The following is a 57,076-nucleotide window of genomic DNA, read 5'->3' as shown; positions in this document are numbered from 1 at the left end:
GCTGCTGGTCGAGGTGATGGGGGCCGAGCGCGTCATGCTCGGCACCGACTTCCCGTTCCCGCTGGGGGAGCAGGAGCCGGGCGCGGTCGTGCGCGCCTGCGCCGAGCTGGACGAGCAGGGCCGCGCGGCCGTCCTGGGCGGCAACGCCGCCGCCTTCCTGGGGCTCGGAGGATGACGGTCGCCGAGACGCCGCTCGGGGCGTTGCGCGGCGTCCGGGCCGGCGGCGTGAGCACGTTCAAGGGCGTGCGCTACGCCGCGCCCGCCCGCCGCCTGGCCGCGCCGGAGCCCGCGCGCCCCTGGCGGGGCGTCGCGGACGCCCGCACCCCCGGCCCGCCCGCCCCGCAGCGGCCCGGCCGCATGGCCTGGGTGCCGGGCCTGGAGATCGACCCGGCGACGTCGACCGAGGACTGCCTGTTCCTCAACGTCTGGACGCCCTCCGCCGAGGGGCGCCGCCCGGTGCTGGTGTTCCTGCACGGCGGCGCGTTCGTCTTCGGCTCCGGCTCCCAGGCGATGTACGACGGCACCGCGCTCGCCCGTGACCACGGCCTGGTCGTGGTGACCGTGAACTACCGGCTCGGCCTGCCGGGCTTCTGGCACGGCGACGGCGTGCCGGCCAACCTGGCGCTGCGCGACCAGATCGCCGCCCTGGAGTGGGTGCGCGCCAACATCGCGGCCTTCGGCGGCGACCCCGCGAACGTCACCCTGGCCGGGCACTCGGCGGGCGGCACCTGCGTGCTGGCCCTGATGACGTGCGCGCCCGGCCTGTTCGCGCGGGCGGCGGCGATGAGCCCCGTCCCGTACGGGTTCCGCACTCCCGCCGAGGCCGCCGCCTGGACCGCGGCGGCGCGTTCCGTGCTCGGCGGCGACCCGTACGCCGTGCCGCTCGCCGATCTGCTGGCCGCCGAGGAGGCCGCCGTACGCGCCTGCGCCCCGGCCGCGGGGCTGCTGCCCGCCGCGCCCGTCGTGGACGGCGAGCTGCTGGCCGTCCACCCGGTGGAGGCGGTCCGCACGGGCGCCGCCGCGCGCGTCCCGCTGCTGGTGACGACGACGGCCGAGGAGACCCGCCTGTTCACCGCGATCGGCCAGGACGGCCTGGACACCGGCGAGCTCTTCGCCGGGCCCGCCCAGGAGCTGGCCGACGCCCATCACGGCCCCGCCGGGCACCACGTCTGCGGGCACCGCTCGCCGATGAGCCACGCCGGAGTCGCCCTGGGCGCCTGCCATCTGGTGGACGTCCCCCTCTACCTCGGCACCCACGGAACCCCGCTGACCGGCACGGGCCCCCAGGTGGACGCCCTGTCCCACTCGATGAGCACCACCTTCGCCCGCTTCTGCCACGACGGCACGGGCCCGTGGATCATCGGGGCCGGCCGCGAGGCGGACGGCCTCACGGGCCGTCGGGGGTGGTGAGGGGGTGGCCGGGGAGCGGGGTGGACAGGATCATGGTGCTGGAGGGCGGGCCGTAGACCGCCAGGCGGTCGATCAGGTCCTCGAAGGCGACCATGGAGACCGCCACGATCCGCAGGATGCTGCACACGTCGCCGGTGACCCGGTGGATCTCGCGGACCTCCGGCCAGCCGGCCACCTCGGGGTCGCGCAGCACGCAGCGGGTGCCGTAGCAGGACATGCGGATGAAGGCCGAGACCGGCCAGCCGGCCCGCACCGGGTCCACCGTCGCGTGGTAGCCGGTGATCACGCCCGACTCCTCCAGCTTTCGTACGCGGTCGGCCACCGAGGGCGCGGACAGGTGGACCCGGCGGGACAGCTCCTTGAGGGAGAGCCGGGCGTTGTCCTGGAGTTCGCGCAGCAACTCCCAGTCGGTCTCGTCCACGATCATGCCTTCCGTTCGTAAGCCCCAAATCACGATTTATACCGAAACATAAGCCTATATGGCGATATAGCCTTCCATATGGCATTCCTTCTCCATCATCCCGACGCCATCATGGGGACAGCAAGGCTAAGAGAAGGGCAAGCGCGTGGACGCGACGCGACAGTTAGCAGCAGTGCGGCCGACCACGGCGGAGGAACGCGCCGCAAGAGCCAGGGCGACGGGCGGAGCTCCCACCCTGGACTTCCAGACCCGCACCCCCTACGACGCCTACGTCCGCACCGACGTGCTGCACGACCTGCAGCACCCGATGAGCGACGACGCGGGCGAGATGTCGTTCCTGATGATCACTCAGGTGATGGAGCTGTACTTCAAGCTCATCGCCTTCGAGCTGCGCAACGCGCAGGAGCGGCTGCGGGCCGATGACGTGTGGGCCGCGCTGGACCCGCTCCGCCGTACCGTGCTGCACCTGGAGGGCCTGAACGCGAGCTGGCGCGGCCTGCGCTGGATGACCCCCGCCGACTTCAACCGCTTCCGGGACGAGCTCGGCGAGGCCAGCGGCCTGCAGTCGGCGATGTACCGGCACGTGGAGTTCCTGCTGGGGCTGAAGAACCCGGCCCTGCTGCGCCCGTTCAGACGCCAGGACCGCACCCACCGCGACCTGCTCACCACCCTGGAGTCGCCGAGCCTGTGGGACGACGCCATCGCCCTGCTGGCCCGGCTCGGCCACGACCTCCCCCGCGAGCTGCTGGAGCGCGACTTCGCCGTCGAGCACGAGCCGCACCCGGCCGTCGAGCGGGCCTGGGTCGAGGTGTACCGCGACACCGGCCCCGGCAACGCGCTGCGGCTGCTCGGCGAGGCGCTGACCGACGTGGCCGAGCAGTTCGGCGACTGGCGCTACCAGCACGTGACGGCGGTCCGCCGGTCGATGGGCGCCAAGCCCGGCAGCGGCGGCTCCAACGGCCTGGCCTGGCTGGAGCGCAGCATGGCGCGGGTGGTCTTCCCCGAGCTGTGGTCCGCCCGGACCCACATGTGAAGGACGGACGACACGTGATCGACGACTGGAAGCCCGCCGAGCAGGACGCCCTGCGCCGCGACCGCGACGACCCGGGCCACCGCGAGCTCTTCCTCATCCCGCCCGCCGACGGCGGCGGCCACCCCGAGTGCGCCTACTTCGCCGGCAACTCCCTGGGCCTGCAGCCCCGGGCGACCGCGGCGGAGCTGGCCGAGGACCTGGAGGCCTGGGCCCGGCTCGGCGTGGAGGGACATCTGGAGGGGGCCCGCCCGTGGCTGCCCTACCACGAGCGGCTCACCGGCCCGGCCGCCCGGCTGGTCGGCGCGCTGCCCGAGGAGACCGTGGTGATGAACTCGCTGACGGTCAACCTGCACCTGCTGATGGTCTCGTTCTACCGGCCGCGCGGCACGCGGACCCGGATCCTCATCGAGGACACCGCGTTCCCCTCCGACAGCTACGCCGTGCGCAGCCAGGCCCGCCTGCACGGCCTCGACCCGGACGAGACGGTGGTCCGGCTGCGCGACGGCCGGGAGGTGCTGGACTTCCTGGACCGCGAGGGCGACACGGTCGCGCTGGTCCTGCTGGGCGGCGTCAACTACCTGACCGGCGAGCTCATGGACATCCCGGCGATCACCGCGGCCGGCCGGGCGAGCGGCGCGGCCGTCGGCTGGGACCTGGCGCACGCCGCCGGGAACGTGCCGCTGGAGCTGCACGCGTGGGGGCCGGACTTCGCCGCCTGGTGCTCCTACAAGTACCTCAACTCCGGGCCCGGCGCCCTCGGCGGCGTGTTCGTCCACCAGCGGCACCTGGGCGACCCGGCGCTGCAGCGGCTGGAGGGCTGGTGGAGCACCGAGCAGGCGACCCGGTTCGAGATGGCGCCGGTCTCCCGGCCGCCGGCCAGCGCCGACGCCTGGCAGGTCTCCAACCCGCCGATCTACGCGATGGGCCCGGTGCGCACCTCGCTCGGCGTCTTCGACCGGATCGGGATGACCGCCCTGCGGGCCCGCAGCGTACGGCTCACCGCCTACCTGGAGAGCCTGCTCGACCGGGTCACCCCCACCAGGCCGCTCACGGTGGTCACGCCGCGCGACCCCGCCCGCCGGGGCTGCCAGCTCTCCCTGCGCGTCGAGCGCGGCGGCGCGGCCGAGCTGACCCGGCGGCTGCGTCACGAGCACGGGGTGATCGCCGACGCCCGCGAGCCGGACGTCGTCCGCCTGGCGCCGACGCCCCTGTACTCGACCTACCACGACTGCTGGCGCGCCGCCGTCGCGCTGGCCGAGTGCGTCGAGGAGGACCGATGAACGTCACCGTGGTCGGCGCGGGCCTGACCGGCTGCCTGCTCGCCTGCTACCTGGCCCGGCGGGGCCTCGACGTGACCGTCTACGAACGGCGGCCCGACCCGCGCGCCGGGCTCGCCGAGCGCGGCCGGTCGATCAACCTGGCCATCTCCGAACGCGGGCTGGCCGCGCTGCGCCGGATCGGCCTGGAGGAGCAGGTCATGGCCGGCGCGCTGCCCATGCGCGGCCGGATGATCCACCCCGTGGACGGGCCGCTGAACTTCCAGCCGTACAGCCACGACGGGGTGCGCTCGATCAACTCCATCAGCCGCGGCGCGCTCAACAACACGCTGCTGGACGCCGCGGAGTCCGCGCCCGGCGTGAAGATCTTCTTCGGGCACCGGCTGACCGGCCTGGACCCGGCGACCGGCGCGATGGAGTTCGACACCGAGGCCGGCCCGGTGCGCGCGGCGGCCGGCGTGGTGCTCGGCGCCGACGGTGCCGGCTCGGCCGTACGGGCCGAGCTGGTGGCCCACCGGGGCATCCGGGAGAGCCTGGACTTCCTCGGCCACGGCTACAAGGAGCTGACGATCCCGCCCGTGGCCGGCGAGTTCGCCTTCGACCCCGGCGCCCTGCACATCTGGCCGCGCGGCACCTCGATGATGATCGCGCTGCCCAACCCCGACCGCTCCTTCACCTGCACGATGTTCTGGCCGACCGAGGGCACGTCGAGCTTCGCCTCGCTGAGCGGCCCGGCCGCGATCGAACGGCACTTCCGCACCCACTACCCGGACGTGCCCCCCCTCGCGCCCGGTCTGGTAGGGGAGTACATGGAGAACCCGGTCGGCCGGCTCGGCACCGTCCGCTGCGCGCCATGGCAGGCGGACGGCCGGGTCGGCCTGATCGGCGACGCCGCGCACGCCATCGTGCCCTTCTACGGCCAGGGCGCCAACTGCGGCTTCGAGGACGTGACCGTGCTCGACCGGTGCCTGACGGAGACCGGCGGCGACTGGGCCCGCGCGCTGCCGCTGTTCGAGGCGCGGCGCAGGGACGACACCGACGCGATCGCCGAGATGGCGCTGGACAACTTCGTCGAGATGCGCGACAAGGTCGCCTCCCCGGTGCACCGGCTGACCAAGAGCGTCGAGCACCGCCTCGAACGCGCGCTGCCCGGCCGCTACGTGTCGCGGTACGAGCTGGTGTCGTTCTCCACGGTGCCGTACGCGCAGGTCAGGCGGCGGGTCCGGCGGCAGCACCTGCTGCTGGCCGGGGCCGCCGGGGCCGGGGCCGCGCTGCTGGCGGCGGGCGCGGCCGGGCTCGCCCGGCTCGGCTCGCGACGGTCCGGCGGGAGGTGAGGGTGGAGAACCGTGCCGTCCTGACCCGCCCGGCGCCCGGCCCGCTCCGGACCCTGCGGTACGGGGCCGACGCCGACCAGGTGATCGACCTGTGGCCGGGCGAGGGACCCGTGGTGGCGCTGGTGCACGGCGGGTTCTGGCGCCCGGAGTACGACCGGACGCACCTGCGGCCCATGGCCAACGCGCTGCACCGGGCGGGGTTCGGCGTGGCCGCCGTCGAGTACCGCCGCAGGCCGGGAGATCCGGCGGCGGCGGTCGCGGACCTGCGGGCCGCGGTCGGCCTGCTGCGTCCCTCGGTGGTCGTCGGCCACTCGGCCGGCGGTCATCTCGCCATGTGCGCCGCGCCGGACGGCACCGCCGTCCTCGCCCTGGCACCGGTCGCCGACCTGCGGCTGGCCGCGCGGCTGGACCTCGACGACGGCGCGGTGGCCGACTTCCTCGGCGGCCCGCCGGACGACCATCCCGGCCTGGACCCGGTACGCCTGCCGGACCGGACGGGCCCGCTGGTGATCGTGCACGGCACGGCGGACGAGCGGGTCCCCGTCCAGGTCTCGGAGTCGTACCTGGCGGCCCACCCGGGGACGTCGCTGGTGCGCGTCCCGGGGGCGGGCCACTTCGTGCTCATCGACCCGGAGAGCCGTACCTGGCCGCTGGTCAGGCGTGAGCTGACCGCCCTCCTGCCCGCCTGACGGCGTCCGCCGCGAGCAGCGCCGCGCCGAGCTGCACCGCGACCAGCGAGCGCAGCGGGATCGGCGTGCTCCGCGCGTCGGCCTCGGCCTCGGCGAACCACTCGTCGAAGCGCGCGCCGAGCCGGGCGCGCTCGGCCCGGACGGCGGGCGTCGCGTTGCCCGCGGCCAGCTCGGCGTCCAGCATGCGCAGGCAGGTGCCGCAGTACCGGAGCCGCATGAGGTGCACGAGCTGCCGGCCGCCGACCGCCTCGGCCACCGTGGCCGGGCGGTCGGTGCCGGGCAGGCCCTCCCACTCGCCGATGAAGTCGTCGTGGGTGCCGACGAAGTCCTCCAGCGCCCGGCGGAAGGCGGAGCGCACGGTCAGGTCGCCCTTGACGCGGGCGAGGGAGGCGGCCAGCTCGCCGATCAGGTCGCGCTGCCCGGCCAGGCAGTCGCGGATCGTCTCCTCGTACTTCTGGCCGGTCGGGGTCTGGTCGGAGACGCGGGGATCGGCCCAATAGGGCAGCTCGGTGACCAGGTGCAGGGCGCCGAACCGGTCGGCGTAGTCGACGCTGCCGCCGCCGGTGCCGTACGTCGGGCCGATCTCGGCGCCCCGCGGGGTCAGGTAGGCCGCCGGCGCGATCTGGACAGCGCCGGGCAGCTCCGGCGGGCCCATGTGCAGGGGCAGGCCCTCGGCCGTGGCGATGGCGGTCAGGCGGGCGGCGAGCGCGGGGTCGTTGCGGCTGAGGTAGTAGAAGGCGCCCTGGAGCTCGCCATTGTGCAGGGAGTAGACGAGGGCGGGCCGGACCTCGTCCATCAGCCGCATCAGCGCCTCGGTCTCCGGCAGCGTGCGGTCGAAGAAGTAGTCCTCGCCGGTCAGCGGGAAGGTCCATTCGACCTGGTCGGCCTCAGCCGGGCGATAGAAGTGCTCGGCGTAGGCGCGGCGGTCGCTCGGGCGGGCGTACCAGCCCTCGTTGAGCCGGGCGCCGTCGGGGTCGACGCAGGGGATGAGGTGCCAGCGGAAGCCGAAGTCCTCCCGCAGCGCGGCGTCCTCGACGAGCTGCCGCAGCAGCGTGCTGACGGTGAGCGCGCCGATGGGCTCGTTGGGGTGGGGGCCGCCGATGATCACGGCGTCATGGGGGCCCGCGCCGATGGTGGCCACGCGCAGCGGCTCGCCGAGGCGGGAGGTGCCGATGCGGCGCAGGCGCACCAGGTCGGGGTGGGCGGCGGCGAGGTCGTCGAGCTCGGCGTGCATCTGGTCCACCGTCGGGAACGCGGTGAAGTCGGGCACGCGGCTCATGTGGGGGGCGACGTCCATTTTCGGGCCTCCTGATAATCTGGATTATTCTAGTAAATCAGATTATCTTTACGGCATGCAGGAGATGTCATGCGGCTGACCAGAGCGGAAAGCAAGGCCGCCAACAAGCGCGCGCTGATCGAGGCCGCCCGCGAGATCGTCGGCAGGGACGGCTCGAAGGCCAAGCTGGAGGACATCACCGAGCTGGCCGGCCTGACCACGGGGGCGGTCTACTCGCTGTTCGGCGGCAAGAACGGGCTGATGGCCGCCATGGTCGACGACTACGTCGGCCCGCTCGACCTGCGCACGCCCGAGACCGGCGGGTTCGGCGCGCGGCTGGCGGAGGTCGTGGCCGAGATCGCCCGCCGCTACCTGCACATGTCGGCCGACCCCCAGGCGGCCGGCCGGATGTTGTTCGAGACGCGCGTGCTCGACCTCGTGCTCAACGACCCCGACCTGCGCCGCAGGCTCAACACCTCGATCAGGTCGACCGAGGTCGAGCTCGCCGCGCTGCTCACCGGCCGCGAGAACGGCGGGGCCGCCGTCACCGCGCAACAGGCGCTGCGCCTGGCCCGCGCCCTGAAGGCCCTGCTGTCCGGGCTCGGCCAGAGCGTCGTGCTCGGCGCCCACGAGGCCGACGAGGAGTTCTTCGTCGAGACCGCCCTGGCGCTGATCACGCCGACGGTGCTCGGACCGGCCTAGATCACGGCCGGGGTTCGGGGGGACCACACGGCCGCACGTCACCCCACCCCGAAAGGCAGAACCATGTCCAGATCCGGCTTCGGCGTCATCGGCGCGCCGGTGTTGTACATCGGCGTCCTCCAGACCATGGAGATGACGCTCTCGCCCGCGCTCCCGCTCGTCCAGCAGGACCTGGGGGCCTCGCCCGGCGCGCTCGCGTGGATCTTCACCGGCTCGCTGATCAGCTCGGCGATCAGCACCCCCATCGTCGGCCGCCTGGCCGACATGTACGACAAGCGGCGCGTGCTGCTCGCGCTGATGGCGATCAGCGGCGCCGGGGTCCTGCTCTCCGCCCTGGCGCCGAACATCACCCTGCTGATCACCGGCATGGCGATCGAGGGCATCTGGCTGGGCGTGCTGCCCCTGACCGTCGGGCTGTTCCGCGACACCCTCACCCCCGAGCGCGCCGCCACCGGCAACGGCCTGGTCGTCGGCGTCGCCGCGCTGGCCAGCGCACTCGGCCTCATCCTGGCCGGGCCCATCACCTCGGCCCTCGGCTACCGGTCGCTGTTCCTGCTGGCCGTGGCAGGCGTGGCGGCGGCCGCCCTGCTCGCCTGGTTCACTGTGCCGTCCACCCCGCGCGCGGCCGGCGGTCGCGTCGACTGGGCGGGCGGGCTGCTGCTCGGCGGCGGCGTGGCCCTGGTCATGCTGGGCCTGACCGCCGTCTCCAGCTGGGGCTGGACGTCCCCGGCCACGCTCGCCCTGTTCGCCGCCGCCGTGCTGACGCTGGGCCCGTGGGTGGTCGTCGAGCTGCGCGTCGCCGACCCGCTCGTGGACCTGCGGCTGCTGGCCGGACGCACCCCGGCCGGGGTGACCGCCATGGGGGTGCTGCTCGGCTTCGCCTCCTTCGGCCTCGTCGTCGCCCTGCCGATGATGCTGGCCGCGCCCGCCGGCACCGGGTACGGCCAGGGCGCCGACACCCTGTGGATCGGCATCTACATGTTCCCCATGGGCGTCGCGGGCACCGTGATCGCGCCGCTGGTCGGGCCGATGACCAGGCTGCTCGGCCGGCGCGCGGTGCTGGTGCTGGGCAGCGTGCTCGTCTGCGCCGGGACCGGCGGGCTGGCCCTGTGGCACTCCGCACCCTGGCAGGTCATGGCCGCGGTGACGGTCATCGGGCTGGGCGCCTCCATCGGCCTCACCGCCGGGCTCAACGCCGTGGCCGCCGACGTGCCGGGCGAGCGCGCGGCCGGGGTCAGCGGCGTGGTCTTCGTCGCCAAGAGCATCGGCGGCACGTTCGGGGCCCAGCTCGGCGCCATGGTGCTGGCCTCCGGCGCCGTCGCGGGGGCGCCCACCGAGCAGAGCTTCGTCGACACGTACCTGCTGTCGGCGGCGCTGGGCCTGCTGGCGGTCGCCGCCGCCTTCGTGATCCCGGCCACTGTGCGGAAGACGCAAGCGGGGCAGGCGGTTTCTGCCCTGGCGACGAAGCCGTCCGTCCGCCCCGGTGAAAGCCTGTGACGATGACGAACGTCTACATCTCCATCGACATGGAAGGCGTGGCGGGCATCGCCACCATGGACCAGGTCTCCCGCGCCGGCCACGGCTACCCGCGGGCCCAGCGCCTGATGACCGCCGAGGCCAACGCCGCCATCGAGGGCGCCTTCACGGCCGGGGCCGCCAGCGTCCTGGTCAACGACAGCCACGGCACCATGGACAACCTGCTGCACGAGGAGCTCGACCCGCGCGCCCGGCTGATCTTCGGCACGCCCAAGCTCGACTGCATGGCCGAGGGCGTCTCGGCCGAGCACGACGTGGCCATGTTCCTCGGCTACCACGCCGCCGCCGGCTCGCCGGGCGTGCTCGCCCACACCTACTCCTCGCACTTCTACGAGGTGCGGCTCAACGGCGCCATCGTCTCCGAGGCCGAGGTCAACGCCCTGCAGGCGGCCGCCGTCGGCGTGCCGGTGGGGCTGCTCACCGGCGACGACGTCATCTGCGACGTCGCCGGCAAGGCGTTCCCCGGGGTGCGCACGGTCGCCGTCAAGATCGCTCACGGGCACACCGCGGCCGACAGCCTCTCGCCGTCCGAGGCGCGGCGGCTGATCAAGGAGGCGGCGGCGGAGACCGTGCGCTCGGCCGGGGAGCTGCGGCCGGTCGACCTGCCCGGCGTGCTGGAGCTGGAGATCGACATGCCCACCACGCCCGCCGCCGAGCTGGGCGCGCTGGTGCCGGGTGTGCGCCGGATCGCCGACAAGACGCTCGCGGCCACCTTCACCACCCCGAGGGAGGTGCTCGGATGCGTGACGACCTGCTACCACCTGGCGGCGGACGCCATGATCGCCAGGATGGCCCTGTACGGCAGACCAACCAGGTAGCCCCCAGGTTTGCCGCTCCGGACAAGCGTTTCGAACCCGGACATCCAGATACTTGAACGATGGATTTTGAGCAGGTAGAACGCGCGCTCGACGCCCTTCCCGGCCTCCGCTCCGGCGGGCCGGGTCTGGCCGTCGGGGTCTACGCCGACGGCAAGGTGCTGCACACCGCGGCGAGGGGCGTGGCCACCGTCGAGTTCGGCGTCCCGATCGACTCCCGTACCCGCTTCGACATCGCCTCCATCAGCAAGCAGTTCACCGCCGCGTGCCTGCTGCTGCTGGCCCGCGACGGCAGGCTGAGCCTGTCGGACGACGTCCGCGAGCACGTCCCCGAGCTGCGGCTCGGCGTGCCCGTCACGCTCGACCAGTGCCTGCGGCACACCGGCGGCCTGCCGGAGTGGTACGGCCTGCAGGCCGTCACCGGCGTCCCGTTCACCCTGATGGACGAGGAACGGCTGATGAAGATCGTGGCGGGCATGCGCCGGACCACGTTCGAGCCCGGCACCCGTTTCTCCTACTCCAACACCGGCTACGTCCTGGCCGCCGTCGTGATCCGGCGGCTCACCGGCCGGTCGCTGGCCGACTTCGCCCGCGAACGGCTCTTCGAGCCGCTCGGCATGGACGACACCGTCTTCCGCGACGACGCCTCCGTCCCGCTGCCGCGGATGGCCTACGGCTACGACGGCGCCGGCGCGCGGGCCGACACGCAGGAGAGCGCGGTCGGCGACGGCGGCCTGGTCACCGGCGTCGCCGACCTCGCCCCCTGGTTCGGCTTCCTGGCCGACGGCCGGGTGCTGGGCGCCGACGTGCGCTCCGCGCTGCTGGAGCGGACCACGCTCGCCGACGGCGCCGTCCTGCGGTACGCCCGCGGCATCTGCCACCTGACGGTCGGCGAGCTGGACGCCTACGGCCACGCCGGCGGCATGCACGGCTACGTCGGCAACCTGCTCCACCTGCCGGAGCCCGGCCTCGGCGTGGCCGTCCTGACCAACCACAGCGGCCTGGACCCGGTCGGCCTCAGCCTCCGCCTGGCCCGCGCCCTCACCGGCCAGGAACCGGCCCCCCGTCCGGCCCCCGCCCCCCGGGCCGACGCCGAGGCCGCGCGGCCCGCCCTGCTCGGGCACTGGCACGACCCGGAGACCGACGCCACGCTCACGCTCGAACCCGCCGGCGACGACCAGGACGGCACGATCGCCCTGACCGGCGCCGCCGACCTCGAACTCGCCCTCGACGTCGACGGCCGCTGGTACGCGCAGGTCCCGGCAGGCCGGATCTGGATCGTGCCGGAGGACGGGCGGCTGCTGTTCGGCCACGACGGGTCGATCCGCTGGCCGAGCGTGTACGAGCCGTGCGACCCCCCGGGGGAGGAGCCCGTCCCGCGAGGCGCCTGGCTCAACGACGAGACGGGCGTGCTCGCCGTCGTCGACGAGGGGACGCTGCGCGTCGGCCTGACCTTCCAGGCCCCCGTAGCCCCCGCACCCGCCGGGACCTGGCGCGCGGGCCCGTTCACCCTGCGCCTCGACGGGGACGGCGACCTGCTGCTCAGCGGCTTCGGCCTGCTCGGCCTGCGCTTCACCGCCCAGCCCGAGGGCACCGCGCCCGTCGGCATCCCCCCTGGTCTGGTCTAGGGCCGTGTTGGCCTGCAGCACGAGCCGGGGCGCGCAGAGTTTGGCTGCCGGGTCAGTGAACGAGGGAGGCCGGGCTTCTAGCGTCCGACTATTCCCCCCGCTCACTCCCCGAGGTGGTTCCATGACATCCGCAACCGCACTCGCCAGGCTCGCCACGGGCGCTCTGCTCGTGCTGGTGGCCGGCTGCGCCGGAGCCGCGAGCTCCGGCGCGGCCCCCGACACGCTCCGCTGGGCGACGGGGACGGCCCCCAACAGCCTCGACATCGCCCACGGCTTCAACGACGCCTCCACGACCGTGCAGTTCGCCGTCCTCGACACGATGGTGACCCTCGGCCCGGACGGCAGGGTCATCCCGAGCATCGCCGCCTCCTGGACCCATCCTGACCCGCGCACGTACGTCTTCACCCTGCGCGAGGGCCCGAGGTTCAGCGACGGCACGCCGGTCACCGCCGAGGACGCCGCCTACTCCCTGACCCGCCACCTCGACCCCGCCGTGACCTCCCAGGCCGCCAGCTACGTCACGCAGGTCAAGAAGGTCGAGGCCACCGGCCCGCGCACGGTGAAGGTCACCCTGAGCAAGCCCAGCGCCAGCTTCCTGGCCACCGCCGCGCTGGCCTGGCAGATCGTCCCGAAGAGGCTGGCCGCCGCGCACCCGAAGGACCTCGGCTCGCCCGAGGTCGGCACGCTCGGCTCCGGCCCCTTCAAGGTCACGAAGTTCTCGCTCACCTCCGGGGTGACGCTGGAACGCAACGATCTGTACTGGGGCCCCAAGCCGGAGCTGCGCAAGATCGAGATCAAGGCGATCGGCGACCCCGAGACGCTGCGCCTGGCCGTCTCCTCCGGCGAGGTGGACGGCACCAACGACATCCAGGTCAGCGAGACGCGCAAGTGGAGCAGCCTGCCCGGCGTCACGACCTCCTTCTACCCGGCCAACAACATCACCTACCTGTCACTCGGCGTGCGCGAGGGTCCGCTCAAGGACGTGCACGTCCGCCGCGCCATCGCCCACGCCCTCGACCGGGACGCGCTGGCCACGCTCATGACCAGCGGCCACGGCGGCATCGCCGACCTGATGCTGCCCAAGCCGCAGCTCGCCGCCCTGTACGGCGGCACGCTGCCCAAGCTGCCTGCCTACCCCCACGACGTGAACGCCGCCAAGGCCGAGCTGGCCAAGTCGGCCCACCCCCAGGGCTTCACCCTGGCCGCGCCGTACGACAGCGGCAGCGACGACGTCAAGGCGCTGCAGGCCATCGTCGCCGACCTGGCGGTGATCGGCGTCAAGCTCGACCTCCAGCCGCTGCCCACCGAGCAGTACCGGCAGCGCATGTTCAGCCACCAGGACACCCCGCTGCAGCTCGTCGACCTGCTCTACGGCACCCCCGACCCGGGCGAGGTGCTGCCCGACCTGGTCAGCCGCGCCTCGGCCGGGCCCCAGGGCTTCAACTTCAGCGGCTACGGCTCGCCCGAGATGGACGCCCGGCTCGACGACCTCGGCAAGCGCGAGGGCGCCGACCGCGCCGCCGCCGTCACCGAGGTGCTGGCCGAGATCGCCGACCAGGTGCCGTACGTGCCGCTCTACACCAAGGAGGCCGCCGTCGCGCTGCGCAAGCGGTTCACCGGCCAGTTCGGCACCTGGACCATGAACGTCTTCAGCACCATCCGCCCGGCGGCCGGTGTCTGATGGCCTTCGTCGCCCGCCGCCTGGCCGCCGCGCTGCTCCTGCTCGGCGTGCTGTCTGTGCTCACCTACGCGCTGCTGGCGCTCGCCCCCGGGGATCCGGAGCAGGTCCTGCTCGGGCCGCGGCCCTCCACCGCGGAGTCGCGCGCAGCCGTCCGCGCGCAGTACCACCTCGACGACCCGCTGCCCGTCCGCTACGCCACCTGGCTCGGCGACGCCGTGCGCGGCGACTTCGGCGCGTCCCTCTACAGCCGCGAACCCGTCACCAGCGTCATCGCCGACCGGCTGCCCGTCACCGCCGGGCTGGCCGCCTACGCGATCATCCTCACCCTCGCCGTCGGCCTGCCCGCCGGGCTGGCCGCCGCCATGCGCAGGGGCGGCCCGCTGGACCGGGGCATCACGCTCTCCGCGCTGGTCGGCCTCGCGATCCCGCCGTTCGCGATGAGCATCCTGCTCCTGTACGGCTTCGCCGTCACCCTCGGCTGGTTCCCCGTCTTCGGCGCGGGCGAGACGTTCGCCGAGCGGGTCGCGCACCTGACGCTGCCCGCGATCGCGCTGGCCACCGGGCAGGCGGCGGTCGTCATCAGGCAGATGCGGGCGGCCGCGCTCGACCTGGCCGGGCAGGACTACATGACCTTCGCCCGGGCGCGCGGGGTCGGCCGCGCCCGCTACTGGATCGGGTACGCGCTGCGCAACACCGCGCTGCCCGTCCTCACGGTCGGCGGGCTGCTGCTGGCCGCCAACCTCACCGGCGCGCTGTTCGTCGAACGGGCCTTCGGGCTGCACGGCGTCGGCGAGCTGCTCGTCAGCGCCGTCGGGCAGAAGGACCTGCCCGTCGTCCAGGCGCTCGTCCTGATGGGAGGCGCCGTGGTGGTCGCCGTCAACCTGCTGATCGACCTGGCCTACCTCGCGGTGGACCCGCGGGTGCGGCACGGGGCGGTGGCCGCGTGAGCGTCGTGACCGGGACCGTGCGCCTCGGCGGACGGGCGCGGCGGCTGCGCCGGGCCAGGCCGGGCCCGCTGACGCTGCTGTCGGGCGGGATCCTCGCCCTGATGGCGTTCGCCGCCCTGTTCGGAACGTGGATCGCGCCCTACGACCCGGCCGCGCAGGACCTCGCGCTCGGCGCGACGATGCCGAGCTGGGCCCACTGGGCGGGCACCGACGAGCTGGGCCGGGACGTGTTGTCGCGCTGCCTGGCCGGAGCCCGCTCGGCGCTGCTGTGGCCGCTCGTCGTCGCGCTGGGCACGTGCGCGATGAGCACGTCGCTCGGGCTGCTGGCCGGCTACCGCCGCGGCTGGATCGACGCCGTCATGATGCGGGTGGTCGACCTGCTCATCGCGATGCCGGGGCTGCTCATGCTGATCGTCCTGGTGGGCGTGCTGGGCGGCGGCATCGGGTGGGCGGTGCTGGCGATGGCGGTGCTGTTCACGCCCGGCGACATCCGGGTGGTGCGCAGCCTCACCATGGCCCAGCGCGAGCTCGCCTACGCCGAGGCGGCCCGCACGCTCGGGCTCAGCCGCGGCCGGATCATGTTCAGGCACCTGCTGCCCAACATCGCGCCCACGGTCGTGGCCGGCGCGCTGCTCAGCTTCGTCGCCGCGCTGGTCGCGCTGTCCGGCCTGTCCTTCCTGGGCATCGGGCTGCCCGCCGGCACGCCCGACTGGGGGCTGATGATCGAGGAGAACCGCGGCCTGCTCGACCTCAACCCGTGGGCCGCGGTGGTGCCCGCCGCGCTGGTCACCGTCGCCGCCACCGCCGCCACCCTGCTGGGCGACCAGCTCTTCGAGAGGCTCTCCGATGCTTGAGACACGCGGCCTGCGGGTCGTCGGCGACCGGGTGCTCGTGGACGGCGTGGACCTGACGGTCGCCGCGGGCGAGACCGTCGGGCTGGTCGGCGAGTCCGGCAGCGGCAAGTCCCTGACCGCCCGCGCCCTCGTCGGCCTGCTCCCGCGCGGCCTGCGCGCCGAGGGGTCGGTCGAGGTCGGCGGCGCGCAGCTCGTCGGCGCGTCCGAGCGGCTGCTGCGCGGCGTGCGCGGACGGCGGATCTCGCTGCTCATGCAGGACCCCTTCGCCATGCTCAACCCGCTGCGCACGGCCGGCGCGCACATCGCCGAGACCCTGCCCGGCCGCACGTCCCGGCAGGAGATCGCGCGCAGGCTGGCCGAGGTCGGCATCGACGACCCCGCCGTGGCCGGGCGTTACCCGTTCCAGCTCTCGGGCGGCATGCGGCAGCGCGTCGCCCTGGCCGCCGCGCTGGCCGGCGACCCCGAGCTGCTCGTCGCCGACGAGCCCACCACCGCGCTGGACGCCACCACCCAGCACGAGATCCTGGCGCTGCTGCGCCGGGTGCAGGAGGCGCGCGGCATGGGCGTGCTGCTCATCACCCACGACCTGCGCGTGGCGTTCGCCGTCTGCGACCGGGTCGCGGTGATGTACGCCGGGCGCGTCGTCGAGCAGGGGCCGGGCCCGGAGCTGGCCGCGGAGCCCGCGCACCCGTACACCGCGGGGCTGCTGGCCGCGCTGCCCTCGGCGGAACGCACGCTGGAGCGCCTGGTGGGCATCCCGGGCGCCGTGCCGCGGGCGGACGCGGTGGCCGACGTCTGCGCGTTCGCCACCCGCTGCGACCTGGCCGCCGACGCCTGCACCGCGGCCAGGCCGCCGTTGCGCCCGATCGGCCCCGACCGGCTGACCGCCTGCGTGCACGACACCGCCGGAGCCGCCCGCCCGGCGCTGCGCGAGGCCGCGCTCCCCGCCGCCCCGGCCGCCGGCGAGCCGCTGCTGCACATCGAGGACCTGCGTAAACGGTACGGCGCCCACACCGCGCTCGGCGGCGTCAGCCTGCACGTGAACCCCGGCGAGACCGTCGGCCTGGTGGGCGAGTCGGGCTCGGGGAAGACCACGCTGGCCCGGTCGGTGCTCGGCCTGATCACCCCCGACGGCGGCCGGATCCGGCTCGCCGGCCTCGACGTCACCGACCGCGCCGCCCTGGACCCGCGCGAACGCGCCCGCGTGCACCGGCTCGTCCAGTGCGTCTTCCAGGACCCCTCCACCTCGCTCAACCCCGCCATGACCGTCGGCGCGACGCTGGCCGAGGCGATCGCCAGGGCCGCGCCCGCCGACCGGATCGGCGTGGGCGAGCTGCTGAAGCTGGCCGGCCTGCCCGCCGCGTACGCCGCCCGCCGCCCCAAGGCGCTGTCCGGCGGCGAACGCCAGCGCGTCGCCATCGCCCGGGCCCTGGCCGTCCGGCCCGCGCTGCTGATCTGCGACGAACCGGTCGCCTCCCTGGACGTGTCGGTCCAGGCGCACGTGCTCGAACTGCTGCGCGGCATCGGCCGGGAGCTGGGCACCGGGATGTTGTTCATCACCCACGACCTGGCGGTCGTCCGCCAGGTCGCCGCCAGGACCGTGGTGCTGCTGAAGGGCGCGGTCGTGGAGGAGGGGACGACCTCGGCCGTCCTGGACGCCCCGGCCCACGACTACACCAGGCGCCTGGTGGCGGCCGTCCCCTGACATGACCGACGCATCTCGTACCCGGGAAAGGTAATACCTTCATGCACGACCTCATCCTGCGCGGCGGCACCCTGCACGACGGGTTCGGCTCGCCCGGCCGTACCGCGGACGTGGCCATCGGCGGCGGACGCGTCACCGCGACCGGCCGCGACCTCGGCCGGGCCGCCCGCGTGGTGGACGTGGACGGCATGGTCGTCGCGCCCGGCTTCATCGACCCGCACAGCCATTCCGACACCGTGCCGTTCATGGCCGGGGCGCAGCCGTTCAAGCTGTGGCAGGGCGTCACCACCGAGATCATCGGGAACTGCGGCTTCTCCTGCGGGCCGGCCGACCCCGAGTCGGCCCATTTCACCCCAGGGATCTTCGGCGAGCACGCCTTCACCACCTTCGGCGGCTACCTCGACGCCGTGGAGCGGGAGGGCACGACCAACAACCTGGCCGCGCTCGTCGGCCACAACACGCTGCGCACGGCCGTCTGCGGTATGGACGCCGCGCCGCCGCCCGGCGCGCTGGACCGGATGACCGAGCTGGCCGAGGAGGCGTTCGCCGCGGGCGCGTGCGGGCTGTCCAGCGGCCTGGAGTACGTGCCGGGCGCCTACGCCGGCACCGGCGAGCTGATCGCGCTGGCCCGCGCCGCCCGGCGCTGGAACCTCGTCTACGCCACCCACCTGCGCAGCGAGAGCGAGGGGCTGGCCGACGCGCTGGACGAGGCCGTCGAGGTCGCGGCGGCGGCCGGGGTGCGGCTGCAGGTCTCCCACTGCAAGGCGTCGGGCCGGGCCGTGCACGGGTCGTCGGCCATGCTGCTGGACAAGCTGACGGCCGCCCGGGTCCGGGGCGTGGACGTGCGGGCCGACGTGTACCCGTACCGGGCGTTCTGCACCGGGCTGGTCGCGCTGCTGCCACCCGCCGCGTGCGAAGGCGGCGAGCCGGAGCTGCTCAGGAGGCTGTCCGACCCGGCGGAACGGCGGGCGCTGCGCGCGCTGGCCGAGGATCCCGAGCGCACGACCGGCGTCGGCCTGTGGCGGGAGACGCACCCCGAGGACGTGCGGCTGCTGCGGCACGCCTCCGCCGCCGTCACCGGCCGCTCGCTGGCCGACCTGCTGGACGGCCGCGAGCCCTGGGACGCGCTGTGCGACCTGCTCATGGCCGACCCGCACGCCGACGGCGTCTTCCACACCATGCACGACGACGACGTCACCCGGATCATGCGGCACCCCCTCGTGTCGATCGGCTCCGACGGCGGGCCGCCCGACGGGCCGACCCATCCGCGCACGTACGGCACCTTCCCCACCTTCCTCGGCGCGTACGTGCGCGAACGCGGGCTCGTGCCGATGGCCGAGGCGATCAGGAAGGTCGGCTCGGCCACCGCCGCCCAGTTCGGCCTGGCCGACCGGGGCTGGCTGGGCAGGGGAGCGGTGGCCGACGTGTGCGTGTTCGACCCCGCCGCCATCCGCCACGACGGCACCTACGACGAGCCCGCCACCCGCCCGGCCGGCGTCACCCACGTGCTCCTGGGCGGCCGCATGGTGATCGACGACGGCGAGTTCACCGGCGGCCGGCACGGACGCCTCCTGCGCGGGGGCCGGGCGTGAGCGGCCAGGGCCGGGTGACGCTCGGCGTGCTGCTCGACAGCCTCGGCGCGGAGACGGTGAGCGCGCTGTGCCTGCCGTCCGGCCGCCAGGCGATGGTGGGCGCGCCGGTCATCCACGGCTCCGACGAGCCGCTGGCCGCCTACGCCGGGGCGCTGCTGCTGGCCACCGGCAGGCCGGAGCCGTCCCTGCTGGAGAGCGCGGCCGGGGCGGGCGTGAGCGCGGTCGTCGTCCGGGCCGGGATCGGCGACGCCGCCGCGCTGACCGAGGCGGCCCGCGGCGCGGGCGTGGCGCTGCTGGCCGCCGCCCCCGGCCTGGCCTGGGGCCAGCTCTACGCCCTGGTGGACGCCCTGCTCGCGCTCGTCGCCCCGGCCGCGGACCTGGGCGGCGGCCAGGCGGGCGACCTGTTCGCGCTGGCCAACCAGGTCGCCGCCCGGGTCGGGGGCGCGGTGGCCATCGAGGACCTGGCCATGCGCGTCCTGGCCTACTCCACGATCGGCCAGCCGATCGACGACCTGCGCAGGGAGGGCATCCTCGGCCGGCGCGTGCCCGAGCACCCGACGAACGCCGAGGAGTACGCCGCCGTCCTGCGCTGCGAGGGGGCCGTGTGGAGCCACGAGCCGCGCGAGTACCTGCCCCGGCTGGCCATCGCGGTCCGCGCCAGGGGCGAGGCGCTCGGCACGATCTGGGCCATCCAGGCGGACGAGCCGCTCGCGCCCGACGCCGACGCGGTGCTCGCCGAGGCCGCCAGGACCGCCGCCCCGCACCTGGCCCGCCTCAGCCTGGCCGCCGACGAGGCCCGCCGGACCAGGGACGAGTGGGTGGGCCGGCTGCTGCGCGGCGCAGGCCCCGCCGGGGAGCTGGCCGCCTCCTTGGGCCTGCGCCCGGACGAGCCGGTCAGGGTGGTGGCCGCCGGGGACCCGGCCGGGCGGACCGACGTCTTCGCCGCCACGCACGCCGCCGACCTGCTGCGCACCGCCTACGCCGTCTACCGGATCAGGGCCGCCGTCGGCGCCGTGGACGGCCGGACGTACGCGATCGTGGCGGCCGGCGCCGGGACCGCGCTGCTGCGCCGCGTCACCGCCGAGACCCTCGGCCGGATCACCGACCGGCTCGGCGGGCACTGGCGGGCGGGCGTCGGACGGGTCACGGCCTCGCTCGCGCAGGTCCCCGCCGCCGCCCGGCAGGCCGAGGAGGCCCTGCGCGCGATGGGCGGCCCGTTCGCGGGCGGCGAGGTGGGCCTGCACGAGGAGCTGGCCGCCGCGCTGTTCCTGCTGGACGCGGCCGCCTCGATGCGGTCCGGCCCGGCGCTGACGGGCGAGCCGCTGTCCCTGGTGGCCGAGCACGACGCCGGGCACGGCACCGACTACGTCCGCAGCCTGCGGGCCTGGCTGGCCGCCCACTACGACGTGCCCAGGGCGGCCGAGGCGTTGTCGCTGCACCCCAACACGCTCAGGTACCGGCTGCGCCGCATCGGCGAGCTGATCGCGCTCGACGAGCCCGACGTCCGGCTCGTGCTGGGCCTTCAGCTGCGGCTGGCCGAGATCGGCGCGTCCGGCGCGGGCGGCGGTCAGAGCCCGGCGTCCGGCACAAACGGCGGCGGCTGAAGTTGGGCTTGCGCGCCAACGATCCGGCGGCGGTCCGGCGGAATGCTGGTGCCATGCTCGATATCCGCATCCTCCACGGGACCTCCGAGTTCCAGGCCGCCGACCGGCTGCTGCGCCGCGTCTGGAACACCAGGGCGGGCGACGACCCGCCGGTGGCCGTCGACCTCATGTGCGCCCTTGAGCACACCGGCGGTTACGTCGGCGGCGCCTATCTCGACGGCGTGCTCGTCGCCGCCGCCTCCGGGTTCCTCGCCGAGGGGGGCAGCCTGCACTCCCACGTCGTGGGCGTGGCCGCCGAGGCGCGGGGCCGGGGGATCGGCCAGGCGATCAAGGCGCACCAGCGCGCGTGGGCCGCCGAACGCGGCCTGAACTCCATCTCCTGGACCTTCGACCCGCTCGTGCGCCGCAACGCCTTCTTCAACCTCGCCCGGCTCGGCGCGCGGGCCGAGCGGTACGTGCCCGACTTCTACGGGCCGATGAACGACGGCATCAACGGCGGCGACGTCACCGACCGCCTGTTCGCCCACTGGCCCGTCGACCCGGCCCCTTCTCCGGAGCGGTCGGCACCGGGCGGGACCCGGAAGGCCGAGGTGATCCTCGACGAGACCGGGGCGCCGCGCGAGCCGGGCGGCGCGGCCGTGCTGCGCTGCGCCACGCCCGCCGACGCCGAGCGGCTGCGGCGCGAGCAGCCCGCTGAGGCCGCGCGGTGGCGGGCCGCCCAGCGGGCCGCCCTGGGCGGCGCGCTCGCCCGCGGCTACCGGATCGCCGCCTTCACCAGGGACGGCTGGTACGTGCTGGAGCGCGCGGCATGAGGATCGCCGAAGCCGAGCTGCGCACGGTCGCGCTGCCCCTGATCACCCCGTTCCGCACCTCGCTCGGCACGCAGACCGTGCGCCGGGCGCTGCTGGTGCGGGTGCGCGGCGCCGAGGGGGAGGAGGGCTGGAGCGAGTGCGTGGCCGACGACGAGCCCACCTACAGCCCCGAGTACCTGGAGGGCGCGGCCGACCTCATCCGCCGTTTCCTGCTGCCCGCCCTGTTCGCGGTGCCGCGCCTCGACCCGGCCGGCGTCGCGCCCGCGCTGGCGCACCTGCGCGGCCATCCGATGGCCAAGGCCGCCGTCGAGACGGCCGTCCTGGACGCCGTGCTCAGGGCGCGCGGCCTGTCGCTGGCCGCCCACCTGGGAGGGGTGCGATCCAGCGTGCGCGTCGGCGTGTCCGTCGGCATCGCGGACACCCTCGACGACCTGCTCGACACCGTGGACCGGCACGTCGGCGCCGGGTACGCCCGGATCAAGCTCAAGATCGAGCCCGGCTGGGACCTGGAGCCGGTGCGGCTGGTGCGCGAGACGTTCGGCCCCGGCCTGATGCTCACCGCCGACGCCAACACCGCCTACACCCCCGCCGACGCCCGCCACCTGGCCCGCCTGGACGCCTACGGCCTGACCCTGCTGGAGCAGCCCTTCGCCCCGGACGACCTGGACGGCCACGCCCGGCTCGCCGCCCGCATGGACACCCCCATCTGCCTGGACGAGTCGATCACCTCGGCCCGCGCCGCCACCGCCGCGATCAGGGCGCGCGCCTGCTCGATCATCAACATCAAGCCCGGCCGGGTCGGCGGCTACCTGGAGTCCCGCCGGATCCACGACCTGGCCCTGGCCGCGGACGTGCCGGTGTGGTGCGGCGGGATGCTGGAGACCGGGCTCGGCCGGACGGCGAACCTGGCGCTGGCCAGCCTGCCCGGCTTCACGCTGCCGGGCGACATCTCGGCGACGGCCCGCTACTACGAGCGTGACATCACCGCGCCGATCGAGCTGACCGGCGACTCCATCGCGGTGCCCGACGGCCCCGGCGTCGGCGTCACGCCGGACCCGGACGCCCTGGCGGCCTTCACCACCGACCCGCCCGTCCGCGTCACCCCCGCCGGGTGAGACGGTCGGGCGTGGGCTGACCGGACGTTGTCACTCCTGCTCGACGAGGTGGTCGAGCAGGACCTGGCTGATGTCGGCGAGTTGCCGCAGCTGTTCCGCGGTGAGCAGGTCGACCAGGTGCTCACGGACGCTGGCCACGTGCTTCGGGGCGGCCGCCCGGAGCGCGGCGTGCCCGTCGTCGGTGAGCACGGCCAGCCACCCGCGCCGGTCGCCGGCATAGTGCTCCCGGCGCACCCACCCCTTCTGCTCCAGCTTGTTGACCGCGTGCGAGATGCGGCTCGGCTTGGAGTTGGTCCACTGCGCCAGCTCGCTCATGCGCATCGTGCGCCCGGGGGCCTCCGACAGCAGGACGAGCAGCTCGTAGTAGGTGGGCGGCATGTCGGCGGCCGCCATCAGGTCGCGTTCCAGGCGGTCGGTCAGCAGGCGGGTGGCCAGCCCGAACCTGCGCCACGTCTGCTGTTCGTCGTCGTTGAGCCAGCGGGTCATGCCCCGATCGTACTGGAAGGTTGCGTGCTGAAATAAATCTATGTACTGTCGTGCCGAATCTTCCAGTGCTGAACTAATTGGAGCGCGACATGTACCCCAGCGAGCTGAGCGGCGACTACACCTTCGACCCGGCCCACAGCCGGTTCGGGTTCGTCGCCCGCCACGCCATGGTGACCAAGGTGCGCGGCAGCATCCCCGTCCAGGAGGCCGCCGCCCGCCTGGACGCGGCGAACCCGGCGGCCTCCGCCGTCCGCGTGGTGCTCGACGTGGCCGGCATCCAGACCGGCAACCAGATGCGCGACGGCCACCTGCGCACCGGCGACTTCCTCGACGCCGCCGCCCACCCGCACATCGTCTTCGAGTCCACGTCCGTCAAGCACGCGGGCGGCGACACCTTCGAGGTCACCGGCGACCTGACGATCCGCGGGGTGACCCGGCAGGTCACCGTCCCGCTCGACTACACCGGCACCGCCGTCGACGCCCAGGGCGTGACCAGGGTCGGCTTCGAGGGGGGCACGGCGATCAACCGCAAGGACTTCGGCATGACGTACAACGCCGCGCTGGAGACCGGCGGCGTGATGATCTCCGACCGGATCGCCCTGGAGTTCGACATCTCCGCCGTCAGGTCCGCCTGACCGCGCGCCGGAGGTTTCTCAGCGTCCCAGCCAGGCGTCCAGCCGGGACAGCAGCTCCGCGGTGGGGTTCCTGCCGCCGGTCGTCCCGGCGTACACGGCCCGGCAGGGCGCGCGCCAGACCCGCACCTCGGCGACGGCGCCGGTGACGTCGCCCACCCACACCACGTCGAGGGCGGCCGGGCGGGTGAACCTGCCGAACCCGCAGTCGGTGACGCTCTCCGTTCCGCCCGGGCCGGTCACCGGGTCCACGGCCGTCACGACGTTGAGCAGCGACCGCAGGGATTCAAGACCATCTGGGACGCGGGCCTGGCTCCGCAGGCGCAGCACGTCCCCGTCGAGCCGGTACCGGCAGGCGGCGGCGGCCGACAGCGGGCTGGGCAGGAGGGCGCGCCACCGGAAGCCGCGGTTGGCGGCGACGTCGTCGCGCGGCCAACCGCGTGGGCGGGTCAGGTCGACGTCGGCGGCCGGCAGCCCGGCCGCGCACCCGGGAAGCGGCGCGGGTGCCGGGTGCGCCTCCAGCTGCGCCCGGTAACGGCGGAGGAAGGAATCGCTCGGATCGCCGAACCGGGTCCGGCCCGCGTACCGGGCGGTTCCGCAGTTGCGATCGACCAGGACGACGGCGGGCCGGCGCACGTTCCCGTAATGCACGACGAAGGACAGGCTCGTGCCGTAGCCGACCATGTTGCAGATCTCGCCGAGGTGGAGGTCGTCGCCCAGGACGCGCCCCTTGGCCGACTCGCGCCGGCGCAGCTCGGCCTCCAGCGCGTCGCGCGTGGGCAGGCCGTTGAGCTCGGAGACCATCGCGCCGACCCCATCGGTGAGCCTCCTGACCGGCACTGCCGCCTGCCCTCGGGACCACGGCAGGGGCAGCTCGCACATCGTCACCGACACCGCGCCGTCGGCGGGCACCAGCTCCCCGGGCCGGTCACCGCGCTCCCACCCGCCGGCGGACGAGACCGGACAACCCCCGGCTCCGAGCCGCGGCCCCAGGGCATTCACCGGAAAGGCGGCGGAAGCCCCCAGCACCAGCGCGACCACACCCGCGACCACCCGGCCGACGCGCAGCAACATGACAGCAATGTACGCGCCGTAAGCCGGTCAGGCCGCCCCTCCGGAAGGGCTGCTTCACCGGGAGGGCTGCCCGGTGTCGTCGTGCCGGTGGGCGGCGGCGTCGGTGCGGGCGCCGGACAGGATGGCGTCGAGCAGGCCGGGGTAGCGGGCGTCCAGGTCCTCGCGCCGCAGGACGAGCAGGTTCTCCCGGCCCGACGGCTGCTGCCAGATCACCCCGCTGTCGCGCAACACCCGCCAATGGTGGGTCATGGTCGACTTCGCGGTGATCCCCAGCGTGTTCAGCACGCTGGTGCAGTTGTGCTCACCCCCGGCGTCGAGGATGCGGACGACGGACAGCCGCACGCCGTTCCCCAGCGCCGACAGCACGTCTTCGACCCGGATCTGGTCGCGGTCGGGATGACGGAAGGCCATGGTCCAACTGTACCGCGACTGTCGAACAATCCCCTTCCGGTCTGGCATAGTACGACCGTACGTAAATCATCGTACGATCGTTTCGTGCGGCGGGCTTCCGCGTGCCCGCTCACCGGCTCCCTCCGAAGGGCGTTCCATGTCCACACCATCCACGCTGCCCGCGTCCGTCGCGGACGGCGTCAAGCCCCGGCTCGGCTGGACCCTGGCGCTGCTCGCCCTGGCCCAGCTCATCTACGCGCTCGACCTCAACATCGTCTTCGTCGCGCTCCCGCGGATCGGCGCCGACCTGGGCTTCCCCGGCCAGACCCAGCAGCTCGTGGTCAGCGCGTACGTCGTCTTCGCCGGCGGCTTCCTGCTGTTCGGCGGACGGGCGGCCGACCTGCTCGGCCGCCGCCGCGTCTTCGTGCTGGCCCTGGCCCTCTACGCGCTGTCCTCGCTCGCGGGCGGGCTGGCCGCGGGCCCCGTCGTCATCATCGCCGCCCGCGCGGTGCAGGGCGTCGGCGGGGCGCTGCTGCTGCCCTCGACGCTGGCGCTGCTCAACAGCCTGTTCGCCGAGGGGCGGCAGCGCAACCGGGCGCTGGCCGTCTGGGGCGGCGCGGGCGCCAGCGGGCTGACGATCGGCGCGCTGCTCGGCGGCGTCCTCACCGAGAACTTCGGCTGGCCCGCCGTCTTCTTCGTCAACGTCCCCCTGGCCGGGCTGGTCGCGCTGGCCGCCCTGGCCGTCGTCCCGCGTGACCCGGCCAGGCGGGAACGGCGCAGGTTCGACGTGCCGGGGGCGCTCACCGTGACCGGCGGGTCCACGCTGCTGGTCTTCGCCCTGGTCGAGGGGCCCGAGCTGGGCTGGGGCAGCCCCCTGGTCGCGGGCGCCTTCGCGGTGGCCGCCGCGCTGCTGGTGATCTTCGCGCTGGTCGAGGCCCGCAGCGCGGATCCGCTCATGCCGTTCCGGCTGTTCCGCAACCGCAGCCTGACCGTCGGCATGCTGGTCACCTTCGTCTACATGGCCACGTTCGGCGTCCTGCCGTACTTCCTCACCGTGCTGCTGCAGAGCGTCCACGGCTACAGCGCCCTGCAGAGCGGACTGGCCTTCCTCGTCCCGTCGCTGGCCATCGCCGCCGGCACCCAGGGCGGCGAGCGCCTGGCCACCCGGATCGGCACCCGGGCCACGCTGCTGATCGGCTTCGCCGTCGGCGTCGCCGGGACCGCCGTCCTGGCCCTCGGCTTCGACGCCGACGCCGGGTACGGCCTGCTGATCCCCGGTCTCGTCGTCTCCGGCCTGGGTCAGGGCGTCGTCTGGACCGCCATGTGGATCGCCGCCGCCACCGGCACCCCCGCCCACGAGCAGGGCGTCGCCAACGGCATCGCCTCCACCGCGCTCAACATCGGCAACGCCATCGGCCTGGCCGTCTTCACCGTCATCGCCGACCTCGGGACCGCGGGCAGGACCGGCCAGGCCCTGCGCGCCGCCACGGCGGACGGCGAGTTCCTGGTCGTCCTGCTCACCGCGGCGGTGATGATCGCCGGCCTCCTGGTCACCCTCACCCTGCCCCGCCGCACCCCCGACCCGACCCCCTGACGGTCCGCCCCCTTACCCCCTGCCCCCCGGCGCGGGCCTCGGCCGCCGCGAGCACCCCTTCGGTGCATGCGGCGGTCACGGCGTCCGCGCCCGCGGGGCCGCCGTTCAGTGCTGGTGCGCCTCTTCCAGGGACGCCCCCGCCAGCCGCGCCCTGACCGCCCCGGTGAAGGTGGGGCACTCGAAGACGTTCTCGTGCGGGCAGGCCATGCCGTGCGCGATGGCGGTGCGCGCCACCTGGGCGCGGGCGATGCGCTCGTCCAGCTCGGCGAGTTTGCGCCCGTACAGCTCCCGCCACCCGTCGCCCGGCTGGGACCGGGCCGCGATGAAGGTCCTGATCTCGCGCAGCGTGAGGCCGACCTCGCGCAGCAGCAGGATCACCGCGACCAGCTCGGCCGCCGACGGCGGATAGCGCCGCTGCCCCGAGACCCGCTCGGGCGCCGGGATCAGCCCGAGCTCCTCCCAGTAGCGCAGCGCGGAGGTGGCGACCCCGGTGCGTCCGGCCAGCTCGCCGATCGTCAACTGCTCGCTCATGGGACCGCAAGCATACGTGAGCCCGCCGTCCTGGATCATGCCCCGGCAGGCGGCGCGGCGATTGGCGGCGCCCCGTGTTGACGCTGGCCGACCCTTCTCCTAATCTCTTCTTCAGAGAAGATAAATCTTCGAAGAAGCAAATGCCTCCGCGAAGTTACCTGGGGAAGGGCAACGACCATGAGCAACACCCTCACCGCCGCCGACGCCGCCGCCGTCACCTCCGTGCTCGACCGTCTCGCCGACGCCTGGAACCGGGCCGACGGCGGCGCGTACGGCGACCTGTTCACCGAGGACGCCACCTACATCACCTACGTCGGCACCCTCTACACCGGCGCCCGCGAGATCGGCGACGCCCACCAGGCGCTGTTCGACAGCTTCGTCAAGGGCACCAGGCTGGCCAGTGAGACCGTCGGCATCCGTCTCGCCGGCCCCGACACCGCCCTCGTCATCACCCGCGGCGACACCTACAAGGGCAAGCCCGGCAAGCTGCACAAGATCCAGACCTACACGATGGTCCGGCAGGCGGACGGCGACTGGAAGATCGCCGCCTTCCAGAACACCAAGCACCAGGCCCTCATGGAGGCCATCTCCTTCACGTTCCAGCCCGCCAGCAAGCCCGCCGCCCACGTCTGACCCCTCGACCACCCCCTTGCCCCACCTCTCGCCACGGAAGATCGCCCGCCGCCCCGGCGGCCTCGACCTCGACCTCGACCACCCGCGGCTCGTCCGCCGCGCCGCCGACGTGACCGACCGGCCCGGCACCGGCCGCCCCCGCGTCTCGATCGGTGCGACCGAACGCCTGGGCGCCCGTACGTCACGCGCCGACCTGGCCGCCTTCCTCGTCGGCCACCTCGACGACCCGCGGACCTACCGCCTGCCCGTCGCCGTCTCCTCCTGACCGGGACCCCGGCCTCACCGCCCCGGCGGACCTCACCGCCCCGGCGGACCTCACCGCCCCGGCGGAGCAGTGAAGGCGCCGGCCGCGGCGGCGAGCACGGCCGTCCGCGCCGCCTGCTCCGGCAGGTCCGGGTCGGGGGGAGTGCGGAGGAGCACCAGGTGGTGGTAGAGCGGCGCGGTGGCGGCGACGAGCAGCCGCCGCGCGTCGGTGCCGGCCGGCAGCTCGCCCCGCGCGACCGCCCGCCTGACGATGACCTCGCAGCGGGTGTACCGGTCCTCCCAGAGCCGCCGCACGCCGCGAGCGGCCTCCTCCGAGCGGAACGAGGCGGCGATCAGGGCCGCGGCGATCGACGGCTGTGCGGTGATGGCCGCCTGGTTCTCGTGGTTGAGCGCCGCCAGGTCGCCCAGCAGGGAGCCGGTGTCCCGGGGCTGCCAGTCGTCGTCGCCGGTCGCCTCCAGGACGTCGGCGAGCAGGCCGCCGACGTCCCGCCAGCGTCGGTAGACCGTCGCGCGGTGCACGCCCGCGCGGGCCGCGACGGCGTCGAGGGTCAGCCCGTCGAAGCCGCGTTCCGCGAGCTCGGCGCGGACCGCGTCGAGAACCTGCGCGCGGATGCGACCGGTACGGCCGCCCGGACGGCGACGCGGCCCGGACGACGGGCTCTCGGACGTCATCGTTCCCTTACCCGTTTGCGAGGCGGACGTCGGCATGCCACCATCTTAATGTAGAAGTTGTCGCATTAGCAGTGGCGGAAGGTAGAGATCCATGAACGCCCGCGTCCCCGCCGACCCCACCGTCCTGCACCCGATGCCCGCCCAGCCACGGGTGGTGCTGCTGCGGCCGCTGGTCAAGTCCCCGCTGATCGAGGTGGGGGAGTTCTCCTACTACGACGACCCCGACGACCCGACCGCGTTCGAGACCCGCAACGTGCTCTACCACTACGGCCCGGAGAAGCTGGTCATCGGCCGGTTCTGCGCCCTGGGCGCCGGCGTGCGGTTCATCATGAACGGCGCCAACCACCGCATGGACGGCCCCTCGACCTTCCCCTTCCCCACCATGGGCGGCTCGTGGTCCGACCACTTCGACCTGCTCACCGGCCTGCCCAACCGCGGTGACACCGTCGTCGGCAACGACGTCTGGTTCGGCCACGGCGCGACGGTGCTGCCCGGCGTGCGCATCGGGCACGGCGCGATCATCGGCGCCGGGTCCGTGGTCACCTCCGACGTGCCCGACTACGGGATCGTCGGCGGCAACCCGGCCCGCCTCATCCGCACCCGCTACCCGGCCGACGACGTCGCCCGCCTGCTCGCGGTGGCCTGGTGGGACTGGCCCGCCGAGCACATCACCGAGCACGTGCGCACGATCATGTCGGGCAGCGTCGCCGACCTGGAGGCCGCCGCGCCGGATGCGCGTCGCGCCTGACCGTCGTCCAGCACCCGTCCCGCCGCGCAGAACCCGAAATGAGTGACTCGCCCATGTCTCGCCGCCGTGCCCACATCGCCATGGTCGGCATCCCCGCCGTCAGCCACGTCCTGCCCAGCCTGGAGATCGTCCGCGAGCTGGTGGCCCGCGGCCACCGGGTGACGTACGCCAACGACCCGGCGGTCGCCGACCTGGTCACGGGCACCGGCGCCGAGCTGGTCCCGTGCACCTCGACGCTGCCGGTCGCCGACAACGACTGGCCCGACGACCCCATCGCGGCGATGAGCCTCTTCCTGGACGACGCCGTCCAGGCGCTCCCGCAGCTGCGCGCCGCCTACGACGACGACCCCGCCGACCTCTACCTGTACGACATCGGCGCCTACGCCGCGCGGGCCCTGGCCGAGGCGCAGGGCCGTCCCCTGTTGCAGCTGTCGCCGACGTTCGTGGCCTGGAAGGGCTACCAGGAGGAGGTGGCGGCGCAGCTGTGGCGGCTGCCGGGGGCCGACGCCTACCGGGCCAGGTTCGCCGGCTGGCTCGCCGGGTCCGGCGCCACCACCACCGACGTCGACGCCTTCTCCGGCCATCCGCCCCGCGCGCTGGCCCTGATCCCGCGGGCCATGCAGCCGCACGCCGACCAGGTCGACACCGCCACCGTGACCTTCGTCGGCCCCTGCCACGAGCTGCGCGGGCAGGGCGGCTGGACCCGTCCGGGCGACGCCGCGAACGTGCTGCTGATCTCCCTGGGGTCGGCCTACACCCGTCAGCCGGAGTTCTACCGCCGGTGCCTGGCGGCCTTCGGCGACCTGCCCGGCTGGCACGTCGTGCTGCAGATCGGCAAGTACACCGACGTGGGGGAGCTGGGTGAGATCCCGTCCAACGTCGAGGTGCACCCGTGGGTGCCGCAGCGGGCGATCCTCGACCAGGCCGACGCGTTCGTCACCCACGCGGGCATGGGCGGCTGCTGCGAAGGGCTGCTGGCGGGCGTGCCGATGATCGCCGTCCCGCAGGGCGCCGAGCAGTTCGCCAACGCCGACCGGCTCGTGGAGCTGGGCGTGGCCCGCCGCATCGACACCGCCGACGCCACGGCGCAGGCCCTGCGCGCCGCGCTGGCCGAGCTGACCGGCGACCCCGAGGTGGCCCGCCGCCTGACGCGCCTGCAGGCCGAGGCGCGGGCCGAGGGCGGCACCACCCGCGCCGCCGACCTCGTCGAGCAGATGCTCGGCTGAGCCGCCGGGCCGGGCGACGGTGGTGACCGGGTGAAGATCACGTGGTAGGTACTCTCGGCATGGAGTTCTTCTGCTACCACCGTGACCGTCCCGGATCGGGCCCCCTGCGCGGGGAGTTGGGGGAGGCGCACTGGTCCTACATGGACCGGTACGAAGCGGAGCTGATCGCCCGCGGCCCGACCTTCGACCGCGACACCGACGCGGCCACCGGCAGCGTGCACATCGTCGATCTGCCCGACCCCGCCGCCGCGCGGGCGTTCGCCTTCGACGAGCCCAACTACCAGGCCGGGATCTACCGCGACGTGCTGCTCCGCCGCTGGCGCAACGTGCTGGGGCGCACCATGTGGGAGTTCCCCGGCGGCCGGCGGGGCGGCAACCGGTACCTGGTGCTGGGCCTGGGCTCCGGGCAGCCCGCCGACCTCGTCCCGCCGGCCGACGGCGACGAGCTGATCGCGTACGGGCCGCTGCTGTCCGACGACGGCGCCACCTGGGTCGGCACCGCGCTGCTGGTCCGCGCGCCGGACGCGGACGCGGCCCGCGCGGTCCTCACCGCCGACCGCTACGCCGGGATCGAGGTGCACGACTGGGAGTTCGGCGGCCGTCGATGACGACCTGCGGCCACGCGACGGTCAGGGCGGGCAGGGCGAGGCTGGGGAACCCCAGCTGGCGCCCATGACGATGATCGGCGTGACGATTGCCCGCGGGCGCGGCCGTGCGATCGGCCGCGCGCTCCATGGACGGCTACCACTCGGCGAACGAGCCGTCCCGGTGCCGCCAGACCGGGTTGCGCCAGGCGTGCGACGACGCCTGGCGCACCGCCTTCTCGTCGACCTCGATGCCCAGGCCGGAGGCCGTCGGGCGGTCGAGGTGGCCGTCGGTGAAGGCGAAGACCGAACGGTCCACCAGGTAGTCGAGGAGTTCGCCGCCGTCGTGGTAGCCGATGCCCAGCGACTGCTCCTGGATGAGGAAGTTCGGGGTCGCGAAGTCGATCTGCAGGCAGGCGGCCAGAGCGATCGGGCCGAGGGGGCAGTGGGGAGCGAGGGTGACGTCCCAGGTCTCCGCCATCGCGGCGATCCGGCGGACCTCGGAGATGCCCCCGGCGTGCGACAGGTCCGGCTGGATCACCGCCACGCCCGTCGGGAGCACGTCGCGGAAGTCCCAGCGGGAGAACAGGCGCTCGCCGGTCGCGATGGGAATCGAGGTGGACTCCACCACTCGTCGCAGGTCGCGGGAGAACTCGGGAAGCACCGGCTCTTCGGCGAACAAGGGGGACAGCGGCTCAAGCAGCGGCAGCACCTTGCGCGCGGCCGCTGACGTGAAGCGGCCGTGCAGGTCGACGGCCAGGTCGACGCCGTCGCCCACCGCGTCGCGCACCGCCGCGAAGCGGGCCACGATCCGGCTGGTGAGGGCCGGTGACGGGATCGGCGGCAGCCGGCCCTCCCAGGCGGCGAACTTCAGCGTGTCGAAGCCCGCCTCCACCCGGGCCACGGCGTTCTCGGCCAGTTCCGCGTCCGTGTCGCCGTGCGCCCACGTGTAGACCTTGGCCTGATCGCGCACCGGGCCGCCGAGCAGGTCGTGGACCGGCACGCCGAGAGCCTTGCCCTTGATGTCCCACAACGCCTGGTCGATCCCGGCGACCGCGCTGGACAGCATCGGGCCGCCCCGGTAGAAGCCGCCCTTCGACATCACCTGCCAGTGGTCCTCGATGCGGCCGGGGTCGGCGCCGGCCAGCGCCTCCATCAGCGTGTTCACGCAGGCGGCGACCGTCTCGGCGCGGCCCTCGACGATGGGCTCGCCCCAGCCGCTGACACCCTCGTCGGTGTCGACGCGCAGGAACATCCAGCGCGGGGTGACGATGAAGAGCTCGAAGCCGATGATCTTCACTGGAACACCTCGGGGTTGTCGCCGTGCAGGTTCCGGTGGAACGGGTCGCCCGGACCGATCTCGCCGGAACGCACCGGCTGCCCGGTGAGCGCCGACTTGTACATCGCCGTGATCAGCTCCAGCGCCCTGCGGCCGTCCTGGCCGCTGCCGCGTGGCCGCCGTCCGGCCCGCAGGTCGGCGATCAGGCCCCGGAGCTGGGCCAGGTGGGAGCTGGGCACATCGTCGGGCGGCGGCCAGTCGAGACCGGTCACGCCGGGGGCGGGGGTGATAGTCCAGTTCTCGTTGGCGTAGCCGTACAGGTGGGTGAGCTCCAGGGTGGCGGCGGCCAGATCGACGCGCAGGTGGCTGACCTGGCGCGGCGCCAGCGACGTGCTGACGACCGTGGCCAGCGCGCCGGAGTCGAAGCGGACCAGCGCCGTCGTCACGTCGTCGGTCCGCACGTCGCGGGCGAGCCTGGCGGCCATGCCGCGCACCTCGCTCCAGTCGCCGAGCAGTTCGAGCATGAGGTCGATCTGGTGGATGCCGAGGCCCATGGCGGGGCCGCCGCCCTCGGTCTCCCACCGGCCGCGCCACGGGACCGCGTAGTAGCCGGGGTCGCGGAACCAGGTGGTCTGGCAGTGCGCGACGTACGGCCGGCCGAGTGCGCCGCCGGAGATCAGCGCGCGGGCGTGCTGCGCGGCCGAGCCGAAACGCTGCTGGTAGATGACCGCGGCGTACGGGCCGCCGGCCCGCTCGGCCGTGGTGATCTCGTCGTACTCCGCCAGCGACAGGCACGGCGGCTTCTCGCACCACGCCCACGCACCCGCGCGCAGCGCGGCGACCACCTGGTCGCGGTGGAGCGCGGGCGGGCTGGCGATGTCGACGAGGTCGGGGCGCAGGTCCCGCAGCGTCGCGGTGAGGTCGTCCGAGGCGTACGGCACGGCCCACCGGTCGGCGAACGACCTGGCCGCCTCGACGGTGGCGTCGACGACCGCGACAACCTCGATATCGGCCGACATTTCGCGAAAAGCCGGCATGTGGGTGGAGTCGGCGATCTGACCGCCGCCCACCAGGACGACGCGAAGAGGGGAAGGCATGGGGGGTACCTCGGGAGGTTCAGGCGGTTTGGGCGGAGACCACGCGCAGATAGGCGGAAGCCGACTCGCGGGTGCGGATCTCGATCGGCAGCACCACGTGCTCGACCTCCGACGCCGTCTCGGGATGGTCGATGCGCTCGGCCAGCAGCCGCATCGCCCGCTCGCCCATCTCCCGCGACGGCAGGCGGGCGGCGGCGACCGTCAGCGGCAGCAGGTCGAACGGCCCCGCGTCGTCCATGCCGGCCAGTTCGACCTGGCCGGGCACCTCGACGCCCATCGCGGTGAGGTCGGAGGCCGCGTGCGCCAGCACGAACCCGTTGGCGCACAGCAGCACCGTCGGCGGCTCGCGCCGGTCGAGCAGCCCGGCCAGCATCTCCCGCCGCCGGTCCTCCGGCAGCCGCAGGTAGGTCTTGAGCGCGGTCAGCTCCGGCGAGACCGGCAGCCCGTGCTCGCGCAGCGACTGCACGTGCCCGGTGAGGCGCTCCTGCACGGAGGTGCACTCGGTGGCGTCCCACAGCGCGGTGATGCGCCGGTGCCCCTGCCCGATGAGGTACTCGGTGAGCCGGTAGCCGATGGCGAAGTTGTCGAAGAGCACCGCGTCGGTCGGGGACTCGGGGTGGTAGCGGTCGACCATGACCAGCGGGACACGCCGCCGTCTCAGCTCGGCCAGGGCGGGGGAGTCGTGGTGGGCGTCGACCGAGTACAGCGCGACGCCGCTGGCCTGGGTGTCGAGCGCCTGACGCAGCGCCTTCTCCTGGGCGGCCGGTGAGCCCTTGGTGTTGGACAGGAACATCCGGTAGCCGAGTTCGGCGCAGACCGACTCGATGCCGTCGATCACGTCGGAGTTGTGCGGCCCGTGCCCGTGCATGATGTAGGCGATGGAGCGCTCCCGCGTCGACTCGGCCGGGACGGGCCGGTCGGCCACGAACGTGCCGCGTCCGCGCCGGCGTACCAGGTAGCCCTCGGTGACCAGCTCGTTGAGCGCGCGCACCGCGGTGGTGGTGCTCACTCCGAACCGTTCGCAGACCTCGCGCTGGCTGATGAACGGCTCGTCCTGCACGTACTCACCGCGCGAGATCGCCGCGACCAGATCCCGCTTGACCTGCTGGTAGAGCGGCTCCTGGCTGTCGGACGATTCGTTCATCCTGCCCCCATCCGTCCCATTCGTGATCGTTGACACGTTAACACGCTAAGACTAACGTCGGGCCGCATTCGGCGAAAGGACACCCAGCGGTGACACCCGAGGAGTTCCTGAAGGTTCAGGACGAGCGCTACGACCCCGAACACCGGCTGCCGTGGCAGCTGTCACGCAGCAACGGATACCACACGACGATCCCGGCCGGCACCCGCGTGCACGACACCCGCGCCTCCACCGACTACGCGATCGCGTTGTTGCAGGCAGGCCGCCTCGACCGGGCCAAGGACGTGCTCGGCGCGATCGTCGGCCTGCAGGAGCGCGACCCGCTCGACGACCACTACGGCATCTGGGGCTACTTCATGGAGGAGCCGCCCCAGGCCATGGCGCCCGCCGACTGGAACTGGGCCGACTTCATCGGCGTACGGCTGGCCCAGGTGCTGGCCGCGCACGGGGACGTCCTCGACGGCCGGATCGCCGAGGCGCTGCGCCACGCGGCCCTGTCCATCTTCCGGCGCAACGTCGGCCCGCGCTACACCAACATCGCCCTGCTCGGCTCCGTCACCTGCGCGAGCGCCGGCGAGCTGCTCGGCACGCCCGAGTTCCTCGCCTACGGCAGGCGCAAGCTCACCGCGATGCTGGAACGCGACGCCTTCGCCGAGTACAACTCGCCCGCCTACAGCCCGTTCCTGCTGGAGATCTGCGAACGCGCCCACGTGGTGGTCCGCGACCAGGGGTTCCTGGAGCAGATCGAGGTCATGCGGGAACGCGTCTGGGCGGCGCTCGCCGAGCGCTTCCATCCGGGCACCGGGCAGCTCGCCGGGCCGCACGCCCGCGCGTACACCGACTGGCTCAGCGAGGAGTTGACGTGTTATCTCGCCGCCCAGACGGGAGCGCCGATCGAGCCGCGCCCCGGCGTCGGGATCCGTGACGACACCCCGCGCTTGGTGCCCACGCTGCCCTGCCCGCCGCGTCTGGCCGGGCGCTTCGCCCGGCTGCCCGAGCCCGAGGTGCAGGTCAGGACCGTCTTCGACGGCCAGACCACCGGCACCACCTGGCTCGGCGAGGACGCCACGCTGGGCACGGTCAACGAGGAGTTCGCCTGGGTGCAGCGCAGGCCGCTGCTCGGCTACTGGCGCACGCCCGAGGACCCGGCCGTGGTGCTGCGCGCCCGGATCATGCACAACGGCCACGACCTGACCGCCGCGTGGTGCCGTCAGGCACAGGACGGGCCCAGGGCGCTGGCCGGATGGTGGCTCACCTACGACTCCGGCGACTTCCACCCGAACCTCGACAAACCAGAAGGCAGCGTCTTCGACATGGGCGACCTGCGGCTGCGCGTCACGCTGCGCGGCCGGGGCGTGCGGGGCGGCGAGCTGGGCGACGGCGTCTTCGAGCTCGCCGCCGGAAGGCGCCGGGCGGTCGTGCACACGGGCGCGGCCGCCTTCCTCGGCGAGCCCGCCACCTGGGCCCTGACGACCGCCGAGGACGAGGTCGCCGTCGAGGCGGTGCTCTACAGCGGGCCGCGCCGGCCGGTCGACTTCCACCACGCGGTCCTGCGCGCCGGGTTCGCCGTGGAACTGCTCGCGGAAGGCGCGGAACCCACCGCGCAGGCGCTGCTCAGCGCCGTGGGGGAGGAGGAGGTCCGCTGGTCGTGGGGCGGCCTGGAGGTCGCCGTGCCCGCCCGTCCCACCCGCTTCTGAAAGGCGCGTCCCCGCATGCAGGAAACGCAGGCCCCCTGGCCGTCCAGGGACGGGCTGACGATCACGCGCGTGCGTGCCGTCGTCACGGCGCCCGAGGGCATCCCGCTGGTCGTGGTCAGGATCGACACCTCCGACGACGGCCTGCACGGCCTCGGCTGCGCCACCTTCACCCAGCGCTTCCACGCCGTCGCCGCGACCGTGGACGAGCACGTGGGCCCGATGCTGATCGGCCGCCATCCGGCCGACATCGAGGACATCACCCGCATGATCCACCTGTCGTCCTACTGGCGCGGCGGACCGGTGCTGAACAACGCGCTGTCCGGCGTCGACATGGCGCTGTGGGACATCGCGGGCAAGCGCGCCGGCATGCCCGTGTACGAGCTGCTCGGCGGCCGGGTGCGCGCGGCGGCGCCCGTCTACCTGCACGCCGAGGGCGCCGCCGTCGAGGACACGCTGGAGCACGCCCAGCGGCTCATGGCCGCCGGATATCGCCACGTCAGGCTGCAGACCGGGCAACCGGGGCTGGGCGGCTACGGCGCGCCCGGCAGGGCGAACGCCTACCCGGACGCGCCGCATCCCGACGGCTGGGACGTCAGGCACTACCTGCGCACCACCCCCGCCCTGTTCGACCGGGCCCGCGAGGTCCTGGGCGAGGACGTCGAGCTGCTGCACGACGTGCACAGCCGGCTCACGCCGAAGGAGGCGATCCTGCTGGCCAGGTCGCTGGAGCCGTACCGGCTGTTCTTCCTGGAGGACGTGGTCGCGCCCGAGCACTACGACCGGCTGCCCGAGGTGCGGGCGGCCTCGCCCGCGCCCATCGCGGTCGGCGAGCTGCTCGTCTCGGTGCCCGACGCGGCCAGGCTGATCCTGGGCGGCGGCGTCGACCTGCTGCGCTGCCACGTCTCGGCCATCGGCGGGCTGACCCCGGCGCGCAAGCTGGCCGCGCTCTGCGAGCTGACCGGGGTGCGCACGGCCTGGCACTCCCCGGGCGACGTCTCGCCCGTCGGCGTGGCGGCGAACCTGGCGCTGGACGTCACCACGCCCGCGTTCGGCATCCAGGAGGGCCACGTCTACCCCGACAGCGTGTGCGAGGTGTTCCCCGGCACGCTCAATCCCGTCCGAGGTCACCTGCGTCCCGCGGACCTGCCCGGCTGGGGCATCGAGCTGGACGAGAAGCTGGCCGCCGCGTACCCGCCGGTCACGCACCTGCACGAGCGGTGGGCCGCGCGGGTCCGCCGCCCCGACGGCGGCATAGAGGCGCCTTAGTTAACGCGTTAACTCGTTGCATTTCGCGCGCGTTACCATCCCGTGCTTTACACGTTAACGCGTCATATATAGCGTTCGACTCGACTCGCCCCCCGGCATGAACTTGGAGTCCCGATGAACACGTACATGGCTAGAGGAGCCGCGGGTCTGCTGCTCCTGGCCGCGGTCGCGGCGTGCGGCCGCGGGCAGGACGGCACGTCCGGCGGCAAGACCGAGATCACCGTCTCCGGCATGCCGCCCAGCACCCAGCCGGAGAGCCAGAAGAACTTCCTGGCCCAGGTCGCCGAGTTCGAGAAGGCCAACCCGACCATCAAGGTCAAGCCGACCGAGACGCAGTACGACGTCAAGACGTTCGCGGCGCGCCTGGCCGCGGGCCAGCTGGAGACGGTCTTCCGCGTCCCGCTGACCGACCCGCAGGCCATGATCAGGCGCGGCCAGGTCGCCGACCTCACCGCGGACCTGAAGCTGCTCGCCAAGTCCGACTTCGACAAGCGCATCCTGGCCCCGAGCAGCACCCCGGACGGCAAGATCTACGGCCTGCCCACCGAGGCGTACGCCGCCGGCCTCGTCTACAACCGTGAACTGTTCACCAAGGCCGGGCTCGATCCCGACAAGCCCCCCACCACCTGGGACGAGGTGCGGGCCGCCGCCAAGACGATCAGCGACAGGACCGGGGTGCCCGGCTTCGGCATGCACGCCACCGCCAACACCGGCGGCTGGATGCTCACGACCATGACCTACTCCTACGGCGGCCGGATGGAGAGGGAGGAGGGCGGCAAGGTCGTCCCCGCCTTCGACGACGCCCCCACCAGGCAGGCCCTCGCCCTGCTCAAGGCGATGCGCTGGGACGACCGCTCGATGGGCACCCAGCACCTGCGCAACCAGGACGACCTGCTGCGTGACTTCGCCGCCGGCAAGGTCGCGATGATGATGGGCGCGCCCAACCTCTACGGCAGTTACGTCGCCAAGTTCAACGGCAAGCCCGAGGTGTACGGCCAGACCACGCTGCCGTCCGGGTCGGGCAAGGGCACGCTGCTGGGCGGCACGGTCGCCGTCGTCAGCCCGAAGGCCACGCCCGAGCAGCGCCGGGCGGCGGTCAAGTGGATCGACGCCGTCTACCTGCGGCCCAAGTACGACCCGGCCCTGGCCACCGAGCGGGCCGAGAAGAAGAAGGCCGACGGTCTCGTGGCCGCCGTGCCGCAGCTGCCGTTCTTCGCCCCCGCGGTCTCCGACCCGGTGATGGCCGCGGAGAAGGCCGTCTCCAACGTCGACTGGGAGCACTTCGCCACCTACAACGAGGGCGTGAAGGCGCAGGAGTTCATCTCCGAGCCGCCCGTCGCCGGCCAGGAGCTCTACGCCGCGCTCGACACGGTCGTCCAGGCGGTGCTGACCCGCCAGGACGCCGACCCGGCGGCAGAGATCACCAAGGCCGTCGAGAAGGTGAAGCCGATCCTGGACAGGTCGCAGCAGTGACGGCGCTGGCCGAGCAGGCGGACGCGGCGGTCACCACGCCGCGCCCGCCCCGGCGGCGCCGGGCCCGGCACCCCTACGCGGTGGCCTCGGTGTTGTTCCTCGCGCCGCTGGTGCTCGTGTTCGCGGTGTTCTCCTGGTGGCCGATCCTGCAGAGCGCCATGCTCGCCTTCCAGCGCACCAACCTGGTCGAGGCGGCGAGCTGGGTCGGCTGGCAGAACTTCGCCAACCTGTTCGCCGATCCGCTGCTCGGCAAGGCCGCGCTGAACACGCTCTGGTTCACCGTCCTCGCCCTGGTCCTCGGCTTCCCCGTGCCGGTCTTCCTCGCGGTGGTCATGTCGGAGCTGCGCAAGGGCGGCGGCCTGTTCCGCGTGCTGGTCTACCTGCCGGTGGCGGTGCCGCCGGTCGTGGCGATCATGATGTGGAAGTTCTTCTACAACAGCGACTACGGCCTGCTCAACGGCCTGCTCGGGCTCGTCGGCCTGGGCCCGTTCCCGTGGCTGCAGGACACGCAGTGGGCGATGCCCTCGCTGGTGCTGGAGGCCACCTGGGCGGGCGCGGGCGGCACCGTGCTGATCTACATCGCGGCGCTGACCAGCATCCCCAGGGAGCTGTACGAGGCGGCCGAGAGCGACGGCGCGTCGATCCGGCGGCGCGTGTGGCACATCACGCTGCCCCAGTTGCGCGGCGTGCTGCTGCTCATGCTGCTGCTGCAGGTCATCGGCACCTTCCAGGTCTTCACCGAGCCGTTCGTCATGACCGACGGCGGCCCCGAGGACGCGACGGTGACCGTCCTGCTGCTCATCTACCGGTACGCCTTCGTCTACGGCGACTACGGCATGGCCGGCGCTCTGTCGGTGCTGCTGGCGGTCGTGCTCGGCCTGCTGTCGGCGGTGTACCTGCGCATGACGAAGGCTTGGAGCACGACATGAGCGGACTCATCTCCGATTCCGACCGCAAGAAGCGCGGCGTACGCGCGGTGCTCGGCTCGACCCAGTTCGCCGTCTTCCTCGGCGTGCTCGTCGCCGGGCTCGGCCCGATCCTGTGGACGGTCAAGGGGGCGATCTCCCCGACGCGGGAACTGCTCACCGACCCGCTGCGCCTCTACCCGGCCGCCCCCGACTGGTCGCTGCTCGCCGAGGCCTGGAGCAGGCTGCGCATCGGCCACTTCATGCTCAACACGGTCGTCCTGGCCGGAGGGTCGTGGCTGGCGCAGATCGTCGTGTCGGTCATGGGCGCGTACGCGCTGTCGGTGCTCCGGCCGCGCTACGGCAAGTACGTCTACGGCGCGATCCTGGCGACGCTGTTCCTGCCGGGCAGCGTGTCGCTCGTCGCGCTCTATCTGACGGTGCTCGACGTGGGCATCGCCGACACCACGTGGGCGGTGTGGCTGCCGCACGCCGCGCACGCCTTCACCGTCCTGCTGATGAAACGTTTCTTCGACGGCATCCCGCGCGAGCTGTTCGGCGCGGCCCAGGTCGACGGCGCCGGACCGTGGCGGATGTTCTGGTACATCGTGCTGCCCATGTCGAAGCCCGTCCTGGCCGTGACGTCCCTGCTGACGATCATGGGCGCCTGGAAGGACTTCCTGTGGCCCATGGTGGCCATCTCCGACGGCGAGCTGCACCCGATCTCGGTGGCGCTGCCCAGGCTGGCGGAGTTCGCCGAGGAGAACATGGTCATCGCCGGCATGTTCATGGCGTTGATGCCGCCCGTGCTCGTCTTCATCGTCTTCCAGAAGTACATCGTGCGCGGCGTGGGGTTCACGGGGGTCAAGGGTTGATGCTCAGCAGAGTGCTCGTCACCGGCGCCGCCGGGCTGATCGGCCGGGCCGTCCTCGCGCGCTGCGCGGCCGAGGACGTGCCGGTGACCGCGCTGGTCCTGGAGGATCCGGGCGACCTCAAGGCCGACCGCGTCGTCGTGGGCGACGCGGGCGACCCCGAGGTCGTACGGCGGGCGCTGGACGGCGTCGACGCCGTGGTCCACCTGGCGGCCATCCCCAGCCCCAACGACAACCCCCCGCAGGAGGTCTACCTCAACAACACCGGCGCCACGTTCGCGGTGCTCGACGAGGCGGGCCGGGCCGGGGTGCGCCGGGCGGTCATCGCCAGCAGCCTCAGCGTGCTCGGCATGCCGTTCTCCCCGCACCGCCTGGAACCGGCCTACCTGCCCGTCGACGAGGCGCACCCGCTGCTGGCCGCCGACCCGTACGCGCTGTCGAAGGAGGCCGACGAGTCCACCGCGCGCATGATCCACCGGCTGCACGGCATGACGGTGGTGGCGCTGCGCTTCCCGTTCGTCGGCGGCCCCGAGGACCGGCTGCCCGAGCGGGCCGCCGAGTTCGCCGCCGAGCCGGCCAGGGGAGTCGCCGACCTGTGGGCCTACCTGGACTCCCGGGACGCGGCCACCGCCTGCTGGCTCGGCGTCACCCGGCCGATCGACGGCTCCCACGTGCTGTTCGTGGCCGCCCCCGACACCATCGTCCCGCTGCCCACCGAGGAACTCGTCCATCACTTCCTGCCCCGCTCCCCGCTGCGCGCGGCCCTGCCCGGCCGGGCCGTGCCGATCGACGTGACCAAGGCCCGCCGAGTCCTCGGCTTCGAGGCGGAGCACCTGTACCGGCTCTGACGAACGGAGAGGATCCACCCCCCATGAGATCCCGCATCCATCTCTGGTTACGAACCGTCATCACCTCCCTGCTGATCGTCCCGTTCCTGGCCGTGCCGTCCCACGCGGCCACCGACGTCGACCAGGTCGTCGGCGACTTCGAGTACGGCACGCAGGGCTGGGCCCTGGGGCTCGGCCCGGAGTTCCCCGGCGCCAAGGGCGCCCTCACCAGCGACGCGGCCGACGCGAGGACCGGAGCGCGCTCGGCCCTGCTGACCGCCGACCTCACCGCCGGCGGCAAGTACGTCGAGGCCGGGTACGCCACGGCCGCCGACCTCAAGGCGCTGTCGCTCTGGGCGCGCTCGCCCGCGCTGCCCACGGTGACGCTCCGGCTGGTGGACAGCACCGGGCAGACCCACCAGCAGCGGCTGCCGCTGGCCGCGGGCGGCGGCTGGCAGCGGCTCACCGTCACCTCCTTCACCGCCGGGCAGTCCTACCAGCACTTCGGCGGGGCCGGCGACGGCGTCTGGCACGGGCCGGCCAAGCGGGTGGCGTTCCTCGTCGAGCGCACCGGGCAGCTCAGGCTCGACGGGGTCACGATCACCGCGCCCGCCCCCGACCTCGCCCTGGGGCAGCGGGCCGTGGGCAACGTGTTCGTGCAGCCCGCCCAGCCCTCGTTCGACGTGACGAGCCGGGGCGACGCGCTGACCTGGACCGTACGCGACCTGTCCGGCGTCCAGGTGGCCGCGGGCGGCGGAACTCCCGGGACGCTGGCCGTACCGGTCGCCAGGCCGGGGCACTACCGGCTCAGCGTGACCGCGACCGCGGCCGGGACGGCGATCGCCACCAAGGAGACCGCGTTCGCCGTGCTCACGCCCTTCACCGCGACGGGCGACTCCCCGTTCGGCGTGGCCGGGCACTTCACCCGGGCAGACTGGGGCGCTCCCGGCGGCGACCTGCTGGAACTGGCCGCCAAGGCCGGGGTGCGCACCGTGCGCGACGACGCGTTCTGGGAGTCGATCGAGAAGACCGAGGGCGTCTACGAGTACGGGCGCTACGACCCGCTGCACGCCACGCTCGACGCCGAGGGCATGCGCTGGCTGCCGATCGCCGCCTACACCAACCCCCACCACGACGGGAACGCCACGCCGTACACCGACGCGGGCCGCGCCGCCTACGCCGCGTACGCCTCGGCGTTGATCGGCAGGTACGACCTGCCGTGGATCGAGGTCTACAACGAGTTCAACATCGGCTTCGGCGACCGCGGCAACGGCCCGGCCGACTCGCGCGCCGACTACTACTTCCCGCTGCTGAAGGCCACCTACGAAAAGGTCAAGGCCGACCACCCGCAGGTCACGGTCGTCGGCCCGGCCTCCGCCGGCGTGCCGCTCGCCTGGCTGGAGGAGCTGTTCAAGCTCGGCGCCCTGAAGTACCTCGACGCCGTCTCCATCCACCCCTACGTCTATCCGGGCACCCCCGAGTCGGCCGCCAAGAGCATCGACGACCTCGACGCGCTGGTCAGGAAGTACAACAACGGCCGGTCCAAGCCCATCTGGATCACCGAGCAGGGCTGGCCCACCCACACCGACGCGCGCGGCGTCACCGAGGCCGTCCAGGCCGCCTACGTGGTCCGCGCCCACGTGACGGCGCTGGCCAAGGGCGTGCAGCGGTTCTTCTGGTACGACTTCATGAACGACGGCACCGACCCGGCGCTCAACGAGGACAACTTCGGCCTGGTGCGCAACACCGCCGACGCCTCCGGCCGGTGGACGCCCAAACCCGGCTACGTCGCCTACGCCGCCATGACCAGGCAGCTCACCGGGGCCGCCCATGTCAGGCAGGAGGCCGAGGGCCGCCAGCTCTTCCGTAAGGACGGCCACGACCTGCGCGTCCTGTGGTCGGCCCGGCCCGCGACCGTCTCGCTGCGCACCGACGCCCCGCTCACCGTCACCGACCTGGCCGGCGCGAGCGAGGTGCTGCGCCCGCTCGCCGGCCGCGTCACGCTCTCGCTGTCCGGCGACCCGATCTACGTGCGCGGTGACGCCGTGCTGGAGGACGCCGCCCGCTACACGGTCACCGGCGGCGGCGCCGTGGTCGGCGAGGGGATCGAGCTGAAGCTGGCCGTGGACGCCACGCGCGGCCCCGCCATACGAGGCAGCTTCGCCGTCGGCGACGTCGAGGTGCCGGTGTCGGTGCGCGGCGGGCGCAGGGCCGAGATCCCGGTGTCGCTGCCCGCAGTGACCCGCACCGGCCCGCTCGACCTGGTCGGCCGCCTGAGGATCCACGGGAGGCCGGTCGCCAGGCTCGGCTCGCGGGTCGAGGTGACGCCGCCGTTCGCGATCAGCGCCAGGCACGTGCTGCCGGACGACCTGGCGATCACCGTGCGCAACCTGTCGGCCAGGGAACTCGCCCCCGGCGACCTGGGCTGGACCTTCGGCGCTCGCACCGGCACGCTGCCGATCGCCGGGACCGTGCCCGCGGGCGGCTCGCGCACCGAGCGCCTTCCGCTGGCCGACCTGCCCGCCGGGCCGTACGAGCTGCGGCTGGACGCCGTCGCGGGCGTCGGCGTCACCGGCCGGGTGGCCCGCGTCGCCGACGGCGCGCTCAACCGGGCCGGCCGCGCCACGATCACCGTCGACGGCGTGCCCGACGACCTGACCGGCCGCCCGGCCGTCGACCTCGCCGACGGCACCGTCAAGATCCCCTCGTACGGCGGGCCGGACGACCTCAGCGGCACCCTCCACGTCACCTGGGACGCCGACCGCTTCTACCTCAGCGCCAGGATCCACGACGACGTCCACACCCAGACCAGCACCGGAGCCGACATCTGGCAGGGCGACTCCCTGCAGTTCGCCGTCGCCGCCGGACTGCCCGGCGAGACGCGCACCTGGTCCGAGCTCGGCCTCGCGCTGACCGCCCAGGGCCCGCAGTTCCACCGCTGGCTCGGCGACGGACCGGAACCCGAGGCCAAGGTCGCCGTCACCCGGGACGAGACGGCCGAGGAGACCGTCTACGAGTTGTCGCTGCCCTGGGCGGCACTCGCCCCCCTCACCCCGCAGGACGGCCTGTTCAGCCTGTCCGTCGTCGCCAACGACAACGACGGGACCGGCCGCGAGGGCTGGATCGAATGGGGTTCCGGCATCGCCGGGACGAAGAACCCCGCCCTCTTCCGCCCCGCCCGTTTCATCGGGCAGTAGCCGAAACCCCCCTTGCCCCGCACCTCACCCTGCCCGCCGGGACCCGCACCGGTCTTCGCGCGGGGCCCGATCACGAGCGTCACCTAGGAGTGGCATGCATCGGCTGAAACGCTGGAACACCCCCACCGTCTACAACGGCTGGGAACAGATCACCCAGCGCGACATCGCCTTCCACCAGGAGGAATCGCGCGACTTCATGCCCCAGATGGGCCCCATGGTCGGCCGGGCGGTCACCGTCGTCATCGAGCCGGGCAACCCGGAGCACCCCGCTGACGTGTGGGACGACTACCGGCGCTACGTGGCCTCGGTCGACGGGCCGAAGATCGTCGTCGTCCAGGACCTCGACAAGCCCAGGACCGTAGGCTCGTTCTGGGGCGAGGTCAACAGCGGCGCGCACCGCGCGCTGGGCTGCGTCGGCACCATCACCGACGGCGCGATCCGTGACCTGGACGAGATGACCGGCGCCGGGTTCAAAGCCCTCGCCAGGCGGCTGTGCGTCGGGCACGCCCATGTCCGCCCGGTGCGCTGGGGCGTGCCGGTCGAGGTGTTCGGGCAGGTCGTCGAGCCGGGGCAGCTCGTGCACGCCGACCAGCACGGGTTCCTGGCGATCCCGGCCGAGGACGAGGACGGGCTGCTGGAAGCGGCGGCCTTCATGGACGCCAACGAGTGCGGCACCGTCATCCCCGCCGCGCAGGCGGCGGGCCGCTCCCACGAGCAGGTGATCGCCGACCTCGGCGCGGCGGGCGAGGACTTCGCCCGCGCGGCCGCAGAGCGCTACGGACGGCAAGGAGAATCCCGCTGATGAAGATCACCTCAAGGAGGGTGGCCGCCGCCTGCGCGGCCACCCTGGCGGCCGGGCTGCTGACGGCCCTGCTGACGGCCCTGCCCGCGCAGAGCGCGAGCGCCGCGGCGGCGGCCACGGCCGTGCTCGGCGCCGACCCCGTCTACACCGGCGTCGTCAAGGCGTGGCCGGGCGACGGCGACAAGGACCCGGCCCACGCCGTCGGCGAGCGCGGCGGCGAGTCGTGCTGGCAGATGTCCGGCACGCCGTACAACCGCTACGTCTACGTGGACGTGGCCGACGCCGCGATCCCGGCCGGGGCGACCCGCGCGTGGGTGGTGGTCCGCTACTTCGACGCCGGACCGGTCGGCCTCGACGTGCACTACGACGGCAAGGCCGGCGCCTTCACCGGCAGCGCCAACGTGGCGCTGACCGGCACCGGCACGTGGAAGAGCTCGGTCATCGGGCTCAGCGACATCAACTTCAAGAACCGGGCCAACGGCGCCGACTTCCGGCTGAACGTCAAGGCCGACGCCGCCTCGATGCCCGCCGTGTGCTTCAGCCGGGTCGAGGTGCACTTCACCGACCCGTCGCAGCTCACGATCACCAACCCGTCGCTGGTCTTCACCCAGGGGACGAACGCGATCGACGTCGCCGCGGCGGCCGACCAGGTGGAGTGGACGATCGGCGACCCGAACGGGGTCCCGCTGCGGTCGGGCACGCGGGCGGTGGCCGGCGGCACCACGAAGATCGACATCTCCGATCTCGGCCCGGGTTACTACCGGCTGACCGTCTCGACCGGGCTCACCACCCGCTCCACCTCGTTCGGGGTCGTCACCCCGTTCGCCACGAGGGATCCGTACTTCGCCGCCGCCATCCACTACGGCTGGCAGCCGGGCATCGAGGAACAGCTGCTCAGGACGGCCGCGCAGATCGGATGGACCGAGGTGCGCTCCGACGCCAACTGGTCGGGCATCGAGAAGCAGGCGGGCGCTTACGACTTCACCGGCGCCCTCGACACCGGCCTGCGCAAGGCGCATGAGAACGGCATCACCACGATGCCCATCCTCGGCTACCGCAACCCGCTGTACGACGGCGGCAAGACGCCCAGCACCCCCGCCGGCCTGGCCGCGTTCGCCCGCTTCGGCGCGGCCGTGGCGGCCAATTACGCCTCCTTCACCAAGGACGTCTCGGTCTACAACGAGTACAACTCCACCGGCTTCAACGACGGCGCCTGCGGCATCACCCCGCAGTGCTACCTCGACGTCGTCAAGGCCCTCTACCCGGCCATCCACCAGGCGGTGCCCGCGGCCAACGTGGTCGGCCCGACCTCGGCCGGCACCCAGCTCGCCTGGCACGACCAGTTCCTCGCCCTCGGCGGCCTGGACTACCTCGACACGCTGAGCGTCAACTTCTACGGCTACGCCGACGCCGGGGCCGGCACGCCGCCCGAGCGGACCGTGATGACGACCGAGTTCCCGCAGCTCGTGGCGAAGGTCAAGGCCAGGAAGGACATGCCGATCTGGATCAGCGAGAACGGCTGGCCCACCCACACCGCCGGCTCCACCGAGGCCCAGCAGGCCGACTATCTGATCAGGGCGCAGACGCTGGCCAGGAGCGCGGGCGCGGACAAGTACTTCTGGTACGACCTCATCGACGACGGCGACAACGCCGGCGAGCGCGAGCACCGCTTCGGCCTGTTCCGCCGCCCGGTCTCCGGCGTCGCCGCCCCCTCGCCCAAGCCGGCCGCGATCTCGCAGGCCGTGCTGATCCGCAAGCTCGCCGGCCGTACGCTCGGCGCCCGCCAGGACACCGGCGACGTCGACGTCCACTCCTACCCGATCAGCGGCGGCACCCGGCTGCTGTGGGCCGTCCAGCCCCGCTCGGTCACGCTCTCCGCGCTCGGCGACGTCACGCTGACCGACCAGTTCGGCGCGGTCAGCACGCTCAGACCGCAGGCCGGCAAGGTGCGGCTCGACCTGGACGGCAGCCCCGTCTTCGTCTCCGGCCCCGTCTCCTCGGTCGAGGCCGGCGCCTCGCCGCTGTCGGTCAGCGCCCCCGAGCAGTCGGTCACCGGCGAGAAGCTGGCCGTGACCGTCACCGCCGACCGCACCGGCGGCGCGAAGCTGCCGGGCAGGCTGGCCGTGGCCGCCGGCGGCGTCAAGGCCGACCTGGTCACCCGCAAGGGCAGGAAGACGTCGGTCACGCTGGAGCTGCCCGCCACTCCGGTGACCGGCCGCAGGCCGGTCACCGCGACGGCCGCCGCCGACCGCGGCCCCATCGCCCGGCTGCGCTCGGGAACCCAGGTGGTCAGGCCGTACACGGTCAACGGGCGGCCGGTCGTCGACGGGAGGAAGCTCCGGGTCACCGTGACCAACAACAGCCCGTCCGCGCCGGTCAAGCTGAGCTCCGTCGGCTGGCAGGTGGGCTCGTGGCGCGGGGTGGTCGCCGATCCGGCCGAGGTGCCCGCGCTGGGCTCGGCCTCGGTGGAGGTGCCGGTGCCGGACGCCCTGCCGTACGTGAACTACAGCTACGCGGTCACGGCCGGGAACGCGAGCGACACCGGGTCGCTCAGCTTCAGCCCGATCGAGAAGGCCGGGGCGACCACCCTGGACCCGATCGACCTGAACGGCCTCGGCCGCTGGGTGGGCCTGCGCGGCGGCACGCGGACCGGCCCCGACGACCTGTCCGGGACCATCCGGTTCACGCACAGCCCGGACGCGCTGATCCTGGACGCGGTCATCAAGGACGACGTGCACAACGCCGCCCGCACCGACCCGTCGCAGACCTGGCAGGTCGACTCCGTGCAGTTCAGCCTGTACTCGGCCTTCCCGGGCGAGCTCACCGGCGACCGCGTCGAGATCGGCGCGGCCCTGCTGCCGTCGGGGCCCGCCGCCTACACCTGGACCGGCCCGGCCGGGCCGCCCCCGGGCGCCGACGTCGCCATCACCAGGGACGAGACGGCCAAGACCACCACGTACCGGCTGGCCGTGCCGTGGGCGTCGCTCGGCTACGACAAGCCGCCGACCGGCGTGATCGGGATCTCGTTCCTCGTCAACGACGCCGACGGCGGAACGGGCGGCGACGCCCGCGACGGCTACCTCGAATGGGGGAGCGGCGTCGGCAGCGCGCCGAAGAACCCGGCGCTGTTCCGCTCCGCCCAGCTCGTCTGAGCGGACCGGTCCAGGTCGTCGAAGCCCAGGACGTCGAGTCCCAGCTCGGCGGCCTGGGCCAGCACCGTCTCCAGCCGCGCCGGTGACACGTGGTTGCACTCGTGCGAGTCGGCGACCGCGTGCGCGTAGAACGTCACCGCCTCCTGCCGCCCGGCCGCGCGCACCAGGGCCGAACGCACCGAGGCGTCGTCGACCCCGGCGGGCTTGAACAGCTTGCCCGTGTCGATCCCGGCCCCGATCAGCACGCGGCGCCCGGCGAGCTCGGCGACCGGGGTGAAGATCTCGTCCACGGTGTCCAGGCCGCCCTCGGCCGGGTGCCGGGCGCCGCCGCGCAACCGGGGGAACACCCCGCCCAGCACCGCGTCCGATCGTTCGTCGCGGCGGCTCACCGGATAGGCGAAGCAGGCGGCCTCGAACCCGTGCGCGCGCAGCGCCGCCAGGCACGGGGTGACGTCCTCGGCCAGGTAGCCGTCGCCGCCGAGGGCCGCGATCCGGTCGGGCGCCCACAGGTGCCGGTAGCCGTGCGCCCCCACGGTGTGCCCGTCGTCCGCCAGCTCGCGCAGCCGTCTCCAGCCGTCGTCGTCGATCCTGTACGGCTCGCTGACGAAGAACGTCACCCGCGCGCCGTACTCCCTGAACAGGCCGCGCACCGCGCTCCATTCGGGGACGAAGAAGTCGTCGAAGGTCATCAGCAGGATGCCGCTCATGGCGGTGATCATAACGTGTTAACGCGTCAACTTGAAGGCGTACACGTCACTCGTACGCGTCCGTTGACGGGAGGCGGTCCGGATCTCTAGTCTCCACTTAATCCGGGGAATGGATTTAGTCGCCGTTCGCGAAGGAGAACCCGTGACCGCAGCCGATCCGCCCGACGTTCCTCGTGCCCTCTCCCGCCGTGCCGTCCTCGCGGGCGCGGGTCTCGGCACGGCCGCCGCCGTGCTCGGGCTCCCCGGGCCGGCGAACGCCGCCGCGACGCCCGTGCCGCTGGGGGCGCTGCTCGGCACCAACCACGCCGCCGGGGCCGGTCCCGGCATCGGCGCCCTGGCCGGGATGTCGTGGGATCGCGCCGACGTCCTCTGGGCCGCCGTCGAACCGGCCCAGGGGACGTACGACGACACCGCCGTCCACGCCTTCGGCGCCCGGTTCGCCGCCGCCGCGCTGAACGGCGTCACCCTGCTCCCGGTCCTGGCCTACTCCGCCCCGTGGGCCGCCCGGACGACGGCGTACGGCTGGACGCACTGGGACGTGCGGTACGAGGTCGGAGCCGCCCAGGCGAACACCGGCTCGGGCTGGTCACGCCGGGTGACCAGGACCCGGATCAGCACCGGCGAAATCCTCCAGGACGAGGTCGTCGTGCTGCCCAAGGACAGGACGCCGCCGGCGGACCCGGCGAGGTGGAGCGCGTTCGTCGACCACGTCGTGGGGATCCTGCGCGGCACCTACGGGGTCGAGTACTTCCAGGTGTGGAACGAGGCGTACTGGTCGGCGGGGTTCTGGTACGGCAGCCCGTACGAGTACGTCGACCAGATCCACAAGCCTGCGTCGGCGGTGATCCGCGGCCACGGTGGCAAGGTCGTCTACGGCGGCTGGCCGTCGGTGGCGGCGATCGCCCGCTTCACCGCCCTGCTGACCGAGACGAGCGCCTGGTCCAGCATCGACGTGCTCGACGTGCACTACTACAAGCCGTCCGACCTGGAGTCGCTGCGGGTCGCGTGCGTCGCCGCGCTGGGGACGTCGCTGCCGATCTGGCAGACCGAGATCGGCTACTCGACCAGCCCCGCGGCGGCCGCCCTGGTGTACCCGGGACTGCTGCACTGGGCGATCACGCGCGGCCTCGCGCAGCGGCCGGACGGCTTCAAGCTGCTCTGGTACGCCTGGCAGGCGCCCGCCTCGGCGTCCGCCGCCGACGCCGGCCGCTACCTGCGCAAGGCCGACGGGACGCCGACCTCCCACGGGGTCTGCCTCGGCACCGTCGCCGACCTCTTCGACGGCGTGGTGCCCGAGACCTACGACACCCACACCAACGACGCCGGGCTCACGACGTCCCGGGACTGGGCGTCCGGTTCCGTCGAAGGGTTCCTGGTCGGCGGCAGCAGGATCGTCATCGCCGTCCACACCCCGGCCGGCTGGGCGGGCACGCACGTGACCTTCACCCTGGCCTCGCCGCCGCCCACGGCCGTCGCGGCCCGCGTGGACCTGACCGGTCAGCGCACGCCGCTGACCCTCACCGGCGACACGGTCACCGTGCCGCTGGCCGACGCGCCGGGGTCGGCCGCCGCCTCCTGCAACGCCGCTTCCAGCATCCGCACCTGCTATCTCGAGGTCTCCTTGTGACAATCTCCCGCCGTACCTTCCTGCGCGGCGTCGGCGTCTCCGCCACCGCCGCCGTGCTCCCCGCCGTCACCGCCCAGTGGGCGGCCGCCGACCCGCGCTCCGCCCTGCTGACCCGCGAACAGCTGACGGCGCTGCTCGGACGGGGCGCGCACCTCCCGCTCGTGAGACTCGCCGCGGCGGGGGACCTCGGCGGCGCGTTCGGCGCCCGCCTGCCGAGCCGCGACGACCAGGTGTCCATCACGGGGTGGGCCGGCGCGGACGACCTGTCGGCCGACCTCGCGCTCGGCTACGACGCCGAACGGCTGTACGTCGCCGCGACGGTGACCGACGACGTCCACCACCCGATCGGCGGCACCAACCAGTGGCAGGGCGACGGGCTCCAGATCGCCTTCGGCGACAGCGGCGGCGGATACGGCCCGGAGTACGGCCTCGCGCTGCTCGACGGCGGCCCCGAGGTCTACCGGTTCAGCGACGGCCCGGTCACCTCGCCGGTCGGCGACGTCACCCTGACCGCCCGGCGCGAGGGGACGAAGACGCACTACCTGGCGGCGTTCCCGTGGGCCTCGACCGGCGTCGACGCCCCGGCTCCCGGCGGCTCGGTGCTGTTCAACGCGATCGTCAACGACAACGACGGCGCGCACCGGCGGGGCTGGATCCAGTGGCGTCCCGGCATCGCCACCGGCAAGTCCGCGCAGGAGTTCGTGCGGCTGGCGGCCCTGCCCGAGTCGGGCGCGTGCCAGGCCTGGATCACCCTCGACGAGGACGAGGTCGAGGCGGGGTCCACGATCGAGGCGGCGATCTACGTCCTGAACTGGGACGACGCCGAGCGCCGCGTCGAGGTGACCGGCCCGGACGGCGCCGCCACCCCCGCGACGATCCCGGCTCGCACCACCCTGCGGCTCACGATCCCGATCACCGCGACGACCGCGGGCGAGCTCGCGATCAGCGCCTCGGTCAAGGACCTGACCGGCGGCGCGACCACCGATCTGGCGGCGACCGGCCGGGTGACGATGTCGGCGGAGGCGATCGCGCGGGACCTCGCCGGGATCGCCGCCTCCGTCAGGACGGCCGGGGACCTGCTGGCACAGTGCGAGGACCGGGGGATCCCCACTCACTACGAACGCGTCGACGCGACCACCTTGGAGAAGTTCACCGGCTACACCCGCGACGACGTCACGGCAGGTCAGAGGTGGCGTGCCACCTACAACACGGTCACCATGACGGCGATGGCCGACCACCTTCTCACCCGCCTGCGATCCCTGGCCGCCGGGAAGGCCCGGGGGACGCGGGTGCCGCGCTACGTCACCGGGCCGATCGGCCGCGACGACTGGATGTTCACCGGCACGGTCTCCGACGGCACGACGACCAGGAAGGGCCGCCCGGTCGTGTTCAGCGGCCCGATGGGATGGGCCGAGGTGGTCGCCGACATCCCCAGGCTGGCCGATCTCGGCTTCAACGCCTGCGCCCTGGAGATGGGGCCGCAGAGCGCGATCGTCCCGCCGGACGCGATCCCGGGCTGGGGCACGGCGGGCGTCGGCGACGCCGCGGTGACCTTCGCCCGCGACGCGTCGGTCTCGCACGGCTCCGCCGCGTCCCTGCGGGTGTCGTTCGCCGGTCCGAGGCGGCCGAACAACTACCGCCAGTTCTCCCAGCTGCTGACCGTGGAGCCGGGGGCCGCCTACCGGGTCCGCGCGTGGATCAAGGGGCAGGACGTCACCCTTCGCGCGGTGTCGATCCCCACCGCCACCTGGGCCACCCGCTACTACCCGCCGGCGGGCAGCTACGACTGGCAGCAGGTCGAGTTCACCCTCACCCCCGGCAACGTGTCGTCCTACCGCTTCTCGATCATCTGCGAGGGCCAGGTCGGGGCGCTGTGGATCGACGACCTGACCATCACGCGCGCCGACGGGACGGGTCCGGAGAACATCGCGGGCAACGGCGGGTTCGACGAAGCGGTGACGGTCGCGGCGAGCGGCGAGTACGCGGTGTCGCCGTACGAGATCGACCGGGGCCCGGTCCGCTGGCTCGCGGCGGCGGCCGAGGCGAACGTCGCCCTGAGCCTGCTGCTGGCGCCGCAGTACTTCCCGGCCTTCCTGACGGCCAGGCACCCCGAGCTCAAGCTGGCCGAGGGATACGACGTCCACCACCCGCTGGCGCGGGAGGTGATCGAGGCGTTCCTGCGTGCGATCGTCCCCAGGATCGCGAAGTCGCCGGCGCTGCACAGCCTGATCCTCAGCAACGAGCCCCGCTACGTCGACACGGCGAGCCCGTCGACCAGGCTCGGCTGGGCGCGCTTCCTCGCCGCGGAGTACGGCGACATCGCCGAGCTCAACAAGGTGTACGGCACCGTCCACCGGACCTTCGACGAGGTGCCCGCCCCCGGCGTGCGGGCGGTCGAGCCGACCGTGCGGTGTCACGACTGGATCACCTTCAACACCAGGGCGTTCGCCGCGTGGCACGCGTGGATGGCCGAGGTGGTCCACGACATCGCCCCGGACGTCCCGGTGCACTCCAAGATGGTGGGCAGCACCCTGAAGGACCGCAACTACCTGCTGTGGGGCCCCGATCCCGAGCAGTGGGCCACCTTCTCCCAGCTGTCGGGCAACGACGCGTCGAACTACCCGGGACAGGGCGCCGACGGCTTCCTGGGCAAGTTCGCGTTCTACGACCTCCAGGCCGGCATCGCGCGGACCCCGGTGTTCGACTCCGAGGACCACGTGATCCCCGACCGCAGCACGTCGTACTCGAAGGTGGAGGCGGCCCACGTCGCGGCGGACCTGTGGCAGGGCGCCCTGCACGGCCGTTCCGCCACCGCCTTCTGGGTGTGGGCGCGGACCACCGAGGCGGCGTCCACGCTGGCGGGCAGCATGCTGCACCGGCCGGACGTGATCGCCGCGGCCGGCCGGACCAGCCTGGACCTGAACCGGTTCGCCGCCGAGGTGGCCCTGCTGCAGGACGCCGGGGCCGGGGTCGGCATCCTGTACTCGCGCACCTCGTCGGTGTACTCCGCGCAGCACCTGGCCGCGGTGCGCGAGGTGTACAAGGCCCTGACCATGAACGGGGTCCCCGTGCACTTCGTCACCGAGTCCGGCCTGTCCGGGCGGCAGGCCGCCGAGGGGGTGAGGACGGTGATCGCACCCGGGGTGACGCATCTGCCGTCCGCCTGCCTGCCAGGGCTGCGGGACCTGGCCGGAAAGGCCCGGCTCGTCGTCGCGGGCGCCGACGCCCTGACGCGCGACGAGCGGAACCGGGCCCTTCCGGCCGGTGAGCGCGCGCAGGTGCTCAGGAAGGCGACCGTCCTGCAGGCCGACGGCCCGGCCGGCATCGGGGCCGCCGTCCTCGGCCTGGCACGGCGGCTCGGGCTCGACGTGGTGACGCTGGAGCGGACGTCCGGCGGCACGCCCGCGGACGTCGAGTGGCGGCCGGTGCACGACGGCAGGCGCTGGCTGGTCGGCGTGACGAACTACGGCAAGCGGCCGGAAGTGGTGACGATCAGGCTCCACGGCCGCGGGCCGCGCGACCTCCAGGACCTGCTCACCGGGGAACGGCTCGACCGGTCGCGGACGGAGCTGGCCCCGCTGACGCCGCGCCTCCTGACCCTCCGGTAATGCCGCTTTTTATTCCATCCATCGGACTAAAGGAAACCCAACGTGTTGTGGACCGTGAAGTCGCCCGAGGGCGCGGTCGAGCTCGACGTCTCACTGGACGACCGGGGCCGGCTCTTCTACGACGTGCGGCGGCGCGGCGTCGTGCTCCTGCGGCGGTCCAGGCTCGGCGTCGAGCGGCGGGACGCGTCGTTCCACGACGGGCTCACGCTGGTCGCCGAACCCGTGGCCGAGGTGCGGGAGGACGGTCACGCCGCGCAGCACGGCAAGCGCGCCGTGCTGCGCGAGCGGTCCACGGCGGCGACGCTGTCGGTGCGCGGACGCAACGGCGCGCGCCTCGACCTCGACCTCCGCGTCCTGGACGACGCCGTCGCGTTCCGCTACCGCTTCCCCGAGGGCTCCGGCACGGCCACGGTCACCAGGGAGCTGACGACCTTCGCGTTCGCGGCGGAAGGGCGTGCCTGGGCGCAGCCGACCTCGCCCTCCGACGGCGGCGGGCCCGCCCACGAGAACCTCTACACCAACGGCGTGCCCATCGGCACCCCGACCGGCGCGCGCTCCTACGACCTGCCCGCCACGTTCGAGGTGAACGGGCAGTGGCTGCTCCTCTCGGAGGCCGGGCTCGACGAGACCTTCCACGGCACCCGGCTGGCCCCCGTCCCGGCCGGCCGGGAGTACGGCGTGCTGGGCCCCGACCCGGACGAGGGCCTCGGGCACGGCGACGCCCTGGCCACCTCGGCGTTGCCGTGGACGCTCCCGTGGCGGTTCGTCGCGATCGCGGACACCGCGGCCGGGCTGATCGGGTCCACGACCGTGTGGCACCTGGCCGAGCCCGCCGCGATCACCGACACCTCGTGGATCAGGCCGGGACGCGTGTCGTGGAGCTGGTGGTCGGAGAACGCCAGCCCGCGCGACCTGGCCGCGCTGCGGCGCTTCGTGGACCTGGCGGGCGAGATGGGCTGGGAGTACTCGCTCGTCGACGCGAACTGGACGGTCCACACCGAGCAGGAGATCCGCGACCTGGTCCGCTACGCCGCGGAACGGGACGTGCGCCTGTTCCTCTGGTACAACTCCGCCGGGCCGAACAACGACTCGACCGAGGGGCCGCGCGACCTCATGCACCTGCCCGAGACGCGGCGGGCGGAGCTGGCCAGGATCGCGGGCTGGGGGATCGCCGGGATCAAGGTCGACTTCTTCCACTCCGACAAGCAGGCCGGGATCGCGCACTACCTCGGCATCCTGCGGGACGCGGCCGAGGCCGGGCTGATGGTCAACTTCCACGGCAGCACCATCCCGCGCGGCTGGGAGCGGACGTGGCCGCACCTGATGACGCTGGAGGCCGTACGCGGGGCCGAGTGGTACCTGTTCGGGCCGGCGTTCGCGGAGGAGGCCGTGTGGCACAACACCGTGCTCCCGTTCACCCGCAACGTGATCGGCCCGATGGACTACACGCCGGTGACCTTCGGCGACGCGCTGCGGCCCCGCAGGACCACGGCGGCCCACGAGCTGGCGCTCGCGGTGGTCTACGAGTCGGGGCTGCTGCACTTCGCGGACTCGCCCGAGTCCTACCGGGCGCAGCCGGCGGAGGTGCGCGAGGTGCTGCGGGCCGTGCCGGCCGCCTGGGACGACACGGTCGGGCTGGCGGGGGAGCCGGGCGACCACGTCGTGCTGGCCCGCCGTACGGGAGGGACCTGGTGGCTGGCGGGCATCAACGGCCCGGTCGCGCGCCCGGCGGTCACCCTCGGCCTCGGGCGCCTCGGGCCGCTGAGCGGCACCTGGCGCCTGGTCGGCGACGGCGCGGACCGCGACGCGGTGGCGGTCTCCGACGTCGCGGCGGGCGAGGCGTTCCAGGTGCCCGCCATGCCCCCGGGCGGCGGCTTCGTGGCCCGCCTGCTTCCCGAGCGGACCTAGGGGCGGGCCGAGAAGCGTTCGTCGAGGATCAGGCAGGCGGCGCCGATCGCGGCCACGTCGGCGCCCAGCGCGGTCCCCATGACGCCGAGGTCGTGGATCTCGCGCATCACGAACCGCTCGGCCACCGCCGACCTGAGCAGCGGCAGGTAGTGGTGTGGGGGCGGCGCCCCCCCGGGCCCCCCCCCCCCCCCCCGCGGCGGGGCGCCGCGCTGGGCGGCGGGGGGGGGGGGGGCGGGGGGGCCCCCCCCGGCGC

At 73.6% G+C, this 57,076-nt stretch carries 49 protein-coding genes (1 of these 49 only partly in view); 37 read left to right on the top strand and 12 right to left on the bottom strand.

Annotation, left to right across the window (positions count from 1 at the left end; translation table 11 throughout):
- Both ACIBQ6_RS47150 and ACIBQ6_RS47145 read left to right on the top strand, forming a co-directional pair.
- Nucleotides 1-175, top strand: partial view of an amidohydrolase family protein gene (locus tag ACIBQ6_RS47150; RefSeq protein ID WP_358299626.1) — the 3' end only. It extends 803 nt beyond the left edge of the window; the window shows 175 of its 978 coding nt (coding positions 804-978); its start codon lies off the left edge, out of view; it ends in the stop codon at nt 173-175.
- Nucleotides 172-1,410 (top strand): carboxylesterase family protein, encoded by a 1,239-nt coding sequence (locus ACIBQ6_RS47145; RefSeq protein WP_397219168.1) that lies wholly within the window; start codon nt 172-174, stop codon nt 1,408-1,410. Before ACIBQ6_RS47150 ends, ACIBQ6_RS47145 begins: the two co-directional genes overlap by 4 nt.
- Here ACIBQ6_RS47145 and ACIBQ6_RS47140 read toward each other — a convergent pair.
- Entirely contained in the window at nt 1,388-1,837 is a 450-nt protein-coding gene (locus tag ACIBQ6_RS47140) for an Lrp/AsnC family transcriptional regulator (RefSeq protein ID WP_358299288.1), read from the bottom strand. The genes ACIBQ6_RS47145 and ACIBQ6_RS47140 overlap by 23 nt on opposite strands.
- Before the next feature lie 139 nt (nt 1,838-1,976).
- On the opposite strand from ACIBQ6_RS47140, the gene ACIBQ6_RS47135 reads away from it, so the two are divergent.
- From ACIBQ6_RS47135 to ACIBQ6_RS47120, 4 genes are read left to right on the top strand one after another with little or no spacing between them, the layout of a single operon-like run.
- On the top strand, nt 1,977-2,864 hold the full coding sequence (locus tag ACIBQ6_RS47135; RefSeq protein WP_358299291.1) for a tryptophan 2,3-dioxygenase family protein: 888 nt from the start codon (nt 1,977-1,979) through the stop codon (nt 2,862-2,864).
- A 14-nt stretch (nt 2,865-2,878) separates the two neighbouring features.
- On the top strand, nt 2,879-4,144 hold the full coding sequence (kynU, locus tag ACIBQ6_RS47130; protein WP_358299294.1) for a kynureninase: 1,266 nt from the start codon (nt 2,879-2,881) through the stop codon (nt 4,142-4,144).
- Nucleotides 4,141-5,475 (top strand): NAD(P)/FAD-dependent oxidoreductase, encoded by a 1,335-nt coding sequence (locus ACIBQ6_RS47125; RefSeq protein ID WP_358299297.1) that lies wholly within the window; start codon nt 4,141-4,143, stop codon nt 5,473-5,475. The genes kynU and ACIBQ6_RS47125 overlap by 4 nt, the downstream gene beginning before the upstream one ends.
- A gap of 2 nt (nt 5,476-5,477) precedes the next feature.
- Nucleotides 5,478-6,164 carry an alpha/beta hydrolase family protein gene (locus ACIBQ6_RS47120; RefSeq protein WP_397219167.1) on the top strand — a complete coding sequence of 229 codons (687 nt, stop codon included), beginning with the start codon at nt 5,478-5,480 and terminating at the stop codon, nt 6,162-6,164.
- Here ACIBQ6_RS47120 and ACIBQ6_RS47115 read toward each other — a convergent pair.
- Complete coding sequence (locus ACIBQ6_RS47115) at nt 6,130-7,461, bottom strand: M14 family zinc carboxypeptidase (protein ID WP_358299303.1); 1,332 nt, start codon at nt 7,459-7,461, stop codon at nt 6,130-6,132. The two genes, ACIBQ6_RS47120 and ACIBQ6_RS47115, sit on opposite strands and share 35 nt — an antisense overlap.
- A gap of 69 nt (nt 7,462-7,530) precedes the next feature.
- On the opposite strand from ACIBQ6_RS47115, the gene ACIBQ6_RS47110 reads away from it, so the two are divergent.
- The 12 genes from ACIBQ6_RS47110 (at nt 7,531) to menC (ending at nt 22,431) form a co-directional block, all read left to right on the top strand.
- Nucleotides 7,531-8,142, top strand: coding sequence for a TetR/AcrR family transcriptional regulator (locus ACIBQ6_RS47110; RefSeq protein WP_397219166.1), 612 nt, complete (start codon nt 7,531-7,533; stop codon nt 8,140-8,142).
- Between the two features lie 63 nt (nt 8,143-8,205).
- Entirely contained in the window at nt 8,206-9,639 is a 1,434-nt protein-coding gene (locus tag ACIBQ6_RS47105; RefSeq protein ID WP_397219165.1) for an MFS transporter, read from the top strand.
- 2 nt (nt 9,640-9,641) lie between these two features.
- Nucleotides 9,642-10,496, top strand: coding sequence for a M55 family metallopeptidase (locus ACIBQ6_RS47100; RefSeq protein ID WP_397219164.1), 855 nt, complete (start codon nt 9,642-9,644; stop codon nt 10,494-10,496).
- Between the two features lie 59 nt (nt 10,497-10,555).
- Nucleotides 10,556-12,121: a serine hydrolase domain-containing protein gene (locus tag ACIBQ6_RS47095; RefSeq protein WP_397219163.1), complete on the top strand. Its 1,566-nt coding sequence runs from the start codon at nt 10,556-10,558 to the stop codon at nt 12,119-12,121.
- Nucleotides 12,122-12,242: 121 nt separating this feature from the next.
- A complete protein-coding gene (locus ACIBQ6_RS47090; protein WP_397219162.1) occupies nt 12,243-13,802 on the top strand; it encodes an ABC transporter substrate-binding protein in 1,560 nt (519 codons plus the stop codon).
- The gene (locus ACIBQ6_RS47085; RefSeq protein WP_358001330.1) at nt 13,802-14,749 is read left to right on the top strand and encodes an ABC transporter permease; all 948 of its coding nucleotides are present in this window, start codon (nt 13,802-13,804) and stop codon (nt 14,747-14,749) included. Before ACIBQ6_RS47090 ends, ACIBQ6_RS47085 begins: the two co-directional genes overlap by 1 nt.
- Complete coding sequence (locus ACIBQ6_RS47080; RefSeq protein ID WP_352355187.1) at nt 14,746-15,603, top strand: ABC transporter permease; 858 nt, start codon at nt 14,746-14,748, stop codon at nt 15,601-15,603. The genes ACIBQ6_RS47085 and ACIBQ6_RS47080 overlap by 4 nt, the downstream gene beginning before the upstream one ends.
- The gene (locus ACIBQ6_RS47075) at nt 15,596-17,308 is read left to right on the top strand and encodes an oligopeptide/dipeptide ABC transporter ATP-binding protein (protein WP_397219161.1); all 1,713 of its coding nucleotides are present in this window, start codon (nt 15,596-15,598) and stop codon (nt 17,306-17,308) included. Before ACIBQ6_RS47080 ends, ACIBQ6_RS47075 begins: the two co-directional genes overlap by 8 nt.
- Before the next feature lie 41 nt (nt 17,309-17,349).
- Complete coding sequence (locus ACIBQ6_RS47070; protein ID WP_397219160.1) at nt 17,350-18,900, top strand: amidohydrolase family protein; 1,551 nt, start codon at nt 17,350-17,352, stop codon at nt 18,898-18,900.
- Nucleotides 18,897-20,504 (top strand): PucR family transcriptional regulator, encoded by a 1,608-nt coding sequence (locus ACIBQ6_RS47065; protein WP_397219159.1) that lies wholly within the window; start codon nt 18,897-18,899, stop codon nt 20,502-20,504. Before ACIBQ6_RS47070 ends, ACIBQ6_RS47065 begins: the two co-directional genes overlap by 4 nt.
- A gap of 53 nt (nt 20,505-20,557) precedes the next feature.
- Entirely contained in the window at nt 20,558-21,316 is a 759-nt protein-coding gene (locus ACIBQ6_RS47060; RefSeq protein WP_358299330.1) for a GNAT family N-acetyltransferase, read from the top strand.
- Nucleotides 21,313-22,431 carry an o-succinylbenzoate synthase gene (gene menC, locus ACIBQ6_RS47055; protein WP_397219157.1) on the top strand — a complete coding sequence of 373 codons (1,119 nt, stop codon included), beginning with the start codon at nt 21,313-21,315 and terminating at the stop codon, nt 22,429-22,431. The genes ACIBQ6_RS47060 and menC overlap by 4 nt, the downstream gene beginning before the upstream one ends.
- Nucleotides 22,432-22,461: 30 nt before the next feature.
- Here the strand turns inward: menC and ACIBQ6_RS47050 are convergent, their stop codons facing one another.
- The gene (locus tag ACIBQ6_RS47050) at nt 22,462-22,917 is read right to left on the bottom strand and encodes a MarR family winged helix-turn-helix transcriptional regulator (protein WP_397219156.1); all 456 of its coding nucleotides are present in this window, start codon (nt 22,915-22,917) and stop codon (nt 22,462-22,464) included.
- A gap of 89 nt (nt 22,918-23,006) precedes the next feature.
- Here ACIBQ6_RS47050 and ACIBQ6_RS47045 point away from each other — a divergent pair, with 89 nt between their 5' ends.
- Nucleotides 23,007-23,552, top strand: a complete 546-nt coding sequence (locus tag ACIBQ6_RS47045) for a YceI family protein (protein WP_397219155.1) — start codon at nt 23,007-23,009, stop codon at nt 23,550-23,552.
- Nucleotides 23,553-23,570: 18 nt separating this feature from the next.
- Here ACIBQ6_RS47045 and ACIBQ6_RS47040 read toward each other — a convergent pair whose 3' ends face one another.
- Together ACIBQ6_RS47040 and ACIBQ6_RS47035 are read right to left on the bottom strand one after the other, a co-directional pair.
- Nucleotides 23,571-24,623, bottom strand: a complete 1,053-nt coding sequence (locus ACIBQ6_RS47040) for a hypothetical protein (protein ID WP_397219154.1) — start codon at nt 24,621-24,623, stop codon at nt 23,571-23,573.
- Nucleotides 24,624-24,677: 54 nt separating this feature from the next.
- On the bottom strand, nt 24,678-25,034 hold the full coding sequence (locus ACIBQ6_RS47035) for an ArsR/SmtB family transcription factor (protein ID WP_397158535.1): 357 nt from the start codon (nt 25,032-25,034) through the stop codon (nt 24,678-24,680).
- Nucleotides 25,035-25,170: 136 nt separating this feature from the next.
- Here ACIBQ6_RS47035 and ACIBQ6_RS47030 point away from each other — a divergent pair, with 136 nt between their 5' ends.
- On the top strand, nt 25,171-26,607 hold the full coding sequence (locus ACIBQ6_RS47030) for an MFS transporter (protein ID WP_397219153.1): 1,437 nt from the start codon (nt 25,171-25,173) through the stop codon (nt 26,605-26,607).
- Between the two features lie 105 nt (nt 26,608-26,712).
- On the opposite strand, the gene ACIBQ6_RS47025 is transcribed toward ACIBQ6_RS47030, so the two are convergent.
- A complete protein-coding gene (locus ACIBQ6_RS47025; protein ID WP_397219152.1) occupies nt 26,713-27,138 on the bottom strand; it encodes a MerR family transcriptional regulator in 426 nt (141 codons plus the stop codon).
- A 177-nt stretch (nt 27,139-27,315) separates the two neighbouring features.
- Here ACIBQ6_RS47025 and ACIBQ6_RS47020 point away from each other — a divergent pair, with 177 nt between their 5' ends.
- The gene (locus tag ACIBQ6_RS47020) at nt 27,316-27,771 is read left to right on the top strand and encodes an SgcJ/EcaC family oxidoreductase (RefSeq protein WP_397219151.1); all 456 of its coding nucleotides are present in this window, start codon (nt 27,316-27,318) and stop codon (nt 27,769-27,771) included.
- A 16-nt stretch (nt 27,772-27,787) separates the two neighbouring features.
- Nucleotides 27,788-28,036 carry a hypothetical protein gene (locus tag ACIBQ6_RS47015; RefSeq protein WP_397219150.1) on the top strand — a complete coding sequence of 83 codons (249 nt, stop codon included), beginning with the start codon at nt 27,788-27,790 and terminating at the stop codon, nt 28,034-28,036.
- A gap of 50 nt (nt 28,037-28,086) precedes the next feature.
- On the opposite strand, the gene ACIBQ6_RS47010 is transcribed toward ACIBQ6_RS47015, so the two are convergent.
- Nucleotides 28,087-28,707 (bottom strand): TetR/AcrR family transcriptional regulator, encoded by a 621-nt coding sequence (locus ACIBQ6_RS47010; RefSeq protein WP_397219149.1) that lies wholly within the window; start codon nt 28,705-28,707, stop codon nt 28,087-28,089.
- Nucleotides 28,708-28,798: 91 nt separating this feature from the next.
- On the opposite strand from ACIBQ6_RS47010, the gene ACIBQ6_RS47005 reads away from it, so the two are divergent.
- Genes ACIBQ6_RS47005 through ACIBQ6_RS46995 form a run of 3 tightly spaced genes read left to right on the top strand, consistent with a single transcriptional unit; the run spans nt 28,799 to nt 31,289 of the window.
- Nucleotides 28,799-29,455 carry a CatB-related O-acetyltransferase gene (locus ACIBQ6_RS47005; RefSeq protein ID WP_397219148.1) on the top strand — a complete coding sequence of 219 codons (657 nt, stop codon included), beginning with the start codon at nt 28,799-28,801 and terminating at the stop codon, nt 29,453-29,455.
- Nucleotides 29,456-29,508: 53 nt separating this feature from the next.
- On the top strand, nt 29,509-30,681 hold the full coding sequence (locus tag ACIBQ6_RS47000; RefSeq protein ID WP_397219147.1) for a macrolide family glycosyltransferase: 1,173 nt from the start codon (nt 29,509-29,511) through the stop codon (nt 30,679-30,681).
- 41 nt (nt 30,682-30,722) lie between these two features.
- A complete protein-coding gene (locus ACIBQ6_RS46995) occupies nt 30,723-31,289 on the top strand; it encodes a YciI family protein (protein WP_397219146.1) in 567 nt (188 codons plus the stop codon).
- A 133-nt stretch (nt 31,290-31,422) separates the two neighbouring features.
- On the opposite strand, the gene dgoD is transcribed toward ACIBQ6_RS46995, so the two are convergent.
- From dgoD to ACIBQ6_RS46980, 3 genes are read right to left on the bottom strand one after another with little or no spacing between them, the layout of a single operon-like run.
- Entirely contained in the window at nt 31,423-32,565 is a 1,143-nt protein-coding gene (dgoD, locus tag ACIBQ6_RS46990; protein ID WP_397219145.1) for a galactonate dehydratase, read from the bottom strand.
- Nucleotides 32,562-33,641, bottom strand: coding sequence for a Gfo/Idh/MocA family oxidoreductase (locus ACIBQ6_RS46985; RefSeq protein WP_358299372.1), 1,080 nt, complete (start codon nt 33,639-33,641; stop codon nt 32,562-32,564). Before ACIBQ6_RS46985 ends, dgoD begins: the two co-directional genes overlap by 4 nt.
- Nucleotides 33,642-33,660: 19 nt before the next feature.
- Nucleotides 33,661-34,785: a GntR family transcriptional regulator gene (locus ACIBQ6_RS46980; protein WP_358299374.1), complete on the bottom strand. Its 1,125-nt coding sequence runs from the start codon at nt 34,783-34,785 to the stop codon at nt 33,661-33,663.
- Between the two features lie 89 nt (nt 34,786-34,874).
- Here ACIBQ6_RS46980 and ACIBQ6_RS46975 point away from each other — a divergent pair, with 89 nt between their 5' ends.
- From ACIBQ6_RS46975 to ACIBQ6_RS46935, 9 genes are all read left to right on the top strand, one after another.
- Complete coding sequence (locus ACIBQ6_RS46975; protein ID WP_397219144.1) at nt 34,875-36,479, top strand: hypothetical protein; 1,605 nt, start codon at nt 34,875-34,877, stop codon at nt 36,477-36,479.
- A 15-nt stretch (nt 36,480-36,494) separates the two neighbouring features.
- The gene (locus ACIBQ6_RS46970) at nt 36,495-37,745 is read left to right on the top strand and encodes an enolase C-terminal domain-like protein (RefSeq protein WP_397219143.1); all 1,251 of its coding nucleotides are present in this window, start codon (nt 36,495-36,497) and stop codon (nt 37,743-37,745) included.
- Nucleotides 37,746-37,859: 114 nt separating this feature from the next.
- Nucleotides 37,860-39,218, top strand: coding sequence for an extracellular solute-binding protein (locus tag ACIBQ6_RS46965; RefSeq protein ID WP_397219142.1), 1,359 nt, complete (start codon nt 37,860-37,862; stop codon nt 39,216-39,218).
- Nucleotides 39,215-40,147 carry a carbohydrate ABC transporter permease gene (locus ACIBQ6_RS46960; RefSeq protein ID WP_397219141.1) on the top strand — a complete coding sequence of 311 codons (933 nt, stop codon included), beginning with the start codon at nt 39,215-39,217 and terminating at the stop codon, nt 40,145-40,147. Before ACIBQ6_RS46965 ends, ACIBQ6_RS46960 begins: the two co-directional genes overlap by 4 nt.
- Nucleotides 40,144-40,998, top strand: coding sequence for a carbohydrate ABC transporter permease (locus tag ACIBQ6_RS46955; RefSeq protein WP_358299389.1), 855 nt, complete (start codon nt 40,144-40,146; stop codon nt 40,996-40,998). The genes ACIBQ6_RS46960 and ACIBQ6_RS46955 overlap by 4 nt, the downstream gene beginning before the upstream one ends.
- Complete coding sequence (locus ACIBQ6_RS46950; protein WP_397219140.1) at nt 40,998-41,843, top strand: NAD-dependent epimerase/dehydratase family protein; 846 nt, start codon at nt 40,998-41,000, stop codon at nt 41,841-41,843. The genes ACIBQ6_RS46955 and ACIBQ6_RS46950 overlap by 1 nt, the downstream gene beginning before the upstream one ends.
- A gap of 23 nt (nt 41,844-41,866) precedes the next feature.
- On the top strand, nt 41,867-45,019 hold the full coding sequence (locus ACIBQ6_RS46945) for a sugar-binding protein (RefSeq protein ID WP_397219139.1): 3,153 nt from the start codon (nt 41,867-41,869) through the stop codon (nt 45,017-45,019).
- A gap of 94 nt (nt 45,020-45,113) precedes the next feature.
- The gene (locus ACIBQ6_RS46940; RefSeq protein WP_358299398.1) at nt 45,114-45,821 is read left to right on the top strand and encodes an RraA family protein; all 708 of its coding nucleotides are present in this window, start codon (nt 45,114-45,116) and stop codon (nt 45,819-45,821) included.
- The gene (locus ACIBQ6_RS46935) at nt 45,821-48,973 is read left to right on the top strand and encodes a hypothetical protein (protein ID WP_397219138.1); all 3,153 of its coding nucleotides are present in this window, start codon (nt 45,821-45,823) and stop codon (nt 48,971-48,973) included. Before ACIBQ6_RS46940 ends, ACIBQ6_RS46935 begins: the two co-directional genes overlap by 1 nt.
- On the opposite strand, the gene ACIBQ6_RS46930 is transcribed toward ACIBQ6_RS46935, so the two are convergent.
- Nucleotides 48,898-49,680 (bottom strand): polysaccharide deacetylase family protein, encoded by a 783-nt coding sequence (locus ACIBQ6_RS46930; RefSeq protein ID WP_397219137.1) that lies wholly within the window; start codon nt 49,678-49,680, stop codon nt 48,898-48,900. The two genes, ACIBQ6_RS46935 and ACIBQ6_RS46930, sit on opposite strands and share 76 nt — an antisense overlap.
- A gap of 142 nt (nt 49,681-49,822) precedes the next feature.
- On the opposite strand from ACIBQ6_RS46930, the gene ACIBQ6_RS46925 reads away from it, so the two are divergent.
- The 3 genes from ACIBQ6_RS46925 to ACIBQ6_RS46915 are packed head-to-tail and all read left to right on the top strand — an operon-like array spanning nt 49,823 to nt 56,823.
- A complete protein-coding gene (locus tag ACIBQ6_RS46925; RefSeq protein WP_358299407.1) occupies nt 49,823-51,307 on the top strand; it encodes a twin-arginine translocation signal domain-containing protein in 1,485 nt (494 codons plus the stop codon).
- Nucleotides 51,304-54,915 carry a beta-galactosidase gene (locus ACIBQ6_RS46920; protein ID WP_397219136.1) on the top strand — a complete coding sequence of 1,204 codons (3,612 nt, stop codon included), beginning with the start codon at nt 51,304-51,306 and terminating at the stop codon, nt 54,913-54,915. The genes ACIBQ6_RS46925 and ACIBQ6_RS46920 overlap by 4 nt, the downstream gene beginning before the upstream one ends.
- A gap of 42 nt (nt 54,916-54,957) precedes the next feature.
- Nucleotides 54,958-56,823, top strand: a complete 1,866-nt coding sequence (locus ACIBQ6_RS46915; RefSeq protein WP_397219135.1) for a glycoside hydrolase family 97 catalytic domain-containing protein — start codon at nt 54,958-54,960, stop codon at nt 56,821-56,823.
- Here the strand turns inward: ACIBQ6_RS46915 and ACIBQ6_RS46910 are convergent.
- Nucleotides 56,820-56,948: a hypothetical protein gene (locus ACIBQ6_RS46910; RefSeq protein ID WP_397219133.1), complete on the bottom strand. Its 129-nt coding sequence runs from the start codon at nt 56,946-56,948 to the stop codon at nt 56,820-56,822. The genes ACIBQ6_RS46915 and ACIBQ6_RS46910 overlap by 4 nt on opposite strands.
- Nucleotides 56,949-57,076 lie beyond the last annotated feature (128 nt).

The sequence above is a fragment of the Nonomuraea sp. NPDC049655 genome (assembly GCF_044465465.1).
Classification (GTDB): domain Bacteria; phylum Actinomycetota; class Actinomycetes; order Streptosporangiales; family Streptosporangiaceae; genus Nonomuraea.
The sequence above is the reverse complement of the archived record's forward strand: the minus strand, read 5'-3'. Positions and strand labels throughout refer to the sequence as shown.

Coding starts and splice junctions, on each gene's coding strand:
- ACIBQ6_RS47145 (WP_397219168.1), top strand. CDS start 172: ATGACGGTCGCCGAGACGCCGCTCGGGGCGTTGCGCGGCGTCCGGGCC.
- ACIBQ6_RS47140 (WP_358299288.1), bottom strand. CDS start 1,837: ATGATCGTGGACGAGACCGACTGGGAGTTGCTGCGCGAACTCCAGGAC.
- ACIBQ6_RS47125 (WP_358299297.1), top strand. CDS start 4,141: ATGAACGTCACCGTGGTCGGCGCGGGCCTGACCGGCTGCCTGCTCGCC.
- ACIBQ6_RS47115 (WP_358299303.1), bottom strand. CDS start 7,461: ATGGACGTCGCCCCCCACATGAGCCGCGTGCCCGACTTCACCGCGTTC.
- ACIBQ6_RS47110 (WP_397219166.1), top strand. CDS start 7,531: ATGCGGCTGACCAGAGCGGAAAGCAAGGCCGCCAACAAGCGCGCGCTG.
- ACIBQ6_RS47105 (WP_397219165.1), top strand. CDS start 8,206: ATGTCCAGATCCGGCTTCGGCGTCATCGGCGCGCCGGTGTTGTACATC.
- ACIBQ6_RS47100 (WP_397219164.1), top strand. CDS start 9,642: ATGACGAACGTCTACATCTCCATCGACATGGAAGGCGTGGCGGGCATC.
- ACIBQ6_RS47095 (WP_397219163.1), top strand. CDS start 10,556: ATGGATTTTGAGCAGGTAGAACGCGCGCTCGACGCCCTTCCCGGCCTC.
- ACIBQ6_RS47090 (WP_397219162.1), top strand. CDS start 12,243: ATGACATCCGCAACCGCACTCGCCAGGCTCGCCACGGGCGCTCTGCTC.
- ACIBQ6_RS47085 (WP_358001330.1), top strand. CDS start 13,802: ATGGCCTTCGTCGCCCGCCGCCTGGCCGCCGCGCTGCTCCTGCTCGGC.
- ACIBQ6_RS47075 (WP_397219161.1), top strand. CDS start 15,596: ATGCTTGAGACACGCGGCCTGCGGGTCGTCGGCGACCGGGTGCTCGTG.
- ACIBQ6_RS47070 (WP_397219160.1), top strand. CDS start 17,350: ATGCACGACCTCATCCTGCGCGGCGGCACCCTGCACGACGGGTTCGGC.
- ACIBQ6_RS47060 (WP_358299330.1), top strand. CDS start 20,558: ATGCTCGATATCCGCATCCTCCACGGGACCTCCGAGTTCCAGGCCGCC.
- menC (WP_397219157.1), top strand. CDS start 21,313: ATGAGGATCGCCGAAGCCGAGCTGCGCACGGTCGCGCTGCCCCTGATC.
- ACIBQ6_RS47050 (WP_397219156.1), bottom strand. CDS start 22,917: ATGACCCGCTGGCTCAACGACGACGAACAGCAGACGTGGCGCAGGTTC.
- ACIBQ6_RS47045 (WP_397219155.1), top strand. CDS start 23,007: ATGTACCCCAGCGAGCTGAGCGGCGACTACACCTTCGACCCGGCCCAC.
- ACIBQ6_RS47040 (WP_397219154.1), bottom strand. CDS start 24,623: ATGTTGCTGCGCGTCGGCCGGGTGGTCGCGGGTGTGGTCGCGCTGGTG.
- ACIBQ6_RS47035 (WP_397158535.1), bottom strand. CDS start 25,034: ATGGCCTTCCGTCATCCCGACCGCGACCAGATCCGGGTCGAAGACGTG.
- ACIBQ6_RS47030 (WP_397219153.1), top strand. CDS start 25,171: ATGTCCACACCATCCACGCTGCCCGCGTCCGTCGCGGACGGCGTCAAG.
- ACIBQ6_RS47025 (WP_397219152.1), bottom strand. CDS start 27,138: ATGAGCGAGCAGTTGACGATCGGCGAGCTGGCCGGACGCACCGGGGTC.
- ACIBQ6_RS47020 (WP_397219151.1), top strand. CDS start 27,316: ATGAGCAACACCCTCACCGCCGCCGACGCCGCCGCCGTCACCTCCGTG.
- ACIBQ6_RS47010 (WP_397219149.1), bottom strand. CDS start 28,707: ATGACGTCCGAGAGCCCGTCGTCCGGGCCGCGTCGCCGTCCGGGCGGC.
- ACIBQ6_RS47005 (WP_397219148.1), top strand. CDS start 28,799: ATGAACGCCCGCGTCCCCGCCGACCCCACCGTCCTGCACCCGATGCCC.
- ACIBQ6_RS47000 (WP_397219147.1), top strand. CDS start 29,509: ATGTCTCGCCGCCGTGCCCACATCGCCATGGTCGGCATCCCCGCCGTC.
- ACIBQ6_RS46985 (WP_358299372.1), bottom strand. CDS start 33,641: ATGCCTTCCCCTCTTCGCGTCGTCCTGGTGGGCGGCGGTCAGATCGCC.
- ACIBQ6_RS46980 (WP_358299374.1), bottom strand. CDS start 34,785: ATGAACGAATCGTCCGACAGCCAGGAGCCGCTCTACCAGCAGGTCAAG.
- ACIBQ6_RS46970 (WP_397219143.1), top strand. CDS start 36,495: ATGCAGGAAACGCAGGCCCCCTGGCCGTCCAGGGACGGGCTGACGATC.
- ACIBQ6_RS46965 (WP_397219142.1), top strand. CDS start 37,860: ATGAACACGTACATGGCTAGAGGAGCCGCGGGTCTGCTGCTCCTGGCC.
- ACIBQ6_RS46955 (WP_358299389.1), top strand. CDS start 40,144: ATGAGCGGACTCATCTCCGATTCCGACCGCAAGAAGCGCGGCGTACGC.
- ACIBQ6_RS46950 (WP_397219140.1), top strand. CDS start 40,998: ATGCTCAGCAGAGTGCTCGTCACCGGCGCCGCCGGGCTGATCGGCCGG.
- ACIBQ6_RS46945 (WP_397219139.1), top strand. CDS start 41,867: ATGAGATCCCGCATCCATCTCTGGTTACGAACCGTCATCACCTCCCTG.
- ACIBQ6_RS46940 (WP_358299398.1), top strand. CDS start 45,114: ATGCATCGGCTGAAACGCTGGAACACCCCCACCGTCTACAACGGCTGG.
- ACIBQ6_RS46935 (WP_397219138.1), top strand. CDS start 45,821: ATGAAGATCACCTCAAGGAGGGTGGCCGCCGCCTGCGCGGCCACCCTG.
- ACIBQ6_RS46930 (WP_397219137.1), bottom strand. CDS start 49,680: ATGAGCGGCATCCTGCTGATGACCTTCGACGACTTCTTCGTCCCCGAA.